This is a genomic window from Lutibacter agarilyticus, assembly GCF_900188235.1.
Lineage (GTDB): Bacteria > Bacteroidota > Bacteroidia > Flavobacteriales > Flavobacteriaceae > Lutibacter > Lutibacter agarilyticus.
This window is the reverse complement of sequence record NZ_FZNT01000007.1, coordinates 125,022-182,692: the sequence shown is the minus strand read 5'-3', so window position 1 is coordinate 182,692 and position 57,671 is coordinate 125,022. Positions and strand designations below refer to the sequence as shown.

Here is a 57,671-nt window from a genome sequence, read left to right as displayed (position 1 = left end):
TATTTGTTACGGCAGGATCTTTTGTTGAAATGTTTAGATTTGGAATTACAAACACCGGATTAATAAGATATCTATCTGGGGCTGATGGTTCTTCTAGAATTAAATTAATAGGCTCTAATGCTTTAATTGGTCTAGGAGCCACCGTGTTAATAGCACTGATTTTAATACTGTGTAATACGCTTTTTAATGAAGCCATTCAAAACTCTGGCTACAGCATATTTTTCACTTGGTATCCATTATTAGCTTTTTTAAACTTACCGTGGAACAACGCCTTAGTTGTATTGCAAGCCGACAGAAAGTACGCCCAAATTTTAGCGCTCAAATCAATAAATAGCGGATTCTTTTTTCTGGTTATTCTAATAAATTTTATAATGTTAGATTTAACTCTAACACAATTAGTAATTGCGCTGCTTATTATTAATGCCGTTACCTCTTTAATGAGTGTTGTTTTAGGCTGGGATGGAATTCAATTAATTACAAAAGCAACAAAAGAAACCAATAAGACATTATTACACTTTGGAAAATACACTACGTTTACACTTATAGGAACTAATTTATTAAGAAGTGTAGATACATTAATTTTAAGTTTAAGTCCGCTAGGGAATGCTGCTGTAGCACTTTATAGCATTCCTTTAAAACTTACCGAATTACAACAAATACCCTTACGGAGCTTTGCTGCAACTGCTTTTCCAAAAATGTCTAAAGCAAGTGTTCAGCATAAAATTGAAGAAGTTAAAAGTTTGTTTTATGTGTACTCAGGTGCTTTATCCTACTTATTTGTATTTATAAGTTTATTCACCTTTGTATTTGCTGAGTTTTTTGTGTTCATCCTTTCAGGAAATCAATATTTAGAAACGGATCCTATTACCGGTTTTAATGTGGTTGATATTGTTCGCGTGTTTTCAATTTACGGATTACTATTACCAATAGACCGAATGACAGGTATTGGTTTAGACAGTGTAAACAAGCCTAACATCAATGCTATAAAAGTATTTGTTATGTTAATTGCCAATGTAATAGGAGATTTAATAGCCATATTTATTTTTAAATCTCTAATTATGGTAGCAATAGCTTCCATCTTATTTACAATAATAGGAATTTGGATGGGAATGTATTTTTTAAATAAAGAATTATCCTTGTCTTTCAAAGAAATTTTTACCAGCGGAATTCTATTTTATGTATCACTATTTAATAAGGCTACAGGAAACAAATATAAACGCTTTGTTAAAATTGAAGAGAATCATTAACTATGGCCGAAAACTTCAACATAAACCCATTTAATAACTATTCTGGTTCTGAAAACTTAACCAAACCAGTAAATATGTTGTTGTTATTTGCTGTTGTGGTCTTTTTTGCAATTATAATAGCTAAATTAAAAATTATTGGTATTGGATTATCTCTTGCTATTTTCGGTGGTCTAGGTTATTTTTATTACCTGTTTAAGTACCCTATTATTGGTTTTTACACAGCTATAGCTCTCAACTTTATATTACTCGGCTTAGGAAGGTATGTAAAAGGACTTCCTTTAGGTTTTGGAATAGACGGCATACTCATTTTAACTTATTTAGCTTTAATTATGAATAAGTTTAGAACTGGAATTGATTGGACTCCTGCTAAAAAAGATGTTACCTTACTGGTAGCAATATGGTTTGGATATAGTATTTTTCAATTAGCAAACCCTGAAGCTAGAAGTATAGCAGCTTGGGTTTCAGGAAGAGGTATTGGTTTTTATCCATTTTTGTTTGTTCCACTTACTTTGTACTTTATAAATACTCAAAAAAAACTAGATTATTTCTTTTATATATGGGCCTTTTTCTCAATTTTAGGTACATTAAAAGGAATTATGCAAATGACTATGGGTGTAGACTTTGCAGAACAAGAATGGCTAAACGAAGGAAGCTACAAAACACATATTTTATTTGGCAAATTAAGAGTATTCTCATTCTTCAGTGATGCTGGGCAGTTTGGAGCAAACCAAGGATTTACAGGTGTTGTATTTTTAATTTACGCCATGTCACAGAAAAAACTACTCTATAAATTATTCTTCATTTTCGTTGGCCTTTTTGGAATATATGGCATGGTAATATCTGGGACAAGAGGTGCTTTAGCTGTTCCAATTGTAGGTTTTATGGCTTATTTTGTACTAAGTAAAAACATAAAAGTTCTTAGTGTAGGTTTTGCTTTTTTAATAGTTGTTTTTATATTCTTTAAATACACATCCATTGGTCAAGGAAATGCTCAAATACGGAGAATGCGTACAGCCTTTGACCCTAATGATGCTTCTTTACAGGTAAGACTAGATAATCAAAAGATTCTTAAAAACTATTTAGCCTCAAGACCATTTGGAGGAGGTATTGGTCATGGAGGTACCAAAGCACAGCGTTATTTACCACACGCATTTCTTTCTAATGTAGCAACAGATAGTTGGTATGTTTTAATATGGGTAGAGCAAGGTATTGTTGGCTTGTTACTACATTTAGCTATTTTGTTTTACATTATGGCTAAAGCAAGTCTTATAGTAATGTTTAAAATTAAAGACCCCTATTTAAACTATAAAATAGCAGCATTAATTTCAGGAATGGCAGGTATTATGGTTGCTTCCTATGGAAACGCCGTTTTAGGTCAAATGCCAACCGCATTATTATTTTACGCATCCATGGCAATTATTTTAAATTCAGATGTTCTTGAAAAATCTTCTGAAAACACAGAACCAAAATCCGCAAAATAGTAATAGTTAAAAAGTAAAAAAAACAATTTATAAAATATTAAAACTCCCTGTTATGAATTATAGAAACGTTAGAGAACTAAACAACATAATACTTAAAAGATTAAGTATTATTCCACGTGATTTCGATTTAATTGTTGGAGTTCCAAGAAGCGGTATGTTACCTGCAAACTTATTATCATTATATCTTAACAAACCTTATACTGATATACACTCATTTTTAAACGGACATATTTATAAGGCAGGAGCACGTAGTCAATTTTTTGATGGAGATGGTTTTAAAAAAGTGTTAGTGGTTGATGATAGTATAGCTTCTGGTTCAGCAATGACAGAGTGTAAAGAAACATTAAAGCATTTAGAATCTAAATTCAACATAAAATATTGCGCCATTTTTGTAATTCCAGGAAAAGAAAAAATGGTAGATTATCATTTTGAAGTCGTACCATTACCAAGGTATTTCCAATGGAATATTATGAACCATACCACTTTAGAAAAAGCTTGTTTTGATATTGATGGTGTTTTATGTCCGGATCCACTTCCAGAACAAAACGATGACGGTGAAAAGTATATTGATTTTATTTTAAACGCACCACCATTATTTATTCCAGGCAGTAAAATAGGTACAATTGTAACTTCTCGTTTAGAAAAATACCGAAGAGAAACTGAAATTTGGCTGAAGGCAAATAACATAAAATACAATGACCTTGTAATGCTTGATTTACCTGATATGAAGGCTAGGCAAAAAGCGAACAATCACGGAGGGCATAAAGCAAAAGCTTACATGTCTAAACCTTATGTACTGTTTGTTGAAAGTGAAATAACCCAAGCCATACAAATAAATCAACTGACCAAAAAGCCCGTTTTATGTACTGCAAATTTTGAAATGATTTATGATTCTGAATCTTTTATGTACAACCTTAAAAGTGGCAAACACGTTCCTTTCTTAAGAAAATATGCTTTAAAAGTACGTGATAAATTAAAATCCATGAAAAATAAATAGTAATATATTTAGAATAGTAGCTTAAATTTCAATCAACAATAAAACCATACTAGTATGCTAATATTTAATACAATTCAAATCATTATTCTAATTCTAATAGGATTAGCAACTCTGTATATTTTTGTATTTTCAATTGCAGGTCTGTTTTACAAACAACGCACTTATAAACCAAGTGCCGATTTGAAAAAAATTGCCGTACTAATTCCAGGGTATAAAGAAGACGAAGTTATTATAGAAGTAGCTAATGCTGCCTTACAACAAAACTATCCATCCAATCTTTATGATGTAGTAATTATTGCGGATTCTTTTTTAGAAGAAACTCTCAATGAATTAAAATCGCTACCTCTAAAATTAATTGAAGTTAGTTTTGAAAAAAGCACAAAATCCAAAGCATTAAACAAAGCTATGGCTGCATTGACTGACAAATATGATATTGCCGTTATTTTAGATGCTGACAATTTAATGGAAACTGATTTTTTAAAAAAAATAAATACCTCTTTTGAACAAGGACATATAGCTGTGCAAGGACACCGAACAGCTAAAAACACAAATAATTCTTGGGCAATTTTAGATGCTGTTAGCGAAGAAATTAACAATCATATTTTTAGAAAAGGGCACATTGTTTTAGGACTATCTTCAGCAATAATTGGGTCAGGAATGGCATTTAAATACGATTTTTTCAAATCTTTAATGTCAACCGTAAAAGCTGTAGGTGGTTTTGATAAAGAAATTGAATTGAAAATGTTGAAAGATGGACATAAGATAGCATACCTTAACGATGCAATGGTTTATGACGAAAAAATCCAAAAAGCAGAAGTTTTTGGAAATCAGCGAAGACGTTGGTTATCTGCTCAATTGCATTATTTCAGAAAGGACTTTTTGAGTGCTTTAAAAGATCTTATCCTTAAAGGAAATGTTGATTATTTTGATAAAGCCATTCAATTTATTCAACCACCAAGAGTATTATTATTAGGAAGTGTCATTATTTTTGGCGGACTTTTTATCCTAAGTAATTATCTATTAGATAATGAAATCTATTTTTCAATAAGTTGGCTTATTGTTGCTACAGCGTGCGTCTTGTCTTTTCTATTTTCAATACCAAAAAGCTTCTATACTATGAAAACATTAAAAGCTGTAGCTAGTTTACCAAAAGGAATGTTTACGATGCTTCTTTCATTACTTCGAATAAAGGGAGCAAACAAAAAATTCATTCATACTAAACATAGTTCAAACACATAAAGAATTAAACCTTAAACTTCCTAAAAACAATAATTAGTTAAATATATACCTCAAAAAATAAAAGATATGAAAATAGGAATTGAAGGACAACGACTTTTTCGCAAGAAAAAACATGGTATGGATATGGTTGCTTTGGAGTTGATAAAAAATCTTCAGGTAATTGATACAAAAAATGAATATTATATTTTTGTAAAACCTGATGAAGATGATACCGTTTTAAGTGAAACTCCTAATTTCAAAATTATTGAATTAGAAGGTGGTCCATACCCTACTTGGGAGCAATTTGCACTACCTAAGGCTGCCAAAAAATACGGTTGTGAAATATTGCATTGTACAAGTAATACTGCGCCATTTTTTACTGATATTCCTTTAATAACAATTCTACATGACATTATATACATGGAAAGTAGTTATTTAACAATATTGAAAAGTAGTGCAAGTACCTATCAAAAGTTTGGTAATGTTTACCGAAAACTTGTGGTACCCAAAATCGTTAAAAAAAGTACAAAAGTGGTAACTGTTTCACATTTTGAAAAACGTAGAATTGCTGAATTTTTCAATATAAGTAATAATCATAGATTGGAGGCTATTTATAACGGAGTAAGTACTCATTTCAAACCAATTTCAGATGAAGCTGAATTGAAAAGAGTAAAAGAAAAATACAATTTACCTGATAAATTTTTCTTTTTTCTTGGCAATACAGATCCTAAAAAAAATACAAAAGGAACTTTAAAAGCTTTTTCAGATTTTTTAAAACAAAGCAAATCTGATTACAAATTGGTCATGTTAGATTACGACACCAATGAATTGGAAAAATTACTGGATGAAATTGGAGACAAACAACTCATCAATCATATTGTTTTAACTGGTTATGTAATAAACACAGATTTGCCAGCAATTTATTCGTTATGTGCTATTTTCTTATATCCTTCTCTACGCGAAAGCTTTGGTATTCCTATGTTAGAAGCTATGGGTTGTGGCGTTCCGGTAATCACTTCAAATACATCATCAATGCCTGAAGTTTCTGGCGATGCTGCACATATCATCGATCCATACAAACCCGAAGAAATTACAAAGGGTATCATTAAAATTCTTTCAGAAAAAGAATATTCAGAAAATCTATGTAAAAAAGGTTTAGAACGCAACAAATTATTTTCTTGGGAAAATATGGCAAAAGAGTATTTAAAACTGTACAAACTTATTCATCTTGAACATTCTAAAAAATAATTCTCTATGATAAAAGATAAAAACATTATTTGTATTTCACAAACAACTTGGCATGGTGAATTTACCAAATCTACCGTTCAATTGTTATCACTTCTAGCTGAACATAATAACGTGTTTTTTGTTGAGTATCCATTTACGTTGAAAGATGTTGTTATGAGCTTATTAGGCAAGCAAAAAGCTCAAGTTGGCAGAATGCTAGGTCTTAAAAATAGAATAGTTGATGAAAAAACTGAAAACGGATCCATTGTTAAACACCTTGTAATGCCACCAGTTCTTCCAATAGACTTCATAAAAAACAAAACTGCTTTTAAATTTTTATTCGGAATTAACACCTATTTGTACAAACGCCAACTATTGAAGGTTATAGAAAAGTATTCGCTTTCAAACACCATAATTATGACTGCTTACAACCCAATGTACGGACTTCCTATGATTGGGCAACTTAATGAATCTTTGAATGTTTACTATTGTTATGATGGTATGGATACAAGAAGACATAAATCTAGAATTTTTAATATTGAAAAAGAATTTTGTAGCAAAGTTGACGGTATTATTACTACTTCCGATTTTTTAAATTCAGAAAAGAAAAAGCTAAATAGCAATAGTTTTGTTGTAAAAAACGGTGTTGATTATAAGTTATTTGTGCCTTTTGCTAAAAAATCAGTTTCAAAAAGTACAACTCCAAAAAAGATAGGCTACATAGGAACGTTAGACCAACGATTTGACATAGATATGGTTGAACATTCAGTTAATGAATTACCCGATGTACTCTTTGAATTTACTGGATACTTACTAAATAACACCATTGTTGAGCGCTTATCTAAATACCCAAATGTTTCATTTTTTGATCCAATAAAAGCAAATGAAGTTCCTAAATTATTAGCAAAATACGACTTAGGTATTATTCCATACATTATGGATGAAGTCAATAAAAATATTTATCCGTTAAAAATTAATGAATACCTAGCTGTTGGAGTTCCGGTTGTTATGACTGCTTTTGCCAATCTTACCGATTTTAAAAACATCGTTCAAGTTGCCAATACAAAAGAGCAATTTAAAGAACATATTTTAAATGAACTAACCAACGATAACGATGCATTAATAAAAGAAAGAATTGCTTTTGCTAAACAAAATTCTTGGGAAGGAAGAGCTGTAGAGTTTGGAAATATACTAGAGAAATTTTACAACGAAAAGTCTCAAGAATCTTCATTGAAATAAAAAAACTAAAATCACCCCTTATGGAAGCATTAAAAATCATTTTTTGGATATTATTATTTATAGCTTTTTACACCTACGTTGGATACGGAATTTTATTATATGTTATTATTAAAATCCGTAGGTTTTTAAACATTGGTAAAAAAGTAGCAATAGAACCTAATTACGAGCCCGAAGTTACATTATTTATAGCAGCCTATAATGAAAAGGATTATGTGGAAGCTAAAATGAAAAACTCTTTAGAATTAGACTATCCTAAAGAAAAACTAAACATTGTTTGGGTTACAGATGGTTCTGATGATGGTACGCCAGATTTATTAAAAGGATACCCAAACACAACGGTACATCATTTAGATGCTAGAAATGGAAAAATTGGAGCCATGAACCGCGGAATGGAGTTTGTTAAAACACCTATTGTTGTTTTTAGCGATGCCAATACCAACTTAGGAAAAGAATCCATTAGACGCATTGTGAACCTTTTTGGAAATGAAAAAGTAGGTTGTGTTTCTGGAGAGAAAAGAATCATAAATAAAGAAAGTGATGTAGCATCTGGCGCTGGTGAAGGCTTGTATTGGAAATACGAATCTGCTTTAAAAAAATGGGATGCTGAATTGTACTCGGTAGTTGGAGCGGCTGGTGAGTTATTTGCCATTAGAACAGATTTATACCGCCATGTTGAAAAAGATACGTTATTGGATGATTTTATCATTTCATTAAGAGTAGCACAAGACGGTTATACAATTCAATATGATCCTGAAGCATATGCTATTGAAACAGCTTCAGCAAATGTAAATGAAGAATTAAAACGTAAAATTAGAATTTCCGCAGGCGGAATTCAGTCTGTAGTTAGGTTAAGTTCGTTGCTAAATATTTTTAAATATGGCACACTTTCGTTTCAATATATTTCACATCGAGTTTTACGATGGACGCTAACTCCACTTTGCTTAGTACTTTTAATTCCTGTTTCATTTGTATTGGCTTATAATGAAGGAATTTTTGATTTTGGTTTGTATTCAATTTTATTTTGGTTGCAAATTCTATTTTATATTGTAGCCTTAACAGGTTGGTTCTTAGAAAACCGATCCACAAGAATAAAAGCATTGTTTGTGCCGTATTATTTTTTTATCATGAACTTATCAGTTGTATTGGGCTTTTTTAGGTATATGAAAAAATCACAATCAGTAAACTGGGAACGCGCTAAAAGAGCGCAATAAATTAAAACCAAAAATGGAGACTATTTTAATTACTGGAGGAACAGGCTTAATAGGAAAGCACCTTTCTAATATTTTAAGAGCCAAAGGCTATAACATAGCTATTTTAAGCCGATCAACTTCTGGCAATCCTAATGCGTATTTTTGGGATATTGAAAAAGATTTTATTGAACAAAAAGCAATTGAACAAGCCGATTATATCATCCATTTAGCGGGCGCTGGAATTGCCGATGAGCGCTGGACTAAAAAACGGAAAAAGGAACTAATTGATAGTCGTGTTAATTCTACCCAACTTCTGTATGAAAAAGTGGTGAAATTCAACCCAAATTTAAAAGGTTTTATTGCTGCTTCAGGTATTGGATATTATGGAAGTGTAACTTCAGAGAAAATTTACACTGAAAACGATGCAGCTGGAACAGATTTTTTAGCTACTACTTGCAAACTATGGGAAAAAGAATCTATGAAATTTGATGCTATAAATATTAGAACCGTTATTTTAAGAACTGGGATTGTGCTTTCAAAAGATGGAGGCGCTTATGAAAAAATTAGCAAACCTATAAAAATTGGAGTTGGAGCTCCCTTAGGAAGTGGCAAACAATATATGCCTTGGATACATATAACCGATTTATGCAATATGTATTTAAGCGCCATAGAAAATAATGAGCTACACGGTATTTACAATGCAGTTGCTCTTGAGTATGTTACGAATAAAGAATTTACTCATAAAATAGCATTGAACTTAAATAAAAAAATTAGTCTTCCAAATGTTCCTAGCCTTGTACTTAGAGCACTCTTAGGAAAACTTGCTGTTATTTTATTAGAAGGAACTAGAGTTTCAGCTGAGAAAATATTAGCTACTAAATTTGAGTTCAAATATGCTTCATTAAAAGAAGCCTTAAAGGAAATAAATTCTTAACCTAAACTTCCATGATGTTCATATAAAAAGATTTGGGTTGGTAACTTAACGTTACCAACCCAAATCTAACCAAACTTAAACCTATTATTTATATTATAAAGCAGGGATTAATACTTTATCTACTACGTGAATTACTCCATTGCTTCCGTGTATGTTTACTTCATTTAAAATTGCATTATCTTCTGTTTTGTCTTCTATCACTATTAAAGCATCAATAATAGATTTAATTTTAAGTGTTTGACCATTTAACATTCCTATTACCTGACCTTCAACTAAATCAGTACTAAATACTCTAGCAGGAGCAGCATGGTAAGTTAAAACTGTTCTTATTTGCTCTTCCGTTAATGTAGCAATTAGGTCTGATATTTCTCCAAACGCAGCATCAGTTGGAGCAAATACTGTTACATTTTCTGCTGCTTTTAAAGCTGCTGTAACATCACTGTAAGTGTCAGAAGCTAGTAAACTAACTAGTACTGTAAATTCTGAATCATCTCCCATATCAGACAATGCTATTGCAATATCAACAACATCTCCTGATGGTGGCATTAACGTTCTATCAATAGTGTGTACAACTCCGTTACTCTTCTCCATATCAACACCTGTAATTTTAGTTAAACCGTTAATTAAAACAACACCATTATTTAAATACCCTAAGTACATCATTTGATCTGAACTTAGCGTTGTTGCCATTCCATCTTCAGGCAATTGAGTTGATAAAACCTTAGCTCCTAAAACATGGTATAATAAAATTGGTGTTAAAGCTTCTTTATCTAAACCATCTAAAGAAGTAATTCCTGCGGCGATAAAAGCAGCGTTATCTGGAGCGAATAAAGTTAGATCATCAGTTGTTGAAACAGTTTCTAATAATTCAGCTGTTTTTAAAGCTGCAACTAAAATTGTGTAATTAGGATCGAATAAAATAACTTCTGAAATTGTACCAACTGCAGTTGCTGCATATGAAGGTAATAAAACAGATTCTACAACATGAACAACCCCATTTATAGCCTTAATATCTTCTGCGATAACTTTTGTTCCATTAATCTTTACACCATCTGTAATATCAACAGTTACACTTTCATTAGGTAATAATGTTGGTACATCTCCATTCGTTAATTCATTAGACATTACAGCACCTCCTAAAATATGATAGGTTACAATTTCTTTTAACAAACCAATTGGTAAATCATCAATACTTTCTTTTCCTAAGGCCTTTAAAGTTGCATCAAAAGCTTCATCAGTTGGAGCAAAAACCGTTAAATCTGATGTAGGATCACTAGCCGCTGCCAATAAATCAGACAATTCAGGTTTTAATAAAGCTTTTACCAATATTTTAAAATCATCGCTTCCTGATGCAATTTGTACTATTGTTTGTGATGCAAAATCAGCAGGTAACAATACCTCATCAATAACGTGAATAACTCCGTTTGAAGCATCAATATCTGCAGCAGTAACCATTGAACTTCCGTTTAAGGTTACCATACCACCTGATAAATCTACATCTATAGATTGACCAGACAATAATGTTCCCACCGGACCATTAGTAAGGTCTGATGAAGTTACCTCTCCACTTACTACATGGTATTGTAAAAGCGCTGTAAGTAAAACTGGGTTACTTATTATATTGTTTAATGTCGTTGGATCTAGTTTTGCAAAGGCAGCATTTGTAGGTGCAAATACTGTAAAGGGTCCTCCATTAGATAACACATCGTCTAATTCTGCCGCTACAATAGCGCTTACTAAAGTTGAAAAGTTAGGATCTGATTTTGCTATTTCAACAATGTTTTTTGAAGACATTGGAATATCATTATCATCATCGTCATCACAACTCACTACAAAAAGTGAGAAAGAAATCATAAGAACTGAAAAGAAAACATTTGAATGTTTTTTAAGAATTGATTTTAGATTTTTCATTTTTAAATTGTTTTTGTTTATATTATTATAGTTTTAGCTCAACAAATATATGCAAAATATTTCATTTTGTTTACTTTTAATTTAATTTTAATAAACAATTTAAGTTTACACAGAAGCTTAAAGCTATAAAAAAACGTTAAACAACCTGTTTTTATTGATTTACCTTACATATGTTAAAGAAAAGTTAAAAAACCAATTTAGTTTAATTTAATGACACTTAAGTTAAACACTTAAAACTGAAAAAGTAGAGGTAAAACAATTTATACTTCAAATAAACTGTTATAAAATTTGCTCTTACTATTTTATGATGTGGGTATTCTAATTAAATTCACTCTTTAAACTTTGCTTTAATTCTTGCAACGTTTTATCTGAACTTATCAGTTTTTCGGTTAGTATATTTCTTACCAAATGAACATTTTCATTATAATAAGTAGCCCATTTGTAGTCTTTGTATAAAATTTTTAACTGTTTTAGCCTTTCGAAAGCAAAATCCAACCTCATTAAAAAAGGTTCATTTGATGCTGTATTTTTTATGTTAAATAGTTTAGCTTCACCATTAGTGGCAACTTCAATATAAAAAATCTTTTCTGAAGAATTTAAAGGATGAAAATTAGACCACTCAGCATAACCAACATAATAGTGCTGATTTTTATAATCTTCAATACCTTTAATTTTCCACCTACAATTTGCAACTCTTCCCCAATGGTTCGAATACCTATAAACCCCTTTTTCGGAATATACATATAAACTCCCAGATTTACTTTTGTAATGAGGTGATTTTTCTTTAAAGAAAGTTTTAGCTACCATTTCAAATTCACAATAAGTATGTTTATGAAAGTTGAATTTAGAAATGGTTTTCAAAGTATGATAATTTAATATTCAGCAAAAATATTAATTAATAAGTCTTTCAACTATATTTTTAACAGGTAAAATTTCTTTGGTAAACTCAATACTTGGCCCAGCAACCCAAACAGTTTTATAAGTCGCCTTTTTAGCTGCATTCGTTACTGCATTGGTACCAATCGTATACCTAATTAGCTTCACCCATTTTTTTAATTTTTTATTTTTGTTTAAGAAAGACTCAATTTTAGATTGCTTTGTTCCTATTTTTTGAACATAAGGCGTATTAATTATCGTACAAGGCGTGCCAGATATACGTTCAGTCATAGTAATATCTTCAGCTCCATATTTAACACAAGCTTCTTTATACTCTTGAGTAACTCCTGCTTCAACAGATGCAATAAAAGGGCTACCAACTGAAACACCAATAGCTCCATAACTTAGCATCATATCAATATCTGCCTTACACCCTACTCCTCCAGCTGAAATTACAGGAATCGTACAGTTTTCAACCAACATTGGTATTAACTCTTGCGGAGTTAGATCTCCCCTATGCCCACCAGCTTTATTATTTACAGCAATAATTGCATCAGCACCCAAGCTTTCTACTTTTTTAGCAAATTTTAAATCTACAACATCACAAAAAACTTTGATGTTATTTTTATGAGCCTGCTTAATTGTTTCTTCTGGACTACCCAATGAAGTAATGATAAAATCGACTCCTTCTTCACATAGTACACTTAATTGATCTTTGTATTTTAAATTTGATTTATTCACTATTAAGTTAAAACCAAAAGCTCCACCTTTAACTTTGGCTGCTTTGAGCTCCTTAATAGCTTGTCTTAATTCATCAAGTGTTCTATAATTTAGCGCAGGTATACAACCTGCAATCCCACTTTTCATAGCTTCAATTACCATAGCTGTATTTGAAACTAAAAACATAGGTGCCTGAATAATTGGATATTTTATATTTAAAAGAGCTGTTAGTTTTACTGATTTCATAAAAGTGATTTATTCAAATATACAATTAATAAATTATGCACGCATAACACTTTGTTTTGAAACAAAAAAAGCGCTTCCAATCGGAAGCGCTTTGATATTATATTTAAAAGAAATTAGTCTTCTTTTACTTCTTCAAAATCAACATCTTCAACATCATCAGTTGCTGGTTCAGAAGCACCTGCATCACCTGTAGGAGCACCTTGTGCTTGACCTTCTTGTTCTGCTTTGTACATTTCTTCACTTGCAACTTTCCAAGCTTCGTTAATCTTTTCCATTGCAGCATCAATTTGTGCAAGATCTTTAGATTCGTGAGCAGCTTTTAATTCAACTAAAGCAGCTTCAATTGGGTCTTTTTTATCAGCTGATAATTTTTCACCAAACTCTTTCAATTGCTTTTCAGTTTGAAAAATCATAGAATCTGCAGCATTTACTTTTTCAGCAGTTTCTTTTGCATTTTTATCTGCATCAGCATTTGCTTCAGCATCAGCTTTCATTTTTTGAATTTCCTCTTCAGTTAATCCAGAAGAAGCTTCAATTCTAATATCTTGAGTTTTATTAGTTGCTTTATCTGTTGCAGAAACTTTAATAATACCATTTGCATCAATATCAAAAGTTACTTCAATTTGAGGAGTTCCTCTTTGTGCTGGTGGAATTCCATCTAAATGGAAACGACCAATTGTTTTGTTATCGGCAGCCATAGCGCGTTCACCCTGTAATACGTGAATTTCTACTGATGGTTGATTATCAGCCGCTGTTGAAAATACTTGAGATTTCTTTGTAGGAATCGTAGTATTTGCATCAATCAACTTTGTCATTACATTACCCATAGTTTCAATACCTAATGAAAGAGGTGTAACATCTAATAACAATACATCTTTTACATCACCTGTTAAAACTCCACCTTGAATGGCTGCTCCAATTGCAACAACCTCATCAGGATTCACACCTTTTGATGGTGTTTTTCCAAAGAATTTTTCAACAGCTTCAACTACTGCAGGAATACGAGTAGAACCACCAACTAAGATAACTTCGTCAATATCACTTGTTGATAAACCAGCACCTTTTAATGCAGTTCTACAAGGCTCAATTGTTCTTTTTACTAAATCATCAATTAATTGCTCAAATTTTGCTTTTGTTAAACTACGCACCAAGTGTTTTGGTCCTGAAGCAGTTGCAGTTACATAAGGTAAATTAATTTCTGTTGCAGCAGAAGATGATAATTCAATTTTTGCTTTTTCAGCAGCTTCTTTTAAACGTTGTAAGGCCATAGGGTCTTGACGTAAATCAATACTTTCTTCAGCTTTAAACTCTTCAGCTAACCAGTCAATAATTTTTTGATCAACATCATCACCACCTAAATGCGTATCTCCATCAGTTGATAATACTTCAAAAACACCATCTCCTAATTCTAAGATAGAAACATCATGTGTTCCACCACCAAAATCGAAAACAACAATCTTTTGATCTTCTCCTTTTTTATCCAATCCGTAAGCTAATGCAGCTGCTGTAGGTTCATTTATAATACGACTTACTTTTAAACCTGCAATTTCACCTGCTTCTTTAGTAGCCTGACGTTGTGCATCATTAAAATAAGCTGGCACAGTTACTACTGCTTCAGCTACTTCAGTTCCTAAATAATCTTCAGCAGTTTTCTTCATTTTTTGAAGAATCATTGCTGAAATTTCTTGAGGCGTATATAATCTTCCATCAATATCTACTCTAGGAGTATCGTTATCACCTTTTACAACTTTATAAGGTACACGTTCAGCCTCCATTTTGCTTTCTGAATATTTGTTACCCATAAAACGTTTAATTGAATAAACAGTTTTTGTTGGGTTTGTAACAGCCTGACGTTTTGCAGGATCTCCTACTTTTCGTTCGCCACCTTCTATAAATGCTACAATAGATGGTGTAGTTCTTTTTCCTTCTGCATTTGGTATAACAACTGGCTCGTTACCCTCCATTACAGAAACACAAGAGTTGGTTGTTCCTAAATCTATTCCTATAATCTTACTCATAATTTATATATATTTATTTTTTGTTCTTAATTAATTTTAAAATTCTACATGTTCAATTTGTCAATGATTATGCCATTAAAAAAAATATGTCAAGTTGTCATAAAACATTTTTCAACAAGTTTAATTTGACATTATTTTTTTAAAAAACACTGCAATATTTACACGAAATTGTCATTCAAAATTTCACAATAGTATATATTTGCTTTTTTAAATTTAGTTTTTGACATATGGAGTGTATTTCTATTTTTGATATGCTTAAAATTGGGGTTGGTCCTTCAAGTTCGCATACTTTAGGTCCTTGGCGTGCTGCCGAAAGATGGATACATCATTTAAAAAAAGAACAATTATTTTCACAAGTAACTTCAGTTAAAGTAGATTTATATGGTTCTTTATCTTTAACAGGAAAAGGTCATGCTTCAGATTTAGCGCTAATTTTAGGTTTAGCAGGAAAAGATCCTGAATACATTCCTACGGAAGACATTCCAACTATAATTCATGAAATTAAAACAAACAACAAAATACAGTTTGGTAACGAATTAACAATAGACTTCAACCCTGAAAAGGATATTATTTTTGATAAAGAATTTTTGCCTTTTCACCCTAACGGCATCAAATTTACAGCTTATAATGCCTGTTTTAAAATTTCAACCGATACTTATTATTCTATTGGTGGTGGTTTTGTTGTTCGTGAAGAATTAATTCACGCAAAAGAAAATATAGCAATTCATAAAACATTTCCATACCCAATTCAAAATGCTAAAGAACTAGAACGATATTGCCATCAAGAGCAATTAAAAATTTCTGAAATTGTTTTAGAAAATGAAAAATCTTTACGTTCTGAAGCCGAAATTGATTTTGAAATTGGAAGAATTTGGGACACTATGCTTGAATCTATCTACATTGGCTGCCATACCAATGGAAGCTTACCTGGTGGTTTAAATGTAAGAAGAAGAGCTTTTGATATGTATCAAAAATTAAAAGGAGACATTCCTTATGAAAATTCAGCAAATTGGATAAAAAGCATTAGACGCACTGAAGTAAAGTTTAGAGAAATATTAAAATGGGTAAGCTGCTATGCTTTAAGTGTAAACGAAGTAAATGCTGCTTTAGGAAGAGTGGTTACTGCACCAACTAACGGGAGTGCCGGTGTAATACCTGCTGTGCTTCTTTATTATTTAACTATTGAAAACCACCATGCAGGTTTTAAAGAAATTAAACAATTTTTATTAGTAGCTAGTGAAATAGGAAGTATTTTTAAAAAAGGTGCAACAATCTCAGCCGCTATGGGTGGTTGCCAAGCTGAAATTGGAGTTTCAAGTGCTATGGCTGCAGGTGCACTTACAGAACTTTATGGAGGAACACCTGAACAAGTTTTAATGGCTAGTGAAATTGCAATGGAACATCATTTGGGTTTAACCTGTGATCCTATTGGTGGTTTGGTTCAAATTCCTTGTATTGAAAGAAATGCAATGGGAGCTATAAAAGCCATAAATGCAGCTGAACTTGCGTTAGATAGCGATACTAAAAATGCAAAAGTTTCATTAGACAAAGTAATTGAAAGTATGTACGAAACGGCTAAAGACATGAATTCTAAATACAAAGAAACTTCAGAAGGAGGTTTAGCGGTAAGTGTTAATATTTCAGATTGTTAAAATAAATTTGAATTATACTAACATTATTTTTTATATTTGAGAGTAAGAATAATCAATCTTAAATAAAAAATAAGTACTCATGAGTAAATTCGATGAAAAAATAGCACTTTACCAAGGTGAAATGACAAAATTAGGTCTAAGTTTTGACGCTGATTTATTAACAGCTGTAACTAAAGGATTAGGTCCTTCTATTTACAAAAAAGATGCTGAAACAGTTTCTGGTTCAGATGAAAAAGAGTTAGCTACCGTAAAAAACAATTTTTTAATTAAAAAGTTAGGTCTTTCTGATGACGATAAATTAGATGCGGCAATTGCTTCTGTTATGGAAAAGGTTGGAAAATCTAACCGTAACAAATACAGAGCTATTGTATATTATTTATTAGTAAAAGAATTAGGTCAGGAATCTAAGTACTAATTACTTAGATAACCATATAAAAAAACCGCTATTCAGCGGTTTTTTTTATTTATGAATCATATGCTTCATCTTCAGCGACTCCTTCAAAGTCATCATCATAAGCATCATCAAAATTATCTTCGTCAGCATCATAATCTTCCATTGTTTCTTCTAATTTCAGACTTATTTTAACAAGATAAACAGTATCTTCAGTTCTTACTTCAACAGCTCTTACCGCTTCACCTTTTGCGTTTTTAAATGTAATAATGTCTTTATAGGCATAACCTGTCGGAAATTTTTCAACCAATAGATCCAAAATGTCACTTGTTAGCTTTGCATAATCTACAATTACTCTTTTCATTATAAAAAGTTACATTTTTAATAAATAAGCAAAAATAAGTGGCGCCACTATAGTAGCATCAGATTCTATAATAAATTTAGGTGTGTCAATATCAAGTTTACCCCAAGTAATTTTTTCATTAGGAACTGCACCTGAATAAGACCCGTAACTTGTTGTTGAATCAGAAATTTGACAAAAATAACTCCAAAATGGTGTGTCTGTCCTTTCCATATCTTGATATAACATTGGCACTACACAAATTGGAAAATCACCTGCAATACCACCTCCTATTTGAAAAAATCCAATACCATTATCAGAATTTTGAGTATACCAGTCTGCTAAGAAAGTCATATACTCAATACCTGATTTCATGGTGCTGGCTTTTAATTCTCCTTTTAACACATAAGAAGCAAAAATATTACCCATAGTACTATCTTCCCAACCAGGAACTACCATTGGTAAATTAGCTTCAGCTGCAGCCAACATCCAACTATTTTTTGGATCTATTTCGTAATATTGCTCTAACACACCTGACAATACTAATTTATACATAAATTCATGTGGAAAATAACGCTCACCATTGTCCTCAGCATCTTTCCAAATTTTAAAAATATGGTCCTGTAGTCGTCTAAAAGCCTCTTCTTCAGGAATACAAGTATCTGTAACTCTATTCAAGCCTTTTTCTAATAAATCCCATTCATCTTGAGGTGTTAAATCACGATATTCAGGGACTCTTTTATAATGAGAGTGCGCTACCAAGTTCATAATATCTTCCTCCAGATTGGCTCCTGTACAAGAAATTATTTGCACTTTGTCTTGTCGTATTACTTCTGCAAATATTTTACCTATTTCAGCCGTACTCATAGCTCCAGCTAAAGAAACTAACATTTTAGATCCTTTTGCTAATTGATTTTCGTATTCTTTGGCCGCATCAACAACACTTGCTGAATTGAAATGTAAAAAATATTTTTCTATAAAATTTGTAATTGGTGTATCCATTCTTATTTTTTTTAAACTAATGCTTGTGTTGTTTCAATTAAATAACTTTTAATCTTCGTCTTCATCAAATTTAGATAATTTGCTATGCGGTTCTTTATAACCGCTTTCATTTTCATAATCATCATCTTCAGCATCTTGAAATTTGTAGCTTAACATTTTATAATACAATTTTGCAGCCAAAAAATCTGAAGATTTTTCTGTTGAATTAGGACATAATTCAACAATATCAAATCCAACAACATTTTTTTCTTTGAATATTTTTTGCAAAAACTCTAAGGTTTCATACCAAAATAATCCACCAGGTTCAGGTGTACCGGTTGAAGGCATTATTGAAGGGTCAAAAGCGTCTAAATCTATAGTAACAAACACATTTTTTGTCATTAAATCAATTGCGTTTTCCATCCAATAATCATCTTGCGCCATTTCATGAGCAAAAAACACTTTATCGGTATCCATTACTGTTTTTTCAATAGCATCCATACTACGAATACCTACTTGAATTAAGTTTGTATTTTGACTTGCCTCATAAACCGCACAAGCGTGGTTACAAGTTGAACCTTCGTACTCTTTTCTAAGATCGGCATGCGCATCAATTTGCACCACTGTTAGGTTATTAAAACACTCATTAAATGCTCTAATTGAGCCTATTGAAATTGAATGTTCACCTCCTACTAAAGTAACAAACTTGTTTCTTTTAATATATGATTTAGCAATATTATGAACAGCATCAACCATAGTTTCTGGCGAAGAATTTTCAGTAACAGCATCTGCTAAAAAAACACCGTTTTTATAAACTTCAGAATCTGTTTCAATATCATATAATTCCATGTTTTCTGAAGCTTGTAAAAAAGCCTCTGGACCTTTATCTGATCCTTTTTGCCATGTACTTGTACCATCATAAGGTACCGGAATCAAAACTACTTTTGAAGTTTCGATTTTACTAAATTGTTCAGGAATTCCTGCGTAAGTTCTATTATTCATAACCTAATATTTTTAAAAAATCGCTTGGTGTTTGTTTTTCTTTAAAAACTTTATATTCTAATTTACCTTCTTTATTTTTTGAAATTATAATGTGTTTTGGCTGCGGAATTAAACAGTGCTGTAAACCTCCGTAACCACCTATTGTTTCTTGGTATGCTCCCGTATTAAAAAAACCTATATACAATGGCTTATCTTCCTTATAATTAGGCATATAAATTGCGTTTATATGCTGCTCTGAGTTGTAATAATCATCGCTATCACAGGTTAAACCTCCAAGTAAAACCCGTTCATAATTATCATTCCATCTATTTAATGGCAACATAACAAACCGCTTATTAATTGCCCAACTATCTGGAAGTGTTGTAATAAATGATGAGTTGATCATATTCCAACGTTCTCTATCATTTTGCTTTTTTTGATATAAAACCTTGTAAAGCGCACCTCCGCTTTCTCCTACCGTAAAGCTCCCAAATTCTGTAAAAATATGAGGAACCTGAACTTCAGCTTCATCACACGCAATTTTTATTTGAGAAATAATTTCATCAATCATATAAGCATAATCATAATCAAATGCCAATGAATTTTTCACAGGAAAACCTCCGCCAATGTTTAAGCTATCTAAAGAAGGGCAAATTCTTTTTAAATTAATGTAAACTTTTAAACATTTACTTAATTCGTTCCAGTAATATGCATTGTCTTTAATTCCTGTATTTATAAAGAAATGCAGCATTTTAAGGTTTACTTTGCTGTTATCTTTTATATCTCTTCTGTAAAAATCAACTATATTTTTATAACCAATTCCTAATCTTGAGGTGTAAAATTCAAATTTAGGTTCTTCTTCAGAAGCGATTCTAATTCCTATATTTATTTTTTTACGAATGCCGTTTGTTAACAAGCCTATTTCTTCATAATTATCAATTATAGGAATACAGTTTTTATGTCCCTTTTGAATTAAATCTTGAATTTTTTGAATGTATTCATCTCTTTTAAAACCGTTACATAACACATAGGTTTTATCGGTTATTTTACCCGTTTTTTTTAAACTATTAACAATATCAATATCTACTGCAGAAGACGTTTCAATATGAATATCATTACTCAACGCCTCATCTAACACATGCTTAAAATGAGAACTCTTAGTACAATAGCAATAATTATATTTTGCTTTGTATTTATGCTTTCGCATAGAAGTTTTAAACCACCCCTTTGCTTTTTGAATGTTTTGGCTAATTTTTGGTAAGTAAGTAAACTTTAAAGGTGTTCCAAATTCCTCTGCTAATTTCATGGTGTTTATATCATGAAAATGCAGTTCTTTTTTAGCATCTACTTTAAATTCTTCTTGAGGAAAATCAAATGTTTGATTTATTAAATCAATATATTTAGTATTCATTTTTAATATTTATTTTAAACTATAAAAACAGTCTATTTAAAGACTAATCATCTTATGTTAAAAAAATATCTAAACTCTTAATTCTAAATACACGTTACGAAGACCTATAACCTGCAATGGGCTATAAATTTCAAATATGAAGTTGAAAGAAGTTCTTATTGCTCTTAATTTTCCGTTGTACTCACTAAGCACATTGCAACTTAAAAACTTCTTTTTAAATAAGTTACAATCGGAAAAATATATATTTTTCATCGTATATTAACAACGTGACAAACATATATAAAAAAACAATACAAATAAAAAAAAATAAAAAAATTATCGTGTAAATACCAATTCTTTAGCATTGGAAAGATTGCTATCAAAAGCGTAACCTTCATAGTTAAAACCTTTTAAGTCTTCAGCAGTTTCAATATTGTGATCAATAATATAACGCACCATTAATCCACGTGCTTTTTTTGCATAAAAACTAATTATTTTTAGTTTTCCATTTTTATAATCTTTAAAAACTGGAGTAATAACAGGAACTTTTAATAATTTAGGATTTACAACTTTAAAATATTCATTGCTAGCCAAGTTCACAAAAACCTCATCTTCATCAAGTTCTGAATTTAATTCATTGGTAACCTTTGCATCCCAAAACTGGTATAAATTTTCACTTTTCCCCACTTTTAATTTAGTACCCATTTCTAAACGATAAGGTTGCATTAAATCCAATGGTTTTAGTACGCCATATTGACCGGAAAGTATTCTTAATTTTTGTTGTAGTTGTTGAATTTTCTCTTGCGATAAAGTATATGCATCTAAACCAATATATACATCTCCTTTAAAAGCAAACACGGCTTGCTTTGCATTTTCTAAGGTAAAAGGTAATTGCCAATTTTGGTTACGTTGCCAATTTAATTCACCTAATTTATCTGATATATGCATTAATTCGGATAAATCTTTAGGTGATTTCTTTTTTAAAACAGCACTTAACGTTGAAGCTTCTTTTAAAAAAATTCCTTCTGTAAATTCTTTTGTTGGCACTTGTGTTTCAAAATCTAATGACTTGGCTGGTGAAATTACTATTTTCATGTTTTATATTTTGACTGAAACAAAATTACATTATTTCAATTATTTCTCCTTTTTTAAATTCAAAATTAAAATCTCCCTTCACTATAAAATCTGATTGATGAATTACGTCTCCTGTTGGAAACCATTTTCTTAAATCTGCATTGGCTATAATAAACAATCCTTTTTCATCACCTACAGCACAAAACTGCTCCATATCTCCGCTGTAGACTTCAATTTTATTTAAGGAATTTAATTTCTGAAATGTGTTTTTTATGTTGTTTGAATACATCCCTATTTCACTAATATTATTGACTACTTTAGATGAAAACTTTTGTTCAGAATCTAAATTCATATTCTTTCTTGAAATAAATTCTACAATATTATTATCTAAGTCGTAAAAATAAATTGCTTTGGCATTCCAATTAGAAAAATCAATAATTTCTTGATTGTCAAAACTTAAAATATCAACACGTTCTTTTAACCAATATAGTGCCTCTTTTTCTTTATTTGAAGGAATATTTAGCGCAAAATGATACGGAGTAACATCCTTTCTATACTTAAACGTAAGTATTGATTCTCCAACTTTAAAGCTTGTATATTCTGGTGTAGAAATTTCAACGGGAAATTCTAAAACCGTTGTATAAAAATCTATTTGCTGATCGAGTTTATTTGTAAATAATATGAGCTCTTTAATTTTCATTCTAAAATAAAATTACACTTAATAAACAACTGTTTCAACCTTTTGTAATACCAAAAAATTATTTCAAAATAAAGAAAGTTTATGCTATATTACTTCTGTTTGTTCAAACCTAAACAATCATAAATTAAGCATCCTTTATTGTATCCTCAATATTACTAATGTGAAGCATTAACGCTTGCGAGGAAATTTTAATTTCTTTTATTAAAAGAATTAAGGAGATTATTAGCAATATCAATGCAAGTCCAAATACCCAAACAGCAACTATTTGTTGATGTACGTAAATTAAAAACATGGTTAAAACGCATAAAAGCAAACTTGAAATTCCAAATATTTGCATCCAACGAGTAAGATTAATTCGTTGTTTAAGGTTCTTAATTTGTTGAATTAAAGATTTATCTTTTTTATCTTGATACACTGCATGTAAATTTCGTATAACCGCCGCATAAGCTAAAAACCTATTGGTATAAGCTAACATAATTAATGATATTGCTGAAAACAAAAGAGCTGGGGTGGTAAGTGTAAGTTCTTCCATAGCTAATGCTAATTTATTGTATTTTATTAAAAAATTATTTTACAAATTTACCACTTACACTTCAAAAAGCAACACGAAATGATACCATAAAATGATGCTAAAATAATTAAAATTGATACTAAATCTATTGATATGGCTTACTTAGTAATTTTCAATCCAACCAAAATGCTCGTTTATAATAGCCTCTTTGTTTTCGTTTATATGTTCAATAAAAGCTTTTGCTACCATTGATAAATTTTTAGATTTCAACCAAATAAGATTCCACGTGGTTTTAATAGGTAAACCTTTTGCAGGAATAATTTGTAATTCAAACATATTTAAAGAATTTTTAATACCTATTAAAGGCATTACAGAAACTACTAAACCTGCAATTACTGCCTGTTTTACAGCTTCATTAGAGGTTAACTCCATTTTTTTGTAAATAGTAAATTCACGTGCTGCAATAAATTTCTCCATAGCTAGGCGTGTAGAAGAACCGTGATCTCTATAGATAAGTGGTAATTTTCCAAAATCTTTTTTCGAAATATTTTTTGAAGTATCTATACGTTGCTTACCTCCTACTAAAAAGAGTTTATTTTTCATATGCTCAATACGCTTAATGGCTAATTTTTTAGGCATTGTTGAAACCATTGCAAAATCAACTTCATTGTTTTCTAAACTACGAATTACAGCTGCTTTATTGGTAACATCCATTGTTAAATCTATACCTTCATTTTCATGTAAAAAATCAGACAATAAATAAGGCATCACATATTTTGCCGTAGATACAATTGCAATTTTTAATGAACCTGAAAGCTTTCCTTGATAACTTAACGACTTATAATTAATAGCTTTTACTTCCTCTAAAATTTTATTAGCTGCAACGGCTATTTCTTCTCCAAATTCAGTGATATATAATTTTCGCCCTACTATTTCAAATAAGGGAATATCAAATTGTTCTTGAAATTTTTTAAGCTGAATTGAAACGGCTGGCTGCGTTAAAAAAAGCTATTCAGATGCCTTTGTAACGCGCTATAAATTAGCTGCTTTTCTAAATATTTCTAACTGGTGCAATGTGTAGTTCATAAAAAATATTAATGCATTTGATAGTAAATAAAAATATATCAATTAACATTTACATATTTGCAAAAGAAAGTTTGGTGCTTTAAAATTCAATAACAATTATAATTTAAAAACTATGGACACTTTAACACTAACTAGCGAGGCAAAAACTGAACAAAAAATCAATCTTATTGATGGTTGCTTTACAGCCAGCGAAGCAACAGATATTATAAATAGTATTTTAAAAGTGAAGATTAATTTTCACAAATTACAAAGCATGTCTTTGTTAGAAGGTAATGTAAATGATCCTTGTGAGTTTGATAATAGTCGTATTTACGAATTATTGAACGAACAAAAAATAGCAAAAGAGTTTTTAAAAATGTGAGATTACACGGTAAAAAACTCAAAATTAATAGTACAATTCACATTTCTCTGGAAAACTAAGAACATATTATTTGAATTTCAAAAAACGCTTCTAAGTTTAAATGTATTTAAACTTAGAAGCGTTTTTTATTTCAATTTTCAAAAATTAATCTTTAGTCCTTCTGATTAATGGTATAGTTTTTCCACTTTTCAATGCACTGAACCATATCATCAGGAATTTCAGAATTGAAACGCATAAATTCTTTGGTAGTTGGATGTTCAAAACCTAATGTTTTTGCGTGTAAAGCTTGTCTTGGCAATATTTTAAAGCAATTATCCACAAACTGCTTATATTTTGTAAAAGTTGTTCCTTTTAAAACATCATTCCCTCCGTAACGTTCATCGTTAAAAAGTGTGTGACCAATATGTTTAAAATGTGCTCTAATTTGATGTGTTCTTCCAGTTTCAAGTTTACATTGCACCAAAGTAACATAACTAAAACGCTCAATTACTTTGTAATGAGTAACTGCATGTTTTCCAAAATCTCCTTCAGGAAAAACACTCATTTGCAACCTGTTTTTTAAACTTCTACCAATATTTCCTTCAATTCGACCTTCATCTTCTTCAACATTCCCCCAAACCAAAGCATAATACAAACGTTCAGTTGTTCTGTCGTAAAACTGTTTAGATAAATGCGCCATAGCAAATTCAGTTTTGGCAACCACTAACAAACCACTTGTATCTTTATCAATTCTATGCACCAATCCTGGGCGTTCATTTGAATTGGTTGGTAAATTTTCAATATGATGAATTAATGCGTTTACCAAAGTACCACTGTAATTTCCATGACCAGGGTGCACCACCATTCCAGCTGGTTTATTAACTACAATTACTTCATTATCTTCAAATAAAATATCTAAAGCAATGTCTTCTGCAACCAACAAATTTTCATGAGGCGGGTGTGCTAACACAACTCTAACAACATCATGAGGTTTTACTTTGTAATTTGGCTTTACAGGAACATCGTTTACTAAAACATTACCTGCTTTTGCAGCTTGTTGAATTTTATTTCGAGTAGCATTTTCAATAAAATTCATTAAAAATTTATCAACACGCAAAGGTTCCTGTCCTTCGTGAGCAACATAATTAAAATGCTCGTAAAATTCTTCTTTTTCTATTTCTTCAATACTCATTAGTTGCTTGCTTCAGTTGCTGATTTATACCTCCCCGTTCCTTCACCATCACCCAACATTAAGGTAATCATAGAGTTTTTAGGAACTTTATCTCCCATTTTTAATTCTTTTCCGTTAAATTTTAACCCTCTAACTACATCTTTGGCTATATCTTTAACTAATATTTCTTTTGAAGAAACTCTAAAACCAATAGATAGCAATTGCGATGTGGCTTGTCTTTTTGTTCTTCCAAACAAATCCGGAATTTCAATATCTGCATATCCTGACGGATTTAATGTAATGTATATTTTTCGTTGTTCTTTTACAAAATCACCTGCTTCCGGACTTTGTTCAATCACAGATTTAGGTGGAAAATTTGGATTGTAACTTGCTGAATCAATTACAACAAAATTCAATTCTAAATCTTCTAACTTGCTTTCAACGTCTGCCAAACTCATTTTTTCAAGATTTGGAACTTCAATTTTTTGATCGTGATTTGTGGTTACATTTAACCACTTCATGATAGCAAAAACAAAAACAATTAAACCAATAGCGGCAAATATTAGTTGTTTTAAAAATGTTTTAGACGTTACAAATTTAATTAGACTCATTTTCTTTTTTAATTTTATGCAAATATACTTTTTTTGAGTTGAATTGTTGAACACTTCAACTTTTGACTTTCAAATTTTAAAACTTTAAACTTTTAATAGTAAGTTTGTGGTTATTGAATATAACTACAAATGAAAAAAAATATTGCCATAATAATGGGCGGATACTCTTCGGAAGTTGATATTTCTTTGAAGAGCGGAAATGTTGTTTACAACAACATTTCAAAAGATAGTTACAATACGTATAAAATACACATCTTAAAAAATAAGTGGGTTTTGGTTGATGACAATCAACATGAATACCCTATAAATAAACACGATTTTTCAGCTGAAATTAACGGTAAAAAATTAAATTTCGATTGTGTTTTTAACGCCATACACGGAACTCCAGGTGAAGATGGTAGAATTTTAGCCTATTTTGATTTAATTGGCTTAAAACACACATCGGCGCCTTTTTACCAAATGGCTTTAACTTTTAATAAGCGCGATTGTTTAAGCGTTGTAAAACAATATGGCATAAAAACAGCCACTTCTTACTTTTTAAATAAAGGTGATGAAATTAATGTTGAAAAAATAATATCAAAAGTAGGTTTACCTTGCTTTGTAAAACCAAACAATGCTGGTTCTAGTTTTGGAATTTCAAAAGCTAAAACTGTTGAAGAAATGATGCCTGCTATTAAAAAAGCATTTAACGAAGATTCAGAAATATTAATAGAATCGTTTTTAGATGGCCGTGAAATTACCATTGGCGTTTTTATTTACAAAGGAAATATTAAAGTATTACCAATGACTGAAATTTTAACTGAGAACGACTTTTTTGATTACGAAGCCAAGTATTTAGGCAAATCTGAAGAAATTACACCAGCACAAATTTCAGATGAATTACATAAAAAACTAGAAGCTGTTGCTATTAAAACATACAAAGCTTTAAATATGAGTGGTTTTTCTAGATCAGAATATATAATTGTAAACGGAGAACCTCATTTTTTAGAGATGAATACCGTTCCAGGTTTAACAACTGAAAGCATTATTCCGCAACAAGCTGCAGAGGCTGGAATTAGCTTTCCAGAACTTTTTCATAACGCCATTGAAACGGCTTTAAATAACTAATTATGCGCAGAGCAATTTTCCCAGGATCTTTTGATCCTATTACTTTAGGTCACGTTGATATTGTTAACAGAGCCTTGCCTTTATTTGACGAAATTATTATTGCAATTGGCGTAAATTCTGATAAAAAATATATGTTTTCATTAGAAGAACGTGTGAATTTTATTAAAGAAAACTATAAAAATGAACCTAAAATAAAAGTAACTACTTACACTGGTTTAACTACAGATTATTGTACAAAAATGGACGTTGATTTTATTTTAAGAGGTTTGCGTAATCCTGCCGATTTTGAGTTTGAGAAAGCCATTGCACAAACTAACAGAAGATTGTCAAATATTGAAACTGTATTTTTATTAACCTCAGCCGATACTGCTTTTATAAGCTCTAGTATTGTACGTGATGTTCACAGACACGGTGGCGATATTACTGGTTTCGTACCAAAAAGCGTGTTAAAGTAACCACTTATTTATCAAGAAATTTCAGCTTATATTTTTGGTTACATGCACTCAAAAAAAGAACTTTAGTGAAAATAATTACCAATTTTATAAAGTACATCAATAATCGTTGATAAATATGTTGAAAGAAAACTCTAAACACATACAACTACAGTACGAAGGGTTTTTAAAAACGCCTTTACTTTGGAAAAAAGATGCTGTTTTTGGACTGACTCAATTTGAAGTAAATAGTGCTAAAACAACACAATTCAATTCTTTTAAAAAAGCCGAAATTCGTTTAGGAAAAAGAGTAGAACAATTTAGTTTTTTTACATTTCAACAAGATAATTCTATTGAAATTTTAGCTGAAAACATACAAATTCAAGACGGAACAAGAACCGTTGGTGAAATTGATTGCTTACTTCTAAAAAATAAACAACCAATCCATATTGAAATTGTTTACAAATTTTATTTGTACGATAAATCCGTTGGAAATACAGAAATTGATCATTGGATTGGGCCAAACAGACGTGACAGCTTTCATCAAAAATTAACCAAATTAAAACAGAAGCAACTACCTCTATTACAAAGCGCACACACAAAACAGTATCTAAAAAAGCAAAAAATAACTTCGGAAGAAATCATACAGAATGTTTATTTTAAAGCGCAATTATTTGTACCATTAACTGAACTAAACAACACATTTTCAACAATTAACAACAACTGTATTTATGGGTTTTATATATTCCTGAATGAATTAGAACAGTTTAATAATTGTAAATTTCACATTCCAACCAAAGTTGATTGGTTAAAAGAAGTGCAAACTAGCAGTAATTGGTTAAACCACGCAATATTTAAAGAGCGCATATCAACCTTTCTAAATGAAAAAAGTGCGCCGTTATGTTGGATTAAATATCCCAACGGAAAAACCCAGAAGTTTTTTGTAGTTTGGTGGGACTTCATAGATTCTTAAAAAATATAAATAATATTTTAGTATTTTTGTGAATTACAACTAAAAAAATTGAATGCTAAATTACACTGAATACAGACATAAAACCGCAACAGAGTGGGTGACATTTGTTCACGGCGCTGGTGGAAGTTCATCTATTTGGTTCAAGCAAATTAGAAGTTTTAGCACTAAATTTAATGTCCTAATTTTAGATTTACGTGGTCACGGTGCAAGTAAACTGGCCTTAAAAGACACGTTTAATGATAAATATACTTTTGATGCCATTACTCAAGATATTGTTGAAGTAATTGATCATTTAAAAATTAAGCAGTCTCATTTTGCAGGTATTTCATTGGGAACTATTTTAATTCGGAATCTAGCTGAAAAATATCCTGAGCGTGTAAAAAGTATGATTATGGGTGGTGCAATTATGCAACTAAACCTAAAATCACAAATATTAATGAAAGTTGGCGTTTTGTGTAAATCTGTTGTGCCTTATTTACTGCTTTACAAGCTATTTGCTTTTATTATAATGCCTCGAAAAAATCATAAAAAATCGAGATTAATTTTTGTAAACGAAGCAAAAAAATTATACCAAAAAGAGTTTATTCGTTGGTTTAAATTAACTGCTGAAATAAATCCGTTATTACATTTTTTCAGAACAAATGATATTAAAATTCCTACTTTTTATATTATGGGTGAAGAAGATCATTTATTTTTGCCTGCCATTAAAAAAGTAGTTACTAGTCATTTACAAGCGTCACTTTTAATTATAAAAAATTGTGGGCACGTTGTAAACATTGAACAAGCAGACACTTTCAATACACAATCTATTGATTTTATAGAACGACAATCTTTAGCTTAAATTTTTATTCACTTCAGTATAATAACGAACTGTGTGATACATAGATTTCCAAAAATGAACTATTGGAATTGAAGTATTTGGCGCTCCGCTATTGTAAATTTCAGAATACCATTCTCCGTTTTCAGCAATAAAATGAGTACTGATGTAATTCATTAATTCAATTGCATTTTCCCTATAGCTATTCTCTTTTGTAATTCTAAAGCAATTTAAAAGTCCTAAAACAGTTTCGGCTTGCACCCACCAAATTTTGACAGCTTCAGTTGGTAAATTATTTTGTAATACATTAAACACAGCGCCATTTTTATCCCAGGCTTTATCAAGCACACCTTTCATCATTTTTAATGAAAGTGAGTTGCATTCTTTTTGCAATCTTTCATTTTCAATAACGTTAGCAGCATTGCATAAAATCCAACTACACTCCGCATTATGTCCTGCCCAAATTTCGTTTGGCAACAATTTCCAATCAGGAGTTAGCCTATGCAAACAATCGTAGGTATCTTTTGTAATGAATTTTTGGGTAATGATGGTTATTAGCTCTTCAATTAGTAATTGAGTTTTTTCGCTTCTTTTGTATTTATATAATTTAACAAAGGCTTCTAACAAATGAAGATGTGTTCCAAGTGCTTTTGTTGGTGCTTTGCCTAAAACCCAATCTTCATTAAAACCATCAATATAACCTCCATTCTCAACATCATATAAGGTGTTTTTAATAAAATTAACTTGCTTTTTAATAAGCTCATCTAAAGCCAAACTAGGTTTTATTCTTGCGTATTCTAATAACCCGTACAACACAAATGCCTGCGCCATATTCGTATTATCGGCATCATGAATTATTTTGTTTGAAGTGTTTTTTGCCCAGTAATAGCCACCTTTAGGATTGGAAAATTCTAATAACCGAGTGTAAGCAGTATCGGCTAATTCAGCATAAGCATCATTTTTAAAAAGTAGATAGGCTGAAGACGCGCCAAAAAGTATTCTTGATAAATACATAACTCCTAAAGAAGCATTTGTATTTGGAGTTCCATTTATTGAAACTTCTGTAATAATATGGTTGGCATCCTTATTAACAACATAGTTCAACCAAAACGAAAGATTCTTTTTTAGTTCAATTTCTAATCTTTCTTTTAAAACACCCATCTTAATTATTTGCTTAAATTATTACTGTGGCCAGTCAATTGTATCGTCATCTATAAAAAATGGAGACCATTGAATTTCATCTAAAACACCATTAATAAACCAAAAGTTTATTGACTTATCTTCCACCTCAACAACCTTGTGATCTTCACCTTCTACTTCTGAACAATCTTCTAAAAATAATTCATCTTCATCAAAATGTGCTAATTCTTTTAAGGTCTCAACTTCCGACTTTCCTATCAAAGATTTCTCTTCTAATTCATAAAAATCTGAAGACACTGAAATCATCGTTAATTTCCATTGTTCTTCTTCATCAAAAGAAAGCGACAAGGCTAAATCTTCGTATTCCCAAGATTCCGTTAAATCATTAGAACTATCAGAATGTGAATATTTATCTACAAAAGAAGGTTCGCCAAGTAACAAATTTACTTCTGAGCGTTTCATACCAAATTTTAGAACACCTAATCCATAACCTGGTTTAATATCTTTTAATTGTTTTTTCATGATTAAAATTGAATTTAATTCAACAAAGGTACTTGAATATTATTTAAAGTTTAGCGTAAAAAACTTCACCTTATAATTAGTAAAAACTAAAACAAGGCGAAGTTTAACAATCAAACTTACACTAAATTATTTTCTATTTTCTTGTAAATATCCTAGCACATAAACCGCTGGCGCATTCCAATTTAAACAAACCTCGTTTGATGCATAACTTGCCACTACATCGGCAAAAGCTTTCGCCGGATATTCTGATGCATATTCAACTTCCGCACTATCTTGTTTATCATTGTTTGGTCCACCTGCAATAAAACCAGGAATAGGATCAACAATACCATCTGCAGCACTTGGACGATGATGTACATTCATTACTTTTTTAGACCCAAAGCCTGTTAAAAAACTGTAACCTGTTGCATTTTTACCTAAAATATAATCGGTGATTTGCTCTGCTCCTACTAAGTATTTTTCATCTCCCGTAAACCTATGCGTCATACATAAAACCATAGCCTGATTTAAAATATCACTATTTGAACCCCATTCAAATCGTTCCAATCCAATATTATAAGGGTTATTTTCAATTGCTTTTAAAATATTATCAGCTATTTTAATTTGCCCCTGAGTTAACGTTTTCACAAAATCGACATCCAATAAATCCTTATTTTCTAACAAAGAGTGAAAAGCGTTATTTCTAATAAAAAACTTCCAACTATTTGTCAATTCGTGAATAAAAGGCTCTTCATTTTTAATTAAATAGTCTAAATATTCATTATCTTTTGAAGTCAAATACAACTCTGTAGCCGCCCAATAAAAATCGTCTGTAAAAACAGTATCATCATAAGCACCAGTGCTTACATCTTCAGGATTACTATATGCAATCGCTGGGTTTTTAACAGCCCAATCCCATGCTTTTTCAGCAGCTTCTAATGCTTTTTTAGACCAATCTTCGTCTGTACTTTTATATAACCTTGAAGCTAAAGCTAAAACAGCTGCATAATCTAAGGTTGCCGCGGTACCTTTTCCAATAATCATTCTTTCTAAATCAAATTCATTTGGCATAATAAAACCACTGAAGTTTTTTGAAGTTAACTTATGAAAAACACCACCATCTTCATCTTGCATTGTCAATATCCAATCTAGCTCATATTTCAATTCATCTATTAAATCACTATTTCCATTACCACTTTCAGGAATATTTAAAGCACCATCAGCAATTGCATTTGGATATTGCTCTAACAATTGTAACATTTGCCCTGTAGATAAAGCCGCATTTACAATGTATTTTCCATAATCACCCGCATCATACCAACCACCTGGAGAATTTAAAGTTCCTTCAGTTCTTCCTGATGAAGGGTGAAATGCACAGTTATCATCTGGGTGACCAGCCTCACGCTTATAAACTCCTCCAAATTTCTCTTCAATAGGCATTGAAGCTCTTTGATAATAATAACTTTTAATCGATGCATTTAAAGCTTCTTCATAAATACCTTTTTTAATTTCAAAAGGGTAAGAATATAGCTTTTTATCAACTTGAACTTTATAGCTCCCTTCTTTATTGAATTCACTAAAATCGCCCAAAAACACCTTTTCACCAGATGCCTCCCAAACGCCATTCGGGTTCATTTCTCCGTTAAAAACAACCTCATTGTTTTCATTTACAATATCAAAAGAAGTTACTTCTAAATCTGCAACTACAAATTGTTTTACTGAATTAGGATAAAATCCTATTTGATTGATGCGAATGGCATCACTTAGTTTTGTTGAAGTCTTTTCAGCTGTACAAGCAACTATTAAAATTGAAAGTAATAAGGAAAAAAGCGGTAATTTTCTCATGAGATTTTGTTTAAAACGTGAATAGTTATTCTAAATTCAATTCAAATTTACAACGCATTTCAAAAGAAATTTAATACTATTTTGTCATATATTAAACCAAAAATAAATTTTCAACTAACAAATAATAAATTCATCAATTTAGCAATACTATTCTTGAATAATTAAATGTAATTTTAGTATTTTGCAACACTTCTAAAACCCGAAAAATGAAAGTATGTATTGCCGAAAAACCAAGTGTTGCACGAGAAATTGCTACTGTATTAGGAGCAAATACAAAGCGCGATGGGTACTTTGAAGGTAACGGTTATGCAGTAACCTATACATTTGGACATTTATGTACTTTATTTGAACCTAATGATTATAAACCATATTGGAAAAGTTGGGATTTAAACAATTTACCAATGCTTCCTGAAAAGTTTCAAACGAAAGTTGTTGCAAACGATGGGATTCAGAAACAGTTTAACATTGTAAAAAGTTTATTTGACAAAGCCGATGTAATTATAAACTGTGGGGATGCTGGGCAAGAAGGAGAATTGATTCAACGTTGGGTAATCAACCAGGCGGAATATAAAGGTAAAGTTGAGCGTTTATGGATATCGTCCTTAACTACGGAAGCCATAAAAGAAGGATTTCAAAATTTAAAACCTTCTGAAGATTACGACAATTTATATTATGCTGGTTTTTCAAGAGCTATTGGTGATTGGTTGTTGGGAATGAATGCCACGCGATTGTACACCGTTAAACACGGAGGTTACAAACAAATGTTATCGGTTGGAAGAGTTCAAACTCCAACTTTAGCAATGGTTGTAAATAGGTTTAAAGAAATTGAAAATTTTAAACCCCAACCTTACTGGGAATTACAAACCATGTATCGTGAAACTTTATTTAATTGTGAGGAAGGTAGGTTTTTAAAGAAAGAAGAGGGTGAACGTTTTGCCAACAAAGTAAAAGAAAGTGATTTTGAAATTGTTTCAGTTACCAAAAAAGCAGGTAAAGAATATGCTCCAAAATTATTCGACCTAACAGGTTTACAAGTATATTGCAATAATAAATTTGGTTTTTCGGCTGATGAAACTTTAAAAATTGCACAAAAACTATACGAACAAAAAGCAGTTACTTATCCTAGAGTTGATACTACATTTTTACCAAATGATGTATACCCTAAAGTTGGTGGGATTTTAAAAAACCTAACAAAATACCGCACACTTACCGAACCAATTTTAGGGAAAAAAATAAAAAAATCTTCTAAAGTATTTAATGATAAAAAAGTAACAGATCACCATGCAATTATTCCTACCGGAATTGAAATAAATTTACAATACAACCAACAACAGGTATACGATATTATTACCAAACGTTTTATTGCCGTTTTTTATGATGAATGTAAAGTATCAAACACAGCCGTTATTGGAAAAGCCGATGATGTTACTTTTAAAACAACGGGGAAAGAAATTTTAGAAAAGGGTTGGCGCGTAGTTTTTGATGCTTCGACTTCGCTCAGCATGACAAATTCAAAGGTAAAAGAAGCCGGAATTTTACCAACATTCACAAAGGGTGAAAAAGGAACTCACATTCCTTCATTTTTAGAGAAACAAACCAAACCGCCTAACAACTTTACAGAGGCAACTTTGCTTAGAGCTATGGAAACAGCTGGTAAACAAGTTGATGATGAAAATTTAAGGGAGGTAATGAAAGAAAATGGTATTGGCCGTCCTTCAACTAGAGCAAACATTATTGAAACATTATTCAGAAGAAAATATATTGAACGTAAAAAGAAACTTTTAATACCAACTTCAACAGGAATTCAATTAATTAACACCATTCAAAATGAATTGTTAAAATCTGCTGAATTGACCGGACAATGGGAAAAGCGTTTAAAAGAAATTGAACAAGGAACTTTTAATGCTGGAACTTTCATAAAAAACATGAAAAAAATGGTTGATCATTTGGTGTATGAGGTCCGTTCTGAACAACGAAGAGCGAATATTTCCGCAGAAACTGCGACTCCCAAAAAACAAGTTTCGGCATCAGCCGGAAAAACTACTAAAAAGAAGAAAGGAATCACGCAAGAAAAATGCCCAAAATGCAAGCAAGGAACTATCTTAAAAGGCTCAAGTGCCTATGGTTGTAGCAACTATAAAAATGGCTGTGATTTTAAACTTCCTTTCAAGTTTTTAGACAAAGGTATTTCTGAGAATCAGTTTATTCGTTTACTGCAAAAAGGGTGTACCGTAAATTTAAAAGGCTTCAAAAAAGATGGAGCAAGTAAAGAAGGTTTAGTACGCTTTGATGAAAATTTCAACTTAAAATTAGAAGAAAAGAAAAAAGCTATTCCGGAAACTTTAACTTGCCCTAAATGTAAAAAAGGAACGGTTTTAAAAGGAAAAACTGCTTATGGTTGTAGTAACTATAAAAATGACTGTGATTTTGTATTTTCTTTTGATGAAATCAGAAAAAAAGCTGCAGGACAAACACTTTCAAAAGAACTCGTTTTTAAAATTTTGAATGGAAACAGCTAAACATCAAAATTTTATTATATTTAAACCTTTTGGTTACTTAAGTCAGTTTGTAAATAATCAAACCAAACGGACTAAAAAGAAATTATTGGGCGAATTAGGGTCTTTCCCTGAAAATACAATGGCAATTGGCAGACTAGATGAACCTTCGGAAGGGTTATTGTTGCTAACTACCGATGGAAAAGTGAGTGAATTTATACGAAGTTCAAAAGTAGCAAAAGAATACTATGCACAAGTTGATGGTGAAATTACTTCAGAAGCCATTGAGTTGTTAAAAAAAGGCGTTGAAATTAGTACCGAAACTGGTAAATACATCACTAAAAATTGTACTGTAAAAAAGCTACTTGAAACACCTCAACTTCCTGAAAGAGCAAAAAAAATACGTGATGAACGGCACGGACCTACAAGTTGGGTTTCAATAACTTTAACTGAAGGTAAATTTAGACAAGTTCGAAAAATGACAGCAGTTGTTGGTTTTCCAACGCTTCGCCTTGTGAGAGTTAGAATTGGAGAAATTACCATCTCCAAATTAATACCTGGAGAGGTAAAAGAAGTGCCTAATTTGGTAAAATTGACTTGCTAATTTTTGATTTTTTTTTAGTAATTCGTAAACTGTTAAAGTGCTGTTAAATGGCTATTTAACAAAAAAATCATATCAAAAATTACTTAAATTGTTCTTTCAAAACTAACTACTAACAAAACTACTACATGATTACACTTCAAATAAATGGGGAAAAACACACCATTGATGCTGACCCAACTATGCCACTTCTTTGGGCAATTAGAGACATTGTAGGACTTACTGGAACAAAATACGGCTGTGGAGAAGGCGTGTGTGGTTCTTGTAAAGTTTTATTAGATAATTCTCCTGTGCAATCTTGTGTAATTCCTGTTTCAGCTGCGAAAGGAAAAAACATTACAACAGTTGAAGGTGAAAATAAAAACTTACAATTACTACAAGAATCTTGGGTAGAATTAAACGTGCCACAATGTGGTTTTTGTCAGCCAGGACAGTTAATTGCAGCAACTGCTTTGTTAGATAAAAATGAAAAACCAACTGACAAAGACATTGACGAGGCTATGATTGGAAATATTTGCAGATGCGGAACGTATCAACGTATAAAAAATGCGATCCATAGAACTGTTGAACTTAAAAACCAAAACTAATATGAGCTCTATAAAAAATATAAGTCGTAGAAGTTTTGTTAGAAGTATTGGTTTGGCTTCAGGTGGATTAATTTTAGCGTGTAATACTTCCATTTTTACAGACAAAGAAAAAGCTCCAGAAAACTTAATAGATTTTAACCCTAATTTATTTGTACAATTAAATTCTGACGGAAGTTTAATTTTAGTAGCATCACGTTCTGAAATGGGAAATGGAGTAAGAACTTCATTACCATCAATAATTGCTGATGAGATGGAAGCTGACTGGAGTAGAGTTTCCATTAAACAAGCAACAGGAGATAAAAAATATGGCGATCAAAATACAGATGGGTCACGAAGCATACGTTATTTATATACAACAATGCGCCAAATGGGTGCTACTGCAAAAGCAATGTTAATTTCGGCTGCAGCACAAAAATGGGAAGTTCCAGCAGATGAATGTATTGCTGAAAAGCATTTTATAATACATTCCAGTGGGAAAAAAATTAGTTTTGGAGATTTGGTTGAAATCGCTAAAACACTCGAAATCCCAACGGAAGTAACACTAAAAGATCCTGAAAAATTTAAATACATAGGCAAACATTTAAAAAGTATTGATGTAGAAAAATACGTAAATGGTAGCGCCATTTTTGGTTTAGACAAACGCTTGCCTAATATGAAATTTGCAGCTATTGCTCGTTGTCCAGTTACTTTTGGCACATTTAAATCGTATGATAAATCTGAAGCCTTAAAAATTGCAGGAGTTATTGATGTGATTGAAATCCCTAGAATTGAAAGACCTTTTGGTGCTTTAGGCGGAATTGCAGTTGTAGCAACAAATACTTGGGCTGCATTTAAAGGTAGGGACGCTTTAAAAATTGATTGGGATTACGGATCAAATAAAAGCTATGATTCTGCAGAATACATGAAACAAATTACCGCCAATGTTCATAAACCTGGCAAAGTTTCAAAAGACAAAGGCAATGTTAACAAAGCCTTTAAAAATGCTAAAAAAATTGTGGAAAGCACGTTTCAATTACCACATCTTTCTCACGCTCCAATGGAAGTTCCAAATGCAGTTGCTTGGGTACAAGGAGAAACTTGTGAGGTTTGGGCTCCAACACAACAGCCACAAGCTTCAAGAAAAGAAGTTGTTGAATATTTAGGTGTTCCTGAAGAAAATGTAACTGTAAATGTTACTTTTTTAGGAGGTGGTTTTGGAAGAAAATCGAAACCCGATTATGTAGTTGAAGCTGTAGCGGTTTCAAGAACTATGAACGGTCCGGTTCAAGTAGTTTGGTCTAGAGAAGACGATATAAAACATGGGTATTACCATACGGTGAGTGCTCAATATATGAAGGCTTCATTAGATAAAAACAATAAAGTTACAGGTTGGTTACACAGATTTGCATTACCAACCATCACATCTACATTTTCTCCTGGCGCCGATTATGCTGCAGGTTGGGAAATTGGAAGTGCTTCAAACATTCCTTTCACGCTTGAAAATATGAAAGTTGAAGTTGGCCAAGCTCCTGCACTTATAAGAATTGGTTGGTTGCGATCGGTTATTAATATTCCTCATGGATTTTCAGTAAATGTTTTTGCTGATGAATTAGCCAATGCCGCTAATGAAGATCCGTTAGAATTTCGATTAAAATTAATTGGAGAAGACAGACTTGAAGATACAAAAAACCCAATAAAATACGATACAGCACGATTGAAAAACGTATTAAAAAAAGCCGCTAAGAATGCTAATTGGGGAGCAAATTTACCTGAAGGACATGGGTTAGGTTTAGCTGTACAATATAGTTTTTTCTCCTATGTTGCTTCAGTTGTTGAAGTTTCAGTTATCAATAATAAGTTAACCGTTCACAATGTGTATACAGTAATTGACTGCGGAACGGTTATTAATAAAGACACCGTAAAAGCACAAATGGAAGGTTCTGCTATTTTTGGAATGTCACTTGCCATGTATGGTAAAATTACCGCAAAAGATGGTGCAATTGAACAAGGAAATTATAGTGATTACCAAATGACACGAATGCATCAAGCTCCTAAAGTTCATGTTGAAATTGTGGACAGTATAGAAAATCCAACTGGTGTTGGCGAACCTGGAGTCCCGGTTATTGCACCTGCAATTGTAAATGCAATTTACAAAGCAACAGGAAAAAGGTATCATAATTTACCGCTAAGTGATTACGGAATTGTTTAATTTAGTTGATGTTTATATTATTCCTGAAAAATCAGGAATTCAAAACTCACTCAAATATAGATTCCTGCCTTCGCAGGAATGATATTTTTTATAAGAATATCTATTTTAATGAATAATTGGATTGAATTACTTTCAGAATTTAAACAGAAAAAGCAACCCATTGCTTTTGTAACAATTACAAAGGTTTTAGGATCTGCTCCTTGTCGTGTAGGTTCAAAAATGATAGTTACCCTTCAAAAAGAATTTTTTGGAACTATTGGCGGTGGAAAATTAGAATTTCAAGTAATTGATGAAGCTGTAAAAGCTATTAAAAACAACCAATTAAAGGAATTTAAATATACACTTGGACCTGAATTTGAACAATGCTGCGGTGGTGTTGTTGAATTAATTATTGAACCTATGAATCAATCTCCTGAATTATACCTTTTTGGTGCCGGACACATTGGAATAGAAATTTGCAATGTATTAAAAAACACTCCTTTCAACATTACATTATTAGACACTAGAAAAGATTGGCTAAACACCTTGCAACTTGACAAAACTGTTTCATACATTGATGTTGACTTTAACCAGTATAAGCAAATCATCAATTGGGGACCCAATTGCTATGTGGTAATTTTAACGCACGATCATAAATTAGATTTTGAAATAACCGCACTAGCATTGCATTCAGAAACAAAATACATTGGTTTAATTGGCAGTAAAACCAAAAAGAATAAATTCAACAATTTATTAAAAAATGAATTGAATTTTAAAGATGGGATTTCGCTTGTTCATTGTCCAGTTGGGTTAGACTTGGGCGGAAATACGCCAAAAGAAATTGCCATTAGTGTTGCCGCCGAATTATTGCAGGTTCATTATGAAAAATAACACCATTTTTGTATTGTTAGCTGGTGGAAAATCTGAAAGAATGGGTTTTCCGAAAGGGTTATTACGCTATCAAAAAACGTATTGGATTTTAGAACAACTCAACAGAATTTCAAAAACAACTATAGAAAAAGTATATATTGGGTTGGGACATGATTTTGAACAGTATTTTGAAGCGATACCTTGGTTTGAAAAAACAATCAATTCAGCACAAGAATTTAAAGGATTATCTGTAACAATTATTATCAATAAAACTCCAGAATTAGGGAGTTTTTCTACGCTTCAAACGGTTTTAAAAGAAATAAATACTTCCAAAAATATACTTTTAAATCCTATTGATATTCCTTTATTAAATTCAAATGAATTAGAACAACTAATTTCAACCAACAATGAAATCGCATTTCCAAATTTTGAAGGTAAAAACGGACACCCTATAAAAATGGCATATTCTTTTTGGAACAATTTGACAACGCTAGATTTAAATGATAAAGATGCACGTTTAGATTTTCAACTTAAAGAAGCAAACCCTGCCAAAATTTCAATTATTGAAGTTTCAGACAGGGTTATTTTATATAATTTAAATACTAAATCCGCTTGGGAATCTTTTTTGAAATTGACAATTGACAATTAATAATTGTCTATTACTTTTCAAAAAGTCCTTTTGTAAATTTTTCTGGATTTGCGGCTAAGTGATAACGAGGATCATCAACAGCTTCAACAATTACGTCTCTAAATTTAGGGTTTGATTTGTACAACAACATTTTACACTCTTCACTTAAATGTTTTAAATGAATTGTTTTTCCTGCTACTTCGTATTTTTCAACCAAATTAAAAATTGCTTCCACAGCCGAATGATCTGAAACACGCGATTCAACAAAATCTATTTCTATTGAATCTGGATCGTTTTTCACATCAAATTTATCTAAGAACGTAGTAATAGATCCAAAAAATAATGGTCCCCAAATTTCGTAGGTTTTAGTACCATCTTCTCTCATGCGCTTTCTGGCTCTAATTCTAGTGGCATTTTCCCAAGAGAATACCAGTGCACTAAAAATTACCCCAGCAATTACTGCAATTGCTAAATCGAAAAGAACAGTTAATGAAGATACTAAAATCAATACAAATAAATCTGCCCGTGGAATTTTGTTCATAATTCTAAAACTACTCCAAGCAAACGTACCTATTACTACCATAAACATAACTCCTACCAATGCCGCAATTGGAACTTGCTCAATATAAGATGATCCAAATAAAATAAACATCAGCAACATAACCGCAGCAACAATTCCTGAAAGTCTACCTCTACCTCCACCTTTAATATTGATGATAGATTGACCAATCATAGCACAACCACCCATTCCTCCAAATAAACCAGTAACAATATTTGCACCACCTTGCGCCATACATTCTCTGTTACCATTTCCTCGAGTTTCAGTTAAATCATCAATTAAATTTAAGGTCATTAATGATTCAATTAAACCAATAGCAGCTAAAATTAAGGCATAAGGGAATATAAATTTAATAGTTGCCCACGTAAATGGCACTTTTGAAAACGTTTCTAAATTAGGAACCGGAAAACCTCCTTTTAAACCTTCTCCACCACCATCTCTAATAAATGAACCAACGGTAGCAACATCAAAATTCATTGAAATAGCTAAAAAACTAACTACCAAAATAGCAATCAATGCTTCTGGTAATTTTTTTGCAGCTTTTATTTTTGGCAATCCCCACATAATTAACATAGTAAGACCAACCAAACCAATCATTAAATACAATTGACTTCCTTGTAACCACTGCTTATTTCCATCAACTGTTTCTTTAAACATTCCCAATTGAGAAAGAAAAATTACAATGGCTAAACCGTTTACAAACCCCATCATTACAGGGTGTGGAATTAAACGTACAAATTTACCTAACTTTAAAACTCCGGCTAACATTTGAATAATTCCCATTAAAATAACAGTTGCAAATAAGTAGTATAAACCTAGATTTTCACCAGGAGTTCCCATTGCATTTCCTTCGGAAACTAAACTAACCATTACTACTGCCAATGCTCCGGTAGCTCCGGAAATCATTCCTGGTCTTCCTCCAAAAACTGAAGTAATTAAACCAACCATAAAAGCGGCATACAAACCTACCAATGGATCAACACCTGCAACAAATGCAAAAGCAACAGCTTCAGGAACCAACGCTAAAGCAACGGTTATTCCCGATAAAACATCATTACGCACATTAGATACGCTCTTCTTAATAAATTCAGTCATAAGTAGTTATTTTTCAAAAGTTGCAAATATAACGCTTTTTATGAGTACTGAATAATTAAAACGGATGAGTTACGAAAACGTTTAAAAAGAATTTTAAAACAATAACCTTATATTTTCGTAGGTATTTGTTAAAGCATCCTCAACTTCTAACTTATTTTTAAAAGCAACTTTTTCAATACCTTCTTCCGTTTGAGGAACTAAATTTCCATTATAAGATGTATGCATTAAATACCAGTACGTAATTTTAAAAATGGTTTTATTGTTACGCTGAAACATATGGTATGTTGTTTCTAACTGCTCTTGAATAGTTAAATTTGAAATTCCGCATTCTTCTTCAACTTCACGTATAGCACATTCTTTAATAGATTCTCCTTTTTCTAATTTTCCTTTAGGCAAATCCCACTTATCAAATCTATAAATAAAAAGCACCTCTTTATGAAAGTTTTCAACTTTACCGCCTGCAGCTTTTTGTATTTTAAATTTTGAAATAAAAGTTTCAAAATCTTTATCTATATTATTACATATCAGATAAATACCATTTAATTCTTCCTTAAAAAGTGCTTTTACTAACTTTTTAATTTTAACAACTTCAAAATTAACCACCTTCAAATTTGTTGAAATCTTATTATTTTCTGTAAAAATAATAGGGAGGTCATTCACAAAAACTTTATACATTTGCATTATGATTATTAACAAAGATACTGCAAAAAAAACAGCTGAGCTTTTATTACAAATAAAAGCTATTAAATTACAACCTAATGAACCTTTTACTTGGGCTTCTGGTTGGAAATCTCCTATCTATTGCGATAACAGAACTACGCTTTCTTTCCCAAAAATAAGAAATTATTTAAGAGAAAATTTAGCGAATATTATTGAAGAAGAATACGGAAAACCAGACGTTATTGCTGGTGTTGCAACTGGTGCAATTGCCATAGGCGTGTTGGTAGCTCAACACTTAAACGTTCCTTTTATTTATGTTCGCCCTGAGCCAAAAAGTCACGGTAGAAAAAATCAAATTGAAGGTTTTTTAGATAAAAATAAAAATGTTGTGGTGGTTGAAGATCTTATTAGCACAGGAAAAAGTAGTTTAAACGCTGTAAAAGCCTTAAAAGAAGAAGGAGCCAACGTAAAAGGAATGGTTGCTATTTTTAATTATGGGTTTGACGTTGCTGATGAAAATTTCAAAAAAGAAGATGTGAAATTAACTACTTTAAGTGATTACGATCATTTATTAGAGCAAACATTTGACACTAGCTATATTTCAGAAAATGAATTAGAAACATTAAAGCAGTGGAGAGAAAATCCTGCTAAATGGAATCAATAAAAACAACATTATGAATTTAGAAACTAATAAAACGGTTATTAATAAATCTCAAAAAGAATTCTTTGAGTTTTTATCAGACTTGAAAAATTTCAAAGAATTAATGCCTGAAAATACTGATAAATTTGAAGTTGACGGAGATTCTTTTCTATTCAGCTTAAAAGGAATGCCAGAAATTAGATTGGTAGTTAAAGAAAAACAAGAGTTTGACAAAATAGTTTTAGGTGCCGCAAGCAGCAAATTAAACTTTTCATTAACTGCAATCATTAATGAAGTTTCAGAAAATAGCTGCGAAACACAATTATTATTTGAAGGTGACTTTAACCCAATGATGGCGATGATGGTGAAAAGTCCGCTACAAAAATTTATAAATACACTTACAGAAAACGCAAGTAAACTTTAAAAATTACTTTTTGTTTTTGTTTAAAAACTCGCAAATTTAATTTCTTTTAAATTAAATTTGCGAGTTTTTTCATTCTCCAATTCAACAACCAATCTTCCATCAGCAGAAATATCAATAATTTTACCTAAAAATTGATTACCTAAATAATCTTCAAACATAGAAGGTACTTCATATTTAAAAAGATTGGCTATGTATTCTTTTTTCAAGTCGAAAAAACCTTGATTTTCAACTAATTTAACATACTTTTTTAATGAATTTATAAGATCTATTAGTAGCTCATCTCTTTGAATATGTTCGCCAGCCAATTTTTTTAATGAAGTTACATTTTTAATTTCATTAGAAAAATTTTCTTGATTTACATTTAAGCCAACACCAATTACAGCGTACTTTATAGCATGCCTACCTAGTACATTTTCAATTAATATACCCGCAAGCTTGCTTTTATCTGCCAAAATGTCGTTAGGCCATTTCACAAATAACTTATTTTTAACATATCCTTTTAAAACCTTTAAAATAGCTAAAGCTACTGCCATGCTTAAATAAAACTGATCCGTAATATGTAGGTCTGAAAACCTCACCAAGACACTAAACGTAAGGTTTTTACCACTTACAGACTCCCAAGTGGCACCCATTTGACCTCTACCTAACAATTGATGTTCAGCTGCTATAACTGTAAAGTTTTCGGGTAGCTCTCCAACACATAGATTCTTTAAGTATGAATTTGTTGAATCAATGGCACTAAGTTTGATTATATGCATAAAATAAATTGATATATTTAACAAAGTTACTTAAAACATAATTTATTATAAAAATATAATAACTTTGCAGCAAATAAAAAAAACATTAATGACAAAAAAAAGTGTAAGTGCAGACGACCTAATAGCTGTAGTATTAAAAGCAATTGATGATGTAAAAGGTCTTGATATTCAACTTTTAGATTTAAGAGAAATAGAAAATACAGTATGTGATTATTTTATAGTGTGTAGCGGAACTTCAAACACACACGTAAATGCCATTTCAGGTATCATTCAAAAAAAAGTTGGTAAAACTTGTCAGGAAAAACCTTGGCATGTTGAAGGTGAAGCAGGTGGCGAATGGGTTTTATTAGACTATGTAAACATTGTAGTTCATGTATTTCAAAAACATATTCGTGAATTTTATGATATTGAAAGTCTTTGGGGAGATGCCAAAATCACTGCAATACCAGCAGCTTCTAATTAAAAAAGTTTAAAAACTTCTTGAAAAAAAATTAAATGAGTCAGAACAAAAAAAACATTCCAACTAAAAACAACATAAAAGCACCTAAGTTTAATTTCTACTGGATATACGGTATTATTTTCGTGTTATTTATTGGTTATCAAATTTTTAACAGTGACAGTATGTCAACTAAAAATTTGAGTCAAAATGAATTTGAAACTATTTTAGCAGACAATGATATTGACAAAATATTGATTGTAAATAGAGATGTCGCTAATATTTATATAAAAGCTGAAGCTTCAGAAAAGGAGAAACATAAAAAAAATAAAGGCTCATTATACACTGCAAACTCACCAATGTACTATTACAATTTTGGTGATTTACAAAATTTTGAAAAAGAATTAACAGACAAAAAAGAAGCGCGTCAACTAGATTTTGATATTAAGTTCGAAGAAAAAACGAATCTTTTAGATCAAATCTTCATGTACCTACCTTTTATATTTTTAATTGGGTTATGGATTTATTTCATGAAAAGAATGTCTGGTGGAGGCTCTGGAGGTGGCGGACAAATTTTTAGCATTGGAAAATCAAAAGCTAAATTATTTGATCAAGATCAAAAAGTAAAAACTTCATTTAAAGATGTTGCTGGTTTAGAAGGAGCCAAAGAAGAAGTGCAAGAAATTGTAGATTTCTTGAAAAGCCCTGATAAATATACATCTCTGGGTGGAAAAATACCTAAAGGAGCACTATTAGTTGGTCCTCCAGGTACAGGTAAAACATTGCTAGCCAAAGCTGTTGCAGGTGAAGCAAATGTTCCTTTCTTCTCATTATCAGGGTCCGATTTTGTTGAAATGTTTGTGGGTGTTGGAGCGTCACGTGTACGTGATTTGTTTAAACAGGCACAACAAAAATCTCCTGCAATTATATTTATTGATGAAATTGATGCCATTGGTAGAGCGCGTGGAAAAAATAATATGACAGGTGGAAATGACGAAAGAGAAAACACCTTAAATCAGTTATTAACTGAAATGGATGGTTTTGGAACGGATACCAATGTAATTGTATTAGCTGCTACTAACCGTGCAGATGTGTTAGACAAAGCATTGATGCGTGCAGGTCGTTTTGATCGTCAAATTTATGTTGATTTACCAGACATTAAAGAACGTGCACAAATTTTTAAAGTTCATATTAAGCCAATTAAAATACATAAAGATGTTGATATTGAATTTTTATCACAACAAACTCCAGGTTTTTCAGGAGCAGATATTGCAAATCTATGTAACGAAGCTGCTTTAATAGCTGCTCGTCAAGGCAAGAAAGCAGTACATCATCAAGACTTTTTAGATGCTGTTGATAGAATTGTTGGTGGATTGGAAAAGAAAAATAAAATTATTTCACCAAAAGAAAAGAAAACAATTGCTTTTCATGAGGCAGGTCACGCTACTGCAAGTTGGATGTTAGAACATGCAGCGCCATTAGTAAAAGTTACTATTGTACCAAGAGGGCAAAGCTTAGGTGCTGCCTGGTATTTACCTGAGGAACGTCAAATTGTTCAGGCTGAACAAATGTTGGATGAAATGTGTGCAACTTTAGCTGGTAGAGCTGCTGAAAAAATCATGTTCGATAAAATTTCAACAGGTGCTTTAAACGATCTTGAAAAAATAACTCGTCAGGCAAAAGCGATGGTTACAGTATATGGCTTGAATGATAAAATTGGAAATATCACTTATTACGATTCTTCAGGTCAGGGAGATTACAATTTCACAAAACCTTATAGTGAAGAAACTGCAAGAGTTATAGATAAAGAGATTTCTGAAATTATTGAAAAACAATACCAAAGAGCTATTCAAATTTTAACAGAAAATAAAGATAAGCTTACTACTTTGGCTGAATTATTACTAGAAAAAGAAGTTATTTTCAAAAAAGATTTGGAAGTTATATTTGGAAAAAGACCATTTGATACTGAAGAAATAGTTGAAGTAAAAAGTGATGATGCTACTGAAGTTAAACCTAAGGAATCTTCAGAAGCATCTAATATTGAAAATACATCAGAAACAAAGGAGTAAATTGATAACTTTTTTTTATTTTTGAATTTATTCAATCTAAATAATGAGTTTTTTCAAAAAGTTATTTAATACTCCAAAACCCGAAGAACCTAAAGCTAGCAATTTAGAGTTTGAAAACTTACCTATTGAACAAATTTTTGTAAAAAAATTTGTTGAGAATCAGGGTAAGTTTTTGTATTGCACTTCTTTAACTGAAGTTACAACTAATATTGCGAGCATCATAAAAGAAAATTCTTGGGGAGAAATTATTTGTAATGATTATGATTTACAAAAATTAATAAAATCTGTTGATGTTAAAACTTCTGAAAAAATAAACAACAAAAACCCTTTATTTGTTTCTTGTGAACATTTAATTGCTGAAAACGGAAGCATTTTGTTCTCTTCAAATCAATTAAAAGAGTTTAAAATTTCTGAATTATCTGAAAACTTTATTGTGTATGCAACCACAAGCCAATTAGTAAAGTCTAAAGGCGAGAGTTTAACAGGTATAAAAACACGCTATCAAGGGAATATTCCAAGTAATATTAGTGCTATAAAAAATTTCAACCCAAGTAGCAAAAATGAAGATTTTATGAGTTATGGAAATACGAATTCTAAAAACTTATATTTGCTTTTGTTTGAAGATTTATAATTTATGAGAAAAATTTCTAAACGTGCACTTTCAGGGTTAGTTTTTGTAAGTGTTTTAATATTTTCAATCTTATTTAGTAAAATTACTTTTATAGGCTTGTTTTTTATTTTAATGCTATTCTGTTTGTACGAATTTCAAAAAATGATTCAATTAAAAAGCGTTTTCGCCTATACAATTGGAGTACTACTTTTTATTTTTGGTAATATTTTAAACGTTGAAGATATTCCTTCAAAAATAATTTTTGAGTATGTAGGTGTAGCTTTGTTTTTAACTATTTTTATTTCATTCGCTTCCATTTTATTTGCAAAAAAAGAAGAAGTAATTAGCCATTTAGGTAAGATTTTTTTATCGATTATATATATTGTTGTTCCTTTTACTTTAATGGTTCAAATTCCTTTTTTAAATACAAAGTACAGCTATATAAATACTACCATATTAGGTGTTTTTATTTTGATATGGACTAATGATACGTTTGCATATTTAGTTGGTAAAAATTTTGGTAAGCACAAACTTTTAGAACGTATTTCACCAAACAAAACTATTGAAGGTTTTATAGGTGGAATGGTTTTTACATTTACAGTAAGTTTTATACTAGCCAATCAATTTACAACACTATCTTTAATTCAATGGATTGTAATTGCTGGAATAGTTAGTATCTTTGGTGTATTGGGCGATTTAATAGAATCTATGTTTAAACGCCAAGCAGGTGTAAAAGACAGTAGCAACTTTATTCCTGGGCACGGAGGTTTTTTAGATAGATTTGATAGTGTTATATTTGCTGCCCCATTTATATTTATTTATTTACAATTTGTTCAATAATTATGTTTCATAAAGAAGGTTATAAAATAATTTTATTTGCTACATTTTTTGTAGGGTTAGGCATTATTGCTATTGAAAATTTCGTTTCTATATTTTGGGTTAACAAAGCATTAGCTGCCATATTATTAATTTTCTATATCATTATTTTACAATTTTTTAGAAACCCAAAAAGAAACACCGTTCAAAACAATCACCATATTATGGCTCCTGTTGATGGTAAAGTTGTTGTTATTGAAGAAGTTTTTGAAAAAGAATATTTTAAAGATAAACGTTTACAGGTATCTATTTTTATGTCGCCTTTAAATGTGCACGTTACAAGATATCCTATTAGCGGAAAGGTTAATTTTAGTAAATATCACCCAGGAAAATATTTGGTTGCATGGCATCCAAAGGCTTCCGAAGAAAATGAACGAACCACTATTGTTGTTGAAAACCCTGAAATTGGAGAAATTTTATATCGACAAATTGCAGGGGCACTTGCAAAACGGATTGTAAATTACGCAAAACCTTCAATGGAAGTAATTCAAGGAAGTGATGCAGGTTTTATAAAATTTGGCTCAAGAGTCGATTTATTTTTACCGTTAAATACAAACATAAACGTTCAGCTAAATGATAAGGTTAAAGGCGGAGAACAAATTATTGCTACGCTGTAAAATTTAATTTTATAGACATTATGGGAAATAATTTAGACAAAAAGTTTGAAGAAGCATATAAAATTGCATCTGAAACTACGATAAAACTCCCTCCAGACATAATGCTTCAATTTTATGCCTATTATAAACAAGCAACAAAAGGGAGTAATTACATGCAACCTTCTGGAAATGTTGAATTAAGAAATGCTTTTAAACTCAATGCTTGGTTTCAATTAAATCACTTAACTGAAAAAGAAGCAAAAAAAGCGTACATAAAACTTGTAAATAAACATCTAAAATAACTACTATACTATTATGAAAAAAACACTTTTATTCAGTTTATTAATTGTTTCTGCCTTTAGTATTATTTCCTGTGGAAATGATAAAAAAAAGGAAGAAATTAAAAAAGAAAATAGTACTAAAAACACTTACTCAATTGAGCCTTCAACTACAACTATAAACTTTACAGCTTATAAAACAACCGATAAAGTACCTGTAAAAGGACAGTTTACAAAGTTTACAATTGAAAATACTAAAAATGCAAACTCTGTAAAAGAAGCACTTGATGGTTTAAAATTTAGTATTCCGGTGAGCAGTTTGTTTACTAAAGACACCATTAGAGATGGAAAGCTTAAAAAATTCTTTTTTGGCACTATGGAAAACACTACTGAAATTAAAGGTACACTTCATTTTACAAATGAAACCTCTGGTACTGCTGATATTACAATGAACGGCATTTCTCAAGTTTTACCAATTACATACGTAATTGACGGTCAAATGGCTAGCATTGAAGGCATCATGAATTTAGATAACTGGAAGGCTCAAGCTGCGTTAGAAGCTTTAAATGTAGTTTGTTTTGATTTACACAAAGGAAGCGACGGTGTTTCTAAAACTTGGAGCGATGTGAAAATTGAAGTAGTTACTTACTTAAAAAATAACTAAAACATCATTTATTGGAGCAGTACTCCATAAAGTGTATACGTTTCAAAAAACTCAGGATTGAATTCAATCCTGAGTTTTTTTTGTTTTCTTAATTATTCACATTAAAATACTACCAGTTTTTGAATGGTGTTTTCATTAACATGGAGTTGAAATATTTCACCTGTCCTGTAACTTCCTCACCTAACCAAACTGGCTTTAAAAAGCTTTGACCTTCTGAATCCAACTCAATTTCAGCAACTATTAAACCTTCATTAGTTCCATAAAATTCATCTACTTCAAAAATATGATTTCCTGATTTCACATGAAATCTAGTTTTTTCAATTACACCAGGTTCGCTAATTTTTAATAAATCTACAGCATCTTCAACCGAGATTTCTTTTTCCCATTCATAACGAGATGTTCCAGATTGATTTGAAATTCCCTTTACAGTTATAAAACCTTTATCATCTTTAATTCTAACGCGTACTGTTCTTTCTGGAACTGTTGATAAAAAGCCTTGTACTATTTTTGTGTTTTTAAATGATTTAGCTTTAAAAACATCGCTTTTTACTAAAAATTTTCTTTCTATTTCCTGAGCCATATTTTAAGTTAACATTTCAAATTTCACCAATCAGATATGTGTTCATTTTTTTGAAAAATTGTTATTTTCTTCTTGTAGACAAAGATAGGCTGATTTAAATAATTATATACGAAAAAACGGTTTAGACGAAACTAAACCGTTTTTTTTCGTATATATTTCAATGTTGATTCGTTTCCTAAACTTTGAATCTACTTATAACATTATTATATAAACAAGTTGTATACTATTCTTGTTTAGTTAATTTAATAGTTCCTATATCATTTAACTCTCCTACTGTAACTAGAATAGAAGTTTCAGACTCATACTCCGTATAGCCCTCTGCTTTAATTTCTAAGATGTAATTAACTGCATTTAAACCAACAAATTTAAATTCTCCGTTTTCATTTGTATACGTTGAAGCTATTGATTCATCTCCTTCAAGAATTGGAGTTTTATAAATTTCAACTTTAGCATTACCTAAAGCAATAGGATTATCAACTTCATCATTAGTTAAATCGCCTTCAACTTTCCCCATAATAGATCCTGAATTCACTTCAGCATTTACTCTTATTACAGGTTTTAAATTATACTTTCCAGAATTACCCGCTTTAACTATTGACTTTTGAACATCCCAATCAAGAATAAAAGTATACGAATAACCTGGTTCTAATTCTTCGTTCAATTTTAATTTCAAGCCTGATTGCTGAGCACTTGGCGTATCTAAATGAGTTTCCTGCTCAATTCCTTCTTCATCTTCATAAACCAAATTATTATTATCACTTAATACCAATCTAATTTGATTCATCATTCCTGAAGGAATAATTGTATCAGCTAATATTAAACTATTACCAGCAGTAAGTTCAGTTAAATCAACGTTGATTGGATAATCACTCTCCTTTCCTAAACTTCTCCAACCTGCTTCATCTTCAGAACTATTGTATTGAACATCCATAATTTCAACATTAACTTCCAAGTAATCACCAGGTGCATCTACTAGTTTTAGTTTAATTCTTGCTGTTTTATCAATTGCATCACTGTTGTCATTATTACAACTTTGAAAGGTAAAAACCATTAACAAAGTTATTATTCCATAAAAAAAGTTTTTCATCTTTAACTATTTTAAATTAAACGCATTCTTCTTTATTTTACTCAATTACAATTTTTTTACTAATCATTCCAACTGTAGAATTAATTTGAACAAAGTAAATACCTGCAGCTAAATTTACTGGTAAAGTAATACTAGGATAGTTCAAGTTCTTATTATAGTATTTTACCTTTTGACCTAAAATAGTATACAGACCAATACTTTTAAGTTCTATCTCTTTTGCTCTTATTATTTTAATCTCAGAAGTTTCATTACTCATGAATACTTGAATGTTTTTTTCTAAAACATCAACCTCAACCCCCATTACTTTTTCATCCTTAAAGATTACCTCAGATTCTTTTCGAGGTGAAAATACTAAAGAAAAACGATCTAAATATTCACCTGAATCTAAATAAAGTTCAAACGGCTTGTTATTAATTTTTTGAAATCTTAGCGTAGCATTATCTTTAATATACATTTGAACATTACTATCTACATTTTGAAGTTCATCAATTTTAATTCGCACCAAACCAGTTTCTGCAACTTTAATTCCTAGTGGAAATTCTTGATCTTTATTAAAATTAGGAACTCCTTGTATTACAAATTTAGCCTCATCAATCATCCAAAACATATCTTCGCTACCAACATCTGCAATCAGACCATCATATCCAATATCAAAATTATTTGTTGTATTTTCATCAGCACCAACTAACAACTGACGGTGATATCCTTTTGGAGAATCAAACATTAACCAAATTTTTGAACGTCCATCTTGTTGTTTATCGTTAGATTTTACATTTTCAGTTTTAGCTTTGGTACTTTTCATAAATACAGAACTTCCAACACCTTCTTTTATAAATACACGTTGACTATTTTTAAATACAATATCACCTCCATCTACAGTAGTTGTTGTGTTACTTAAGTCGTTATCAAGTGCTGCAATTACAAAAAAACCTTGATTTAACGGAATATACTGCCCTGGAACTTTAGTACCTGTTGCATTATTATTGTTTATTCTAATATCATTTGAAATTGCTTTTGCACCTCCCATTAAAGTATACGTAGCATAACCACCCACATACTCTCTTAATATATGTGTGTTAATTTGCCCAAAATGATCCCAATAATAAAGGGCTCCATTAAAAATATTTTTAGTATTCCTACCAGCTATACCGTTAATTGTTGCTTTAATATTGTCTTTTATAAATTCATCGGCATCCATAGCTGATGGGTAAGGATTCCCAATAAGTCGGTCGTTATCTTTTGCTATTGGCAATGTAAAATCTCCATTATATGGTTTTCCTTTAAACACATAATTCTGAAGTGTTGTAATTGACACAGATCCAGAAGTACCTTTCATTGTGTAACCTTCACCAGCTAAAATTGGTGTATTTTCACTAATTGATTTCCAAGACCAATAATCATCAGATGTACCATTAAAGGTATACAACCAATAAGAACTTAGCCTTTTAGGGAACCCTGAATAAGCATCTGCCCATGTATAAGGCCAATTATAGCTTAATGCTGCTGGAGACGATGGTGTTGTTCCATCTTGTAAAAACCCAACTACTGAATGGCTATTATTTGTACTTGGAATACCTGATCCTCTAGCTGAAATATCTCCACTTATAGGTCCAACTGTAGAAGACCAATAATTGTAATTAAAACTATTTGCTGTTCCCTGCTGATCACGTTCAATATAACCACCACTATCCGCATCTAAAATACTTTCACTCTCTTGATCTGGTGTATACCTTTTTTGTAAGAATTGTGACTCACCTTCAAAGTCAATTACACCATCTAATTCTAAATAATGTGTTATCCAAAGCATATTACCCGTACCTGTTCCATCTGGGTTTGTACTTCCATTTACTGTTATTTCACCTGCTTTTGAAACCAACCCCAACAAGGTTAAATCTCTATTTACAGTTATATTATGAGAAGTTTCAACTATATTCCAATCTATTAAAGTACTACCATCAACACCCACACTATTAGGAGCGTCCCAAACAACTGGCTGTGTCCAAGCACTCATTGTGTCCCAATCTCCGTTGTTTGCTGATGTGTAAGGTACAGGTGCTGTTTCTTCTAAGTTGTTATTAATATTTCTTAGTTTCCCATGAATAGCACCTTTTGAAGTTGTTAAAAAACCACAAGCCGCATCCATTTTATAATAACCACCTAAATCAGACCAAGACAATCCATTAATCTTTATTGGTAAGGTAACCCCCTTAACTTCATCTATTCCCGTTTCCTCTATTTCTTGATTCATCATGATATGCAATTGCTCTGGAGTAAGCGCTTTATTCCATACCCTAAATTCGTCCATCCAACCATTGAAATGGTTTGCTGCGTTACTATACGGAGTCGTATTGTCAACATCATCCATAGCACCTAACATACAATCGTAATTACTACCTGATGTGTCATTTAGAGCTTGTCCATTTTTACTTACCACTTCTATTCCATCAATATATAATTTATAAATACCACCATCAAAAGTAACAGCTATATGATACCATCTGTCTGTTGAAATCGCATAAGGAGAAGTAATACTACCACCTGTAATATTTATATAATTAAATGAAATTATATTATTTACCAGCCTCAAATCGTACCCAGAGGCTCCTAGATTGTTAGCATCTCTTTTAGAAAAAATAGTTTGAATATTACTATTTTCTTGATTAGATTTTACCCAAGATTCTATACTAAATGGTTGATTCGTTAAGTTATAATTTGTGTTTTTGAAATCAACATAATCGTTATCACCATCAAAATTAATACCGGAACAGTTGGTGATTGTTACATTAACATCATCACTACACACTTTTTGAGCTTGATTTCCATTGGTGTCTGTATAAGTACGAACGGCTGTCCATGTTAGTGTATAATTTCCTGCTTCACCTGTAAATGTTGATTTTGGATCATGGATATCACTAAATTCAACATCTAACAAACTAGAAACACCTGTACAATCTGTATTTGAAACTGCTGTCCAAGTACCTTCAAAAGTTCCAGACATACCTGCATAAACACTTCCTGGTGTATCTGTTGCCGTAAAGACACTACTGTAATCCCACGCACCTTCAAATTTATTTTCATTGGATGTTTTTGCATTGTCATAGGCATTTAAAATTACCGATGTTTCTCCACATTCACCAGCTACTGTATTACTAACAAGATCACTTCCTGCGTAGGCATAATCAACATATACTTCTATTCGTTGCGTACCAATATCATCTACACTTCTACATTGGTCAATTAAAGACGTTGCTCCAATATGTTGATAACCTGGTGTTACAGGTGTAATTGATGCTGTAAAACCATAATTTATCACGTTTCCAAACTCATCAGTCCACTCAATAACTTCATCAACATGCCTGTCTGGTACCGAAATATTATCAATTGCCCAAGCGCTATTTGTTGTTCCTCCACTCTCAAAAGTAAACTTCACTCTTAGATTTGATTGCCCAATATAACCATTCAAATCAATCAATGTGTGAACAAAACCACCATTATGGGTACCTGCCCCAGAAGTACTTGGACCTGTGTAATTATGAGCAGCATCTGTTACTGAGTTATACCCTGGATCTAACGGGTTAATTTCTGGAGGGTACGTAACTCCGCCATCAACTGAAATTTCAATTTTAATGAATGCTCCAGCCTCTAAATAATAGGCCTGATCAAATACTAAAAACAATTCTTCTAAACCTACTGAATTAAAAATAGGTGTTTCCATGGTAGTATAAGTTTCATACCACGTAGTATTTCCAGGCCCCGTTTTTATTCCATAAGGATTTCCATATGCAATAGCAAATTTTGTATTATCTGAAGTGTCATAAGTAATTCCTGAAAGCGTTTTAGGGCCATTTGTTTCTGCCCAAATATTAGGCTCTCCATTATCTGCATTTGCCGGAAATTTAACACCTGGAACGCCATTTAAAATCCAATCTTCAGGATTTGCTTGGTTGAATAAACCTCCTTCATCTAATAAAATATTATTGGCGTATTCACTAGTTGCAGCCACATTAATTACTTCTCCAATACATATATGAGCCGTATCAAAATCTACCGAAGGCACAACATCGGGCGGTATTACATTTACCAAAGCACCTGCAGAATAACCTACACACGAACCAACATCTAATCTCACTCTAAAAATGGTCGTTTTTACAATATCTGTATATCTTATCGCTGTTTTGGTGGTAGCATCAACATATGAAAATTGTGTTGGGTTGTTTTCTGTTAGGTACCAAGTTGCCCCACTATTGTAAGAATATTCCCATCTGTTTACAATTCCATCATTTCCTGACAGTGTTAATAATGCATTTTTAATTTCGTTTTCCGGACAAGCTGTTACGTTTATAATATCTGCTTCTGGTCCATCAGAATCTCCATTAGAAAAATAATTATGTCCTGTAATATCTCCACCATTGACCACAGTAGGGTTTACAGTTACTACTGCATCGCAAGTATCAGTATTTCCATTATAGTCAGTCACTTTTAATGTTACCGTATGATCACCTACCTCAGAACAATTAAAAGATGTTTTACTTAAACTATAAGTTTCAATCCCACAATTATCTGTTGAATTATTATTGATCATAGCAGGTGTAAATACTTCATCAACTGCTACAGTAATATTTTGACAATTTGCTTCTGGTGCAATATTATCTAAAACTGTAATTGTTTGTACTTGGTCTGCAGCGGCATTACCACAATTATCAACTAAAGACCAGGTTCTTGTTATTGTTGTACTTCCAGGATTTATGTTATTTATAACATCAGCATAAGTTGCATTTAAGCCTGAAGAACAATTATCAGTTTCATTGGTTACATCTACAGTAAAACCAACTCCGGCATCATACGTACAATTACTTGTTTTATTAATGGTAATATCTGCAGGTCTCGTAAATGTTGGTACTGTATTATCTGTAATTGTAAATACTTGATCAATACTAGTTGCGTTGCCACAATCATCTGTAATTGTATATGTTCTTGTAATGGTTCCATTACAATTATCGCCTATAAGAGCTCCTGTTATTGATGAAACACTAAGACCTGCTACTATTGTAGAATTATCACTAGCAGATGCACCTGCAATCAAATTGAATGCTGTAATATTTACTGCTGCGGCTGGGATATCTGTTCCACATTCTAAATCTACTGTGGTTGGTGCGGTAACTGTTGGTGGTATATTATCGGATACCGTTATAACTTGGTTGTGAGTAGTCACATTACCTGATGCATCTTCTAATCTCCAAGTTCTTGTAATTATTTTACTTCCTGAACAGGCGCCATTTGTAACAACATCTGTATATGTTGCTTCTAAACCTGCTGAACAGTTATCTGCTTCGTCTGAAACATCACCTGTTATTCCTATTGAGGCATCATAAGTATTAGATGATGTAGTATATATTGTTGTGTTGCCTGGGGCTGTGAAGGTTGGATTTGTGGTATCCTCAACAGTTACGGTTCTGGTTACTTCTGTTGCGACATTTCCTGCTGTATCGGTAACATTGTAAGTTACAGTATAAACACCTGGTGTACTCATATCAACTGTATCGCCACCGATAGTCACTGATAAACCTGTTTCACAATCTGAAACGGTTGCACCCAATTCTGTATAGGTACCACAAGATTCTAATGTCATTGTTGCAGCACCTGTT

53 protein-coding genes (1 of these 53 only partly in view) are annotated in these 57,671 nt (G+C 31.4%); 30 read left to right on the top strand and 23 right to left on the bottom strand.

The features are described 5' to 3' along the window. The 8 genes from CHB67_RS12600 to CHB67_RS12565 form a co-directional block, all read left to right on the top strand. A protein-coding gene (locus CHB67_RS12600; RefSeq protein WP_089382145.1) for a lipopolysaccharide biosynthesis protein crosses the window boundary here: on the top strand, nt 1-1,247 show its 3' portion. The gene continues 139 nt to the left of window position 1, outside the view; 1,247 of the gene's 1,386 nt are visible here — the last part of the coding sequence; its start codon lies off the left edge, out of view; its stop codon occupies nt 1,245-1,247. Nucleotides 1,248-1,249: 2 nt separating this feature from the next. Next, entirely contained in the window at nt 1,250-2,728 is a 1,479-nt protein-coding gene (locus CHB67_RS12595) for an O-antigen ligase family protein (protein ID WP_089382144.1), read from the top strand. Between the two features lie 52 nt (nt 2,729-2,780). Continuing rightward, nucleotides 2,781-3,725: a phosphoribosyltransferase family protein gene (locus CHB67_RS12590; RefSeq protein WP_089382143.1), complete on the top strand. Its 945-nt coding sequence runs from the start codon at nt 2,781-2,783 to the stop codon at nt 3,723-3,725. A 54-nt stretch (nt 3,726-3,779) separates the two neighbouring features. Next, nucleotides 3,780-4,964, top strand: a complete 1,185-nt coding sequence (locus tag CHB67_RS12585; RefSeq protein WP_089382142.1) for a glycosyltransferase — start codon at nt 3,780-3,782, stop codon at nt 4,962-4,964. 66 nt (nt 4,965-5,030) lie between these two features. Continuing rightward, nucleotides 5,031-6,191, top strand: coding sequence for a glycosyltransferase family 4 protein (locus CHB67_RS12580; protein WP_089382141.1), 1,161 nt, complete (start codon nt 5,031-5,033; stop codon nt 6,189-6,191). Between the two features lie 6 nt (nt 6,192-6,197). Continuing rightward, complete coding sequence (locus tag CHB67_RS12575) at nt 6,198-7,409, top strand: glycosyltransferase (protein ID WP_089382140.1); 1,212 nt, start codon at nt 6,198-6,200, stop codon at nt 7,407-7,409. Between the two features lie 20 nt (nt 7,410-7,429). After that, nucleotides 7,430-8,620, top strand: a complete 1,191-nt coding sequence (locus CHB67_RS12570) for a glycosyltransferase family 2 protein (protein WP_089382139.1) — start codon at nt 7,430-7,432, stop codon at nt 8,618-8,620. 13 nt (nt 8,621-8,633) lie between these two features. Beyond that, complete coding sequence (locus CHB67_RS12565; protein WP_089382138.1) at nt 8,634-9,533, top strand: TIGR01777 family oxidoreductase; 900 nt, start codon at nt 8,634-8,636, stop codon at nt 9,531-9,533. A 93-nt stretch (nt 9,534-9,626) separates the two neighbouring features. On the opposite strand, the gene CHB67_RS12560 is transcribed toward CHB67_RS12565, so the two are convergent. The 4 genes from CHB67_RS12560 to dnaK all read right to left on the bottom strand — a co-directional run bounded on the left by CHB67_RS12560 (nt 9,627) and on the right by dnaK (nt 15,304). Continuing rightward, nucleotides 9,627-11,444 carry a fasciclin domain-containing protein gene (locus tag CHB67_RS12560; RefSeq protein ID WP_089382137.1) on the bottom strand — a complete coding sequence of 606 codons (1,818 nt, stop codon included), beginning with the start codon at nt 11,442-11,444 and terminating at the stop codon, nt 9,627-9,629. A 318-nt stretch (nt 11,445-11,762) separates the two neighbouring features. Next, on the bottom strand, nt 11,763-12,305 hold the full coding sequence (locus CHB67_RS12555; protein ID WP_089382136.1) for a hypothetical protein: 543 nt from the start codon (nt 12,303-12,305) through the stop codon (nt 11,763-11,765). 30 nt (nt 12,306-12,335) lie between these two features. Next, complete coding sequence (locus CHB67_RS12550; protein ID WP_089382135.1) at nt 12,336-13,286, bottom strand: NAD(P)H-dependent flavin oxidoreductase; 951 nt, start codon at nt 13,284-13,286, stop codon at nt 12,336-12,338. A gap of 113 nt (nt 13,287-13,399) precedes the next feature. Continuing rightward, nucleotides 13,400-15,304: a molecular chaperone DnaK gene (gene dnaK / locus CHB67_RS12545; protein WP_089382134.1), complete on the bottom strand. Its 1,905-nt coding sequence runs from the start codon at nt 15,302-15,304 to the stop codon at nt 13,400-13,402. A gap of 227 nt (nt 15,305-15,531) precedes the next feature. Here dnaK and CHB67_RS12540 point away from each other — a divergent pair, with 227 nt between their 5' ends. Further along, a complete protein-coding gene (locus CHB67_RS12540) occupies nt 15,532-16,956 on the top strand; it encodes an L-serine ammonia-lyase (RefSeq protein ID WP_089382133.1) in 1,425 nt (474 codons plus the stop codon). Nucleotides 16,957-17,035: 79 nt separating this feature from the next. Next, nucleotides 17,036-17,371, top strand: coding sequence for a DUF2853 family protein (locus CHB67_RS12535; protein ID WP_089382132.1), 336 nt, complete (start codon nt 17,036-17,038; stop codon nt 17,369-17,371). 49 nt (nt 17,372-17,420) lie between these two features. Here the strand turns inward: CHB67_RS12535 and CHB67_RS12530 are convergent, their stop codons facing one another. The 8 genes from CHB67_RS12530 to CHB67_RS12495 form a co-directional block, all read right to left on the bottom strand. Next, the gene (locus CHB67_RS12530) at nt 17,421-17,711 is read right to left on the bottom strand and encodes a hypothetical protein (protein WP_089382131.1); all 291 of its coding nucleotides are present in this window, start codon (nt 17,709-17,711) and stop codon (nt 17,421-17,423) included. A 9-nt stretch (nt 17,712-17,720) separates the two neighbouring features. Then, entirely contained in the window at nt 17,721-18,689 is a 969-nt protein-coding gene (locus CHB67_RS12525; protein WP_089382130.1) for a deoxyhypusine synthase family protein, read from the bottom strand. A gap of 48 nt (nt 18,690-18,737) precedes the next feature. Beyond that, complete coding sequence (gene speB / locus CHB67_RS12520; protein WP_089382129.1) at nt 18,738-19,670, bottom strand: agmatinase; 933 nt, start codon at nt 19,668-19,670, stop codon at nt 18,738-18,740. After that, nucleotides 19,663-21,060, bottom strand: a complete 1,398-nt coding sequence (locus tag CHB67_RS12515) for a type III PLP-dependent enzyme domain-containing protein (protein ID WP_089382128.1) — start codon at nt 21,058-21,060, stop codon at nt 19,663-19,665. The genes speB and CHB67_RS12515 overlap by 8 nt, the downstream gene beginning before the upstream one ends. A 315-nt stretch (nt 21,061-21,375) precedes the next feature. Continuing rightward, on the bottom strand, nt 21,376-22,134 hold the full coding sequence (gene yaaA / locus CHB67_RS12510; RefSeq protein ID WP_089382127.1) for a peroxide stress protein YaaA: 759 nt from the start codon (nt 22,132-22,134) through the stop codon (nt 21,376-21,378). Nucleotides 22,135-22,159: 25 nt separating this feature from the next. Further along, nucleotides 22,160-22,813: a VOC family protein gene (locus CHB67_RS12505; RefSeq protein ID WP_089382126.1), complete on the bottom strand. Its 654-nt coding sequence runs from the start codon at nt 22,811-22,813 to the stop codon at nt 22,160-22,162. 124 nt (nt 22,814-22,937) lie between these two features. Next, nucleotides 22,938-23,345, bottom strand: coding sequence for a DUF2721 domain-containing protein (locus tag CHB67_RS12500; protein ID WP_089382125.1), 408 nt, complete (start codon nt 23,343-23,345; stop codon nt 22,938-22,940). 141 nt (nt 23,346-23,486) lie between these two features. After that, nucleotides 23,487-24,092: a LysR substrate-binding domain-containing protein gene (locus CHB67_RS12495; RefSeq protein WP_394335360.1), complete on the bottom strand. Its 606-nt coding sequence runs from the start codon at nt 24,090-24,092 to the stop codon at nt 23,487-23,489. 430 nt (nt 24,093-24,522) lie between these two features. On the opposite strand from CHB67_RS12495, the gene CHB67_RS12490 reads away from it, so the two are divergent. Beyond that, nucleotides 24,523-24,771 (top strand): hypothetical protein, encoded by a 249-nt coding sequence (locus tag CHB67_RS12490; RefSeq protein WP_089382124.1) that lies wholly within the window; start codon nt 24,523-24,525, stop codon nt 24,769-24,771. A 151-nt stretch (nt 24,772-24,922) separates the two neighbouring features. Here CHB67_RS12490 and CHB67_RS12485 read toward each other — a convergent pair whose 3' ends face one another. Continuing rightward, entirely contained in the window at nt 24,923-25,942 is a 1,020-nt protein-coding gene (locus CHB67_RS12485; protein WP_089382123.1) for an RluA family pseudouridine synthase, read from the bottom strand. Next, nucleotides 25,942-26,532, bottom strand: a complete 591-nt coding sequence (locus tag CHB67_RS12480; RefSeq protein ID WP_089382122.1) for a PASTA domain-containing protein — start codon at nt 26,530-26,532, stop codon at nt 25,942-25,944. The genes CHB67_RS12485 and CHB67_RS12480 overlap by 1 nt, the downstream gene beginning before the upstream one ends. A gap of 129 nt (nt 26,533-26,661) precedes the next feature. Between CHB67_RS12480 and CHB67_RS12475 the strand changes: the two genes are divergently transcribed. The 4 genes from CHB67_RS12475 to CHB67_RS12460 all read left to right on the top strand — a co-directional run bounded on the left by CHB67_RS12475 (nt 26,662) and on the right by CHB67_RS12460 (nt 29,884). After that, nucleotides 26,662-27,639: a D-alanine--D-alanine ligase gene (locus tag CHB67_RS12475; RefSeq protein ID WP_089382121.1), complete on the top strand. Its 978-nt coding sequence runs from the start codon at nt 26,662-26,664 to the stop codon at nt 27,637-27,639. A gap of 2 nt (nt 27,640-27,641) precedes the next feature. Beyond that, the gene (gene coaD / locus CHB67_RS12470) at nt 27,642-28,094 is read left to right on the top strand and encodes a pantetheine-phosphate adenylyltransferase (protein WP_089382120.1); all 453 of its coding nucleotides are present in this window, start codon (nt 27,642-27,644) and stop codon (nt 28,092-28,094) included. A 115-nt stretch (nt 28,095-28,209) separates the two neighbouring features. Continuing rightward, a complete protein-coding gene (locus tag CHB67_RS12465) occupies nt 28,210-29,043 on the top strand; it encodes a DUF1853 family protein (RefSeq protein ID WP_089382119.1) in 834 nt (277 codons plus the stop codon). Between the two features lie 52 nt (nt 29,044-29,095). After that, nucleotides 29,096-29,884: an alpha/beta fold hydrolase gene (locus tag CHB67_RS12460; RefSeq protein WP_089382118.1), complete on the top strand. Its 789-nt coding sequence runs from the start codon at nt 29,096-29,098 to the stop codon at nt 29,882-29,884. Here CHB67_RS12460 and CHB67_RS12455 read toward each other — a convergent pair. The 3 genes from CHB67_RS12455 to CHB67_RS12445 all read right to left on the bottom strand — a co-directional run bounded on the left by CHB67_RS12455 (nt 29,876) and on the right by CHB67_RS12445 (nt 33,346). Beyond that, nucleotides 29,876-31,021, bottom strand: coding sequence for an AGE family epimerase/isomerase (locus tag CHB67_RS12455; RefSeq protein WP_089382117.1), 1,146 nt, complete (start codon nt 31,019-31,021; stop codon nt 29,876-29,878). The two genes, CHB67_RS12460 and CHB67_RS12455, sit on opposite strands and share 9 nt — an antisense overlap. Nucleotides 31,022-31,042: 21 nt before the next feature. Next, nucleotides 31,043-31,522 carry a hypothetical protein gene (locus tag CHB67_RS12450; protein ID WP_089382116.1) on the bottom strand — a complete coding sequence of 160 codons (480 nt, stop codon included), beginning with the start codon at nt 31,520-31,522 and terminating at the stop codon, nt 31,043-31,045. A gap of 126 nt (nt 31,523-31,648) precedes the next feature. Beyond that, entirely contained in the window at nt 31,649-33,346 is a 1,698-nt protein-coding gene (locus tag CHB67_RS12445; RefSeq protein WP_089382115.1) for a glycoside hydrolase family 9 protein, read from the bottom strand. A 206-nt stretch (nt 33,347-33,552) separates the two neighbouring features. On the opposite strand from CHB67_RS12445, the gene CHB67_RS12440 reads away from it, so the two are divergent. The 6 genes from CHB67_RS12440 to CHB67_RS12415 all read left to right on the top strand — a co-directional run bounded on the left by CHB67_RS12440 (nt 33,553) and on the right by CHB67_RS12415 (nt 40,715). Further along, nucleotides 33,553-35,865: a type IA DNA topoisomerase gene (locus CHB67_RS12440; RefSeq protein WP_089382114.1), complete on the top strand. Its 2,313-nt coding sequence runs from the start codon at nt 33,553-33,555 to the stop codon at nt 35,863-35,865. Continuing rightward, a complete protein-coding gene (locus CHB67_RS12435; protein WP_089382113.1) occupies nt 35,852-36,445 on the top strand; it encodes a pseudouridine synthase in 594 nt (197 codons plus the stop codon). The genes CHB67_RS12440 and CHB67_RS12435 overlap by 14 nt, the downstream gene beginning before the upstream one ends. 125 nt (nt 36,446-36,570) lie before the next feature. After that, nucleotides 36,571-37,029, top strand: coding sequence for a (2Fe-2S)-binding protein (locus tag CHB67_RS12430; RefSeq protein ID WP_089382112.1), 459 nt, complete (start codon nt 36,571-36,573; stop codon nt 37,027-37,029). 1 nt (nt 37,030) lies between these two features. After that, the gene (locus CHB67_RS12425) at nt 37,031-39,217 is read left to right on the top strand and encodes a xanthine dehydrogenase family protein molybdopterin-binding subunit (RefSeq protein ID WP_089382111.1); all 2,187 of its coding nucleotides are present in this window, start codon (nt 37,031-37,033) and stop codon (nt 39,215-39,217) included. Between the two features lie 108 nt (nt 39,218-39,325). Continuing rightward, the gene (xdhC, locus tag CHB67_RS12420; protein WP_176461272.1) at nt 39,326-40,087 is read left to right on the top strand and encodes a xanthine dehydrogenase accessory protein XdhC; all 762 of its coding nucleotides are present in this window, start codon (nt 39,326-39,328) and stop codon (nt 40,085-40,087) included. Further along, complete coding sequence (locus tag CHB67_RS12415; protein ID WP_089382109.1) at nt 40,077-40,715, top strand: nucleotidyltransferase family protein; 639 nt, start codon at nt 40,077-40,079, stop codon at nt 40,713-40,715. Before xdhC ends, CHB67_RS12415 begins: the two co-directional genes overlap by 11 nt. 10 nt (nt 40,716-40,725) lie before the next feature. Here the strand turns inward: CHB67_RS12415 and CHB67_RS12410 are convergent, their stop codons facing one another. Both CHB67_RS12410 and CHB67_RS12405 read right to left on the bottom strand, forming a co-directional pair. After that, nucleotides 40,726-42,348 carry a SulP family inorganic anion transporter gene (locus tag CHB67_RS12410; protein WP_089382108.1) on the bottom strand — a complete coding sequence of 541 codons (1,623 nt, stop codon included), beginning with the start codon at nt 42,346-42,348 and terminating at the stop codon, nt 40,726-40,728. 93 nt (nt 42,349-42,441) lie between these two features. Further along, nucleotides 42,442-43,023, bottom strand: a complete 582-nt coding sequence (locus tag CHB67_RS12405; protein WP_089382215.1) for an NUDIX hydrolase — start codon at nt 43,021-43,023, stop codon at nt 42,442-42,444. 7 nt (nt 43,024-43,030) lie between these two features. Between CHB67_RS12405 and pyrE the strand changes: the two genes are divergently transcribed. Both pyrE and CHB67_RS12395 read left to right on the top strand, forming a co-directional pair. After that, complete coding sequence (gene pyrE, locus CHB67_RS12400; RefSeq protein ID WP_089382107.1) at nt 43,031-43,672, top strand: orotate phosphoribosyltransferase; 642 nt, start codon at nt 43,031-43,033, stop codon at nt 43,670-43,672. 10 nt (nt 43,673-43,682) lie between these two features. Beyond that, nucleotides 43,683-44,072, top strand: coding sequence for an orotate phosphoribosyltransferase (locus CHB67_RS12395; RefSeq protein ID WP_089382106.1), 390 nt, complete (start codon nt 43,683-43,685; stop codon nt 44,070-44,072). A gap of 20 nt (nt 44,073-44,092) precedes the next feature. On the opposite strand, the gene CHB67_RS12390 is transcribed toward CHB67_RS12395, so the two are convergent. Beyond that, the gene (locus tag CHB67_RS12390) at nt 44,093-44,830 is read right to left on the bottom strand and encodes a biotin--[acetyl-CoA-carboxylase] ligase (RefSeq protein WP_089382105.1); all 738 of its coding nucleotides are present in this window, start codon (nt 44,828-44,830) and stop codon (nt 44,093-44,095) included. Between the two features lie 88 nt (nt 44,831-44,918). On the opposite strand from CHB67_RS12390, the gene rsfS reads away from it, so the two are divergent. The 7 genes from rsfS to CHB67_RS12355 are packed head-to-tail and all read left to right on the top strand — an operon-like array spanning nt 44,919 to nt 50,359. Then, nucleotides 44,919-45,293: a ribosome silencing factor gene (gene rsfS / locus CHB67_RS12385; protein ID WP_089382104.1), complete on the top strand. Its 375-nt coding sequence runs from the start codon at nt 44,919-44,921 to the stop codon at nt 45,291-45,293. Nucleotides 45,294-45,325: 32 nt separating this feature from the next. Beyond that, the gene (gene ftsH, locus CHB67_RS12380) at nt 45,326-47,335 is read left to right on the top strand and encodes an ATP-dependent zinc metalloprotease FtsH (RefSeq protein ID WP_089382103.1); all 2,010 of its coding nucleotides are present in this window, start codon (nt 45,326-45,328) and stop codon (nt 47,333-47,335) included. Nucleotides 47,336-47,378: 43 nt separating this feature from the next. Next, nucleotides 47,379-47,966, top strand: a complete 588-nt coding sequence (locus CHB67_RS12375; protein ID WP_089382102.1) for an LUD domain-containing protein — start codon at nt 47,379-47,381, stop codon at nt 47,964-47,966. A 3-nt stretch (nt 47,967-47,969) separates the two neighbouring features. Continuing rightward, nucleotides 47,970-48,785 (top strand): phosphatidate cytidylyltransferase, encoded by an 816-nt coding sequence (locus tag CHB67_RS12370; RefSeq protein WP_089382101.1) that lies wholly within the window; start codon nt 47,970-47,972, stop codon nt 48,783-48,785. 2 nt (nt 48,786-48,787) lie between these two features. Then, complete coding sequence (locus tag CHB67_RS12365; protein ID WP_089382100.1) at nt 48,788-49,438, top strand: phosphatidylserine decarboxylase family protein; 651 nt, start codon at nt 48,788-48,790, stop codon at nt 49,436-49,438. A gap of 20 nt (nt 49,439-49,458) precedes the next feature. Then, entirely contained in the window at nt 49,459-49,719 is a 261-nt protein-coding gene (locus CHB67_RS12360) for an acyl-CoA-binding protein (RefSeq protein WP_089382099.1), read from the top strand. A 13-nt stretch (nt 49,720-49,732) separates the two neighbouring features. Next, nucleotides 49,733-50,359 (top strand): YceI family protein, encoded by a 627-nt coding sequence (locus tag CHB67_RS12355; protein WP_089382098.1) that lies wholly within the window; start codon nt 49,733-49,735, stop codon nt 50,357-50,359. A 109-nt stretch (nt 50,360-50,468) separates the two neighbouring features. Here the strand turns inward: CHB67_RS12355 and CHB67_RS12350 are convergent, their stop codons facing one another. The 3 genes from CHB67_RS12350 to CHB67_RS12340 form a co-directional block, all read right to left on the bottom strand. After that, the gene (locus CHB67_RS12350) at nt 50,469-50,939 is read right to left on the bottom strand and encodes a CYTH domain-containing protein (RefSeq protein ID WP_089382097.1); all 471 of its coding nucleotides are present in this window, start codon (nt 50,937-50,939) and stop codon (nt 50,469-50,471) included. A 223-nt stretch (nt 50,940-51,162) separates the two neighbouring features. Beyond that, nucleotides 51,163-52,026: a DUF4382 domain-containing protein gene (locus tag CHB67_RS12345; RefSeq protein WP_089382096.1), complete on the bottom strand. Its 864-nt coding sequence runs from the start codon at nt 52,024-52,026 to the stop codon at nt 51,163-51,165. A 37-nt stretch (nt 52,027-52,063) separates the two neighbouring features. Beyond that, on the bottom strand, nt 52,064-57,671 hold a 5,608-nt coding region (locus CHB67_RS12340; RefSeq protein ID WP_176461271.1), incomplete at its 5' end, for a LamG-like jellyroll fold domain-containing protein.

Excerpts from the sequence above, each read along its gene's own strand:
- CHB67_RS12595 (WP_089382144.1), top strand. The coding sequence starts at position 1,250 with ATGGCCGAAAACTTCAACATAAACCCATTTAATAACTATTCTGGTTCT.
- CHB67_RS12590 (WP_089382143.1), top strand. The coding sequence starts at position 2,781 with ATGAATTATAGAAACGTTAGAGAACTAAACAACATAATACTTAAAAGA.
- CHB67_RS12585 (WP_089382142.1), top strand. The coding sequence starts at position 3,780 with ATGCTAATATTTAATACAATTCAAATCATTATTCTAATTCTAATAGGA.
- CHB67_RS12580 (WP_089382141.1), top strand. The coding sequence starts at position 5,031 with ATGAAAATAGGAATTGAAGGACAACGACTTTTTCGCAAGAAAAAACAT.
- CHB67_RS12575 (WP_089382140.1), top strand. The coding sequence starts at position 6,198 with ATGATAAAAGATAAAAACATTATTTGTATTTCACAAACAACTTGGCAT.
- CHB67_RS12570 (WP_089382139.1), top strand. The coding sequence starts at position 7,430 with ATGGAAGCATTAAAAATCATTTTTTGGATATTATTATTTATAGCTTTT.
- CHB67_RS12565 (WP_089382138.1), top strand. The coding sequence starts at position 8,634 with ATGGAGACTATTTTAATTACTGGAGGAACAGGCTTAATAGGAAAGCAC.
- CHB67_RS12560 (WP_089382137.1), bottom strand. The coding sequence starts at position 11,444 with ATGAAAAATCTAAAATCAATTCTTAAAAAACATTCAAATGTTTTCTTT.
- CHB67_RS12550 (WP_089382135.1), bottom strand. The coding sequence starts at position 13,286 with ATGAAATCAGTAAAACTAACAGCTCTTTTAAATATAAAATATCCAATT.
- dnaK (WP_089382134.1), bottom strand. The coding sequence starts at position 15,304 with ATGAGTAAGATTATAGGAATAGATTTAGGAACAACCAACTCTTGTGTT.
- CHB67_RS12540 (WP_089382133.1), top strand. The coding sequence starts at position 15,532 with ATGGAGTGTATTTCTATTTTTGATATGCTTAAAATTGGGGTTGGTCCT.
- CHB67_RS12535 (WP_089382132.1), top strand. The coding sequence starts at position 17,036 with ATGAGTAAATTCGATGAAAAAATAGCACTTTACCAAGGTGAAATGACA.
- CHB67_RS12530 (WP_089382131.1), bottom strand. The coding sequence starts at position 17,711 with ATGAAAAGAGTAATTGTAGATTATGCAAAGCTAACAAGTGACATTTTG.
- CHB67_RS12525 (WP_089382130.1), bottom strand. The coding sequence starts at position 18,689 with ATGGATACACCAATTACAAATTTTATAGAAAAATATTTTTTACATTTC.
- speB (WP_089382129.1), bottom strand. The coding sequence starts at position 19,670 with ATGAATAATAGAACTTACGCAGGAATTCCTGAACAATTTAGTAAAATC.
- CHB67_RS12515 (WP_089382128.1), bottom strand. The coding sequence starts at position 21,060 with ATGAATACTAAATATATTGATTTAATAAATCAAACATTTGATTTTCCT.
- yaaA (WP_089382127.1), bottom strand. The coding sequence starts at position 22,134 with ATGAAAATAGTAATTTCACCAGCCAAGTCATTAGATTTTGAAACACAA.
- CHB67_RS12505 (WP_089382126.1), bottom strand. The coding sequence starts at position 22,813 with ATGAAAATTAAAGAGCTCATATTATTTACAAATAAACTCGATCAGCAA.
- CHB67_RS12500 (WP_089382125.1), bottom strand. The coding sequence starts at position 23,345 with ATGGAAGAACTTACACTTACCACCCCAGCTCTTTTGTTTTCAGCAATA.
- CHB67_RS12495 (WP_394335360.1), bottom strand. The coding sequence starts at position 24,092 with ATGCCTTATTTATTGTCTGATTTTTTACATGAAAATGAAGGTATAGAT.
- CHB67_RS12490 (WP_089382124.1), top strand. The coding sequence starts at position 24,523 with ATGGACACTTTAACACTAACTAGCGAGGCAAAAACTGAACAAAAAATC.
- CHB67_RS12485 (WP_089382123.1), bottom strand. The coding sequence starts at position 25,942 with ATGAGTATTGAAGAAATAGAAAAAGAAGAATTTTACGAGCATTTTAAT.
- CHB67_RS12480 (WP_089382122.1), bottom strand. The coding sequence starts at position 26,532 with ATGAGTCTAATTAAATTTGTAACGTCTAAAACATTTTTAAAACAACTA.
- CHB67_RS12475 (WP_089382121.1), top strand. The coding sequence starts at position 26,662 with ATGAAAAAAAATATTGCCATAATAATGGGCGGATACTCTTCGGAAGTT.
- coaD (WP_089382120.1), top strand. The coding sequence starts at position 27,642 with ATGCGCAGAGCAATTTTCCCAGGATCTTTTGATCCTATTACTTTAGGT.
- CHB67_RS12465 (WP_089382119.1), top strand. The coding sequence starts at position 28,210 with ATGTTGAAAGAAAACTCTAAACACATACAACTACAGTACGAAGGGTTT.
- CHB67_RS12460 (WP_089382118.1), top strand. The coding sequence starts at position 29,096 with ATGCTAAATTACACTGAATACAGACATAAAACCGCAACAGAGTGGGTG.
- CHB67_RS12455 (WP_089382117.1), bottom strand. The coding sequence starts at position 31,021 with ATGGGTGTTTTAAAAGAAAGATTAGAAATTGAACTAAAAAAGAATCTT.
- CHB67_RS12450 (WP_089382116.1), bottom strand. The coding sequence starts at position 31,522 with ATGAAAAAACAATTAAAAGATATTAAACCAGGTTATGGATTAGGTGTT.
- CHB67_RS12445 (WP_089382115.1), bottom strand. The coding sequence starts at position 33,346 with ATGAGAAAATTACCGCTTTTTTCCTTATTACTTTCAATTTTAATAGTT.
- CHB67_RS12440 (WP_089382114.1), top strand. The coding sequence starts at position 33,553 with ATGAAAGTATGTATTGCCGAAAAACCAAGTGTTGCACGAGAAATTGCT.
- CHB67_RS12435 (WP_089382113.1), top strand. The coding sequence starts at position 35,852 with ATGGAAACAGCTAAACATCAAAATTTTATTATATTTAAACCTTTTGGT.
- CHB67_RS12430 (WP_089382112.1), top strand. The coding sequence starts at position 36,571 with ATGATTACACTTCAAATAAATGGGGAAAAACACACCATTGATGCTGAC.
- CHB67_RS12425 (WP_089382111.1), top strand. The coding sequence starts at position 37,031 with ATGAGCTCTATAAAAAATATAAGTCGTAGAAGTTTTGTTAGAAGTATT.
- xdhC (WP_176461272.1), top strand. The coding sequence starts at position 39,326 with ATGAATAATTGGATTGAATTACTTTCAGAATTTAAACAGAAAAAGCAA.
- CHB67_RS12415 (WP_089382109.1), top strand. The coding sequence starts at position 40,077 with ATGAAAAATAACACCATTTTTGTATTGTTAGCTGGTGGAAAATCTGAA.
- CHB67_RS12410 (WP_089382108.1), bottom strand. The coding sequence starts at position 42,348 with ATGACTGAATTTATTAAGAAGAGCGTATCTAATGTGCGTAATGATGTT.
- CHB67_RS12405 (WP_089382215.1), bottom strand. The coding sequence starts at position 43,023 with ATGTATAAAGTTTTTGTGAATGACCTCCCTATTATTTTTACAGAAAAT.
- pyrE (WP_089382107.1), top strand. The coding sequence starts at position 43,031 with ATGATTATTAACAAAGATACTGCAAAAAAAACAGCTGAGCTTTTATTA.
- CHB67_RS12395 (WP_089382106.1), top strand. The coding sequence starts at position 43,683 with ATGAATTTAGAAACTAATAAAACGGTTATTAATAAATCTCAAAAAGAA.
- CHB67_RS12390 (WP_089382105.1), bottom strand. The coding sequence starts at position 44,830 with ATGCATATAATCAAACTTAGTGCCATTGATTCAACAAATTCATACTTA.
- rsfS (WP_089382104.1), top strand. The coding sequence starts at position 44,919 with ATGACAAAAAAAAGTGTAAGTGCAGACGACCTAATAGCTGTAGTATTA.
- ftsH (WP_089382103.1), top strand. The coding sequence starts at position 45,326 with ATGAGTCAGAACAAAAAAAACATTCCAACTAAAAACAACATAAAAGCA.
- CHB67_RS12375 (WP_089382102.1), top strand. The coding sequence starts at position 47,379 with ATGAGTTTTTTCAAAAAGTTATTTAATACTCCAAAACCCGAAGAACCT.
- CHB67_RS12370 (WP_089382101.1), top strand. The coding sequence starts at position 47,970 with ATGAGAAAAATTTCTAAACGTGCACTTTCAGGGTTAGTTTTTGTAAGT.
- CHB67_RS12365 (WP_089382100.1), top strand. The coding sequence starts at position 48,788 with ATGTTTCATAAAGAAGGTTATAAAATAATTTTATTTGCTACATTTTTT.
- CHB67_RS12360 (WP_089382099.1), top strand. The coding sequence starts at position 49,459 with ATGGGAAATAATTTAGACAAAAAGTTTGAAGAAGCATATAAAATTGCA.
- CHB67_RS12355 (WP_089382098.1), top strand. The coding sequence starts at position 49,733 with ATGAAAAAAACACTTTTATTCAGTTTATTAATTGTTTCTGCCTTTAGT.
- CHB67_RS12350 (WP_089382097.1), bottom strand. The coding sequence starts at position 50,939 with ATGGCTCAGGAAATAGAAAGAAAATTTTTAGTAAAAAGCGATGTTTTT.
- CHB67_RS12345 (WP_089382096.1), bottom strand. The coding sequence starts at position 52,026 with ATGAAAAACTTTTTTTATGGAATAATAACTTTGTTAATGGTTTTTACC.